Source organism: Streptomyces sp. NPDC020801 (assembly GCF_044334385.1).
Classification (GTDB): domain Bacteria; phylum Actinomycetota; class Actinomycetes; order Streptomycetales; family Streptomycetaceae; genus Streptomyces.
In genome coordinates, this window is the sequence record NZ_JBIRST010000004.1 from 56732 (window position 1) to 113271 (window position 56540).

The window sequence follows — 56540 nt, forward strand, 5'->3', positions numbered from 1 at the left end:
CGCAGCCCTTCTCGCACGTCGGCGGCCCGGGCTCGCGCCCGATGCGCGTGCCGGTGATGCGCCGCCACGCCGCCTGAGCGCCCGGTCCCCCGGTCCCCGCCATCCGCCCCGCACCACGGCACGGGCTGCCGTGGTGCCGGACCAGTGCGTCCGGGTCATTCCGGGGTGCCGCTCGGCGGAGCCGGACGTCCATGAACTCACGCTTGATACCGCACGGCGGTGACCCGTGCGCCCGGCGCCGCGTTGCCCGGGTATGACCCCAGGACGTCCGGCAGCCGGGCGTCGGCGCCGCCTCTTCGTGCCGACGCCCACAGAATCGATTCCGCCTGCACCGCCGCAGCTCCCGGACCCGCCGATCTACCGCGATCTGGTGCGCACCTGGGCCGACCGGGGCCGGGGCCGCACCCTGCCGGCGCGCCACGACCCGGAGTGGGTACGGCTCGCGGCGCCCTTCATCGGCCTCGGGCAGTTCAGCGGGTCTCGGGACCCGCGACGTGACGGGCGATGACCATCCGCTGGATCTGGTTGGTGCCCTCGACGATCTGCAGCACCTTGGCCTCGCGCATGTACCGCTCGACCGGGAAGTCCGCCGTGTAGCCGTACCCGCCCAGCACCTGGACGGCGTCGGTGGTCACCTTCATGGCCGTGTCGGTGCAGAACAGCTTGGCCATGGCCGCCTGCCGCGCGAACGGCCGGCCGGCGTCCCGCAGCCGCGCCGCCGCGAGGTACAGCGCGCGGCCGGCCTCGACCTGCGTGGCCATGTCGGCGAGCATGAAGCGCAGCCCCTGGAAGTCGGAGATCGGCCGCCCGAACTGCCGGCGCCCGGTGGCGTAGGCGACCGCCTCGTCGAGCGCGGCCTGGGCGAGGCCGATGGCGCAGGCGGCGATGCCGAGCCGTCCGGAGTCGAGCGCGGACAGGGCGATGGCGAAGCCCTGGCCCTCCTCGCCCAGGCGCCGCTCGTCCGGGACCCGCACCCCGTCGAGGTGGATCTGCGCGGTCGGCGAGCCCTTCAGGCCCATCTTCCTCTCCGGCGCCGCGGCGCTCAGGCCGTCGGCGTCGCCGGGCACCAGGAAGGCGGTGATCCCGCGCGGGCCCTCCTCGCCGGTGCGCGCCATGACCGTGTAGAAGTCGGCGACACCGCCGTGCGTGATCCAGGACTTGGTGCCCGTGATCACCCAGCCGTCGCCGTCGCGGACCGCTTTGGTGCGCAGCGAGGCCGCGTCGGAGCCGGAGGCGGGTTCGGAGAGGGCGTAGGCGCCGAGCAGGCCGCCGCCGAGCATGGCGGGCAGGTGCTCGACCTGCTGCTGCTTGGAGCCGTAGGTGGCAAGGCCGTAGCAGGCCAGGGTGTGCACGCTGAGCCCCAGGCCCACCGTCAGGCGGGCCGCGGCCAGTTCCTCGAGGACCTGGAGGTAGACCTCGTAGGGCTGCTCGCCGCCGCCGTACTCGCCGGCGTAGGGCAGGCCGAGCAGGCCGGACCGGGACAGCAGGGTGAAGACCTCGTGCGGGAAGCGTCCTGCGTCCTCCTCCTCGGCCGCCTTGGGGGCGATCTCACGCTGGGCGATGTCGCGGACGAGTGAGATCAGCTCCCGGGCCTCGTCCGTGGGCAGTTGCCGGTCCACCGGCTGCGGGGCGCGGTCGGGCATGGCGACGCTCTCCTCCCTTTCGGGCACATCGGCGGATGTGCGCCTTGGGTGGGGGCGGCTCCGCCGGAGTCTTCCTCGGGCCCAGCCGATGCTCGCACTCCCGGGTCACGGAAGCTGCTGACCAGCGGCTGTGCGCTGTGAGTATGCCCGATCGGAGGCAGGGAGTCACCAGTTAACGACCGCTTACTTCAAGAAAGGGGCCGCCCCATCCGCATTGGTCCGAACCATTGACCCAGTGGTCTAGTCCTCCTATTGTGTGCGCTCATCGCTTCTTCGCGTTCATGCCAATCGGCGCGCGTTCCCCTCACCCCCACGAGGAGACACCCGATGCACACTCCCCACCCTCCCCGCTCCCGGTGCCGGGCGCTGCTGTCCGCCGCGTGCTGCGCCGTCCTGGGCGCCGGGCTGCTAGCGGGCGCCGGAACCGCCACGGCCACCCCGTCGGCGAAGGTGACCGCGGCCGCCGCCGGATCGAAGGTCGTCGGCTACTTCACCGAATGGGGCACCTACGACCGCAAGTACTACGTCAGGAACATCGAGACCTCCGGCTCGGCGGCGCGGCTGACCCACATCAACTACGCCTTCGGCAACGTCACCGGCGGCAAGTGCGCGACGGGCGACTCCTACGCGGCCACCGACCGCGCCTACACCGCCGCCGAGTCCGTGGACGGTGTCGCCGACACCTGGGACCAGCCGCTGCGCGGCAACTTCAACCAGCTTCTGAAGCTCAAGAAGAAGCACCCCGGCCTGAAGGTGCTGTGGTCCTTCGGCGGCTGGACCTGGTCGAGCGGCTTCGGCGAGGCCGCGAAGAACCCCGCCGCCTTCGCCCAGTCCTGCTACGACCTGGTGAGGAACTCCAAGTGGGCGGGCGTCTTCGACGGCATCGACATCGACTGGGAGTACCCCAACGCCTGCGGCAGCACCTGTGACACCAGCGGCCGCGAGGCGTTCAAGAACGTGATGGCGGCGCTGCGCGCGAAGTTCGGCGGCGGCGCGCTGGTCACCGCGGCGATCACGGCGGACGCCACCGGTGGCGGGAAGATCGACGCGACGGACTACGCGGGCGCGGCGGGTTACGTCGACTGGTACGACCCGATGACGTACGACTACTTCGGCGCCTGGGACGCGGCCGGGCCCACGGCCCCGCACTCCCCCCTGAACTCCTACTCGGGCATCCCGAAGGCGGGCTACTACACCTCCGCGACCATCGCCAAGCTCAAGGGCCTCGGCATCCCGGCCTCGAAGCTGCTGCTCGGCATCGGATTCTACGGCCGCGGCTGGACCGGCGTCACGCAGTCGGCGCCCGGCGGCACGGCGACCGGGCCGGCGACGGGGACGTACGAACAGGGCATCGAGGACTACAAGGTGCTGAAGACCAAGTGCCCGGCCAACGGCACGGTGGGCGGCACCGCGTACGCCAAGTGCGGCAGCAACTGGTGGAGTTACGACACCCCGGCGACCATCGCGGCCAAGATGACGTACAGGAACCGGCAGGGCCTGGGCGGGACGTTCTTCTGGGAGCTGAGCGGGGACACCGCCGGCGGTGAGCTGATCAAGGCGATCAGCTAGCGGACGCGGCGGGGGCCGGGTGGGTCGGGTCCAGCTCCCCGATGGCGCGCAGCGCACCGCCCAGGGTCTTCACCAGCAGTTCTCGCACGGTGTCGCGGGAGAGCTCCGGTCGGTCTATCCAGTCGAGGGTGGCGCCCTCGACGCTGCAGACCCAGGAGAGCAGGCCCATGCGGGCGAGCGGCGCGATGGCGGTACGGCCGTAGGCCCCCTCGGCGATGGTCGCGACGATCGCCTCGCGCACGCCGTCCCGGATGGCGTGCACCTCGGTGTCGAAACCGACGCCACCGCTGACGATGGTGCGGTAGGCGGCATGGTTGTGCTCGGCGTAGCGGAGGTAGCCGTCGATGGTGCGGTGCACCCGGTCCACGGCGGGCAGTTCCAGGCCGCTCGCGGCGAAGGTGACCAGGTCGGCGACCGAGTCCTCGACGATCGCCAGGTAGTAGCCGCGCTTGGAGCGGAAGTAGTAGTAGATCAGCCCCTTGGCGACATGGGCCTGCCGGGCGATGTCGTCCATCGAGAGGGCGTCGTAGGAGGTGTCGGCGAACAGCCTCCGGCCGATGGCGATGAGTTCGGCGCGCCGTGCCACGGAGCGCTCGGTGCCGCGCGCCCGGCTGGGGGTGTTCCCGGCCCGGACGGAGTCGTGCGCCCGGGGAGGGACGGTCTCGCGCTGTCGGCTCGTATTCAATTTCGGCCCTGGTCTTCCAACTGGCGGTCGGACAACCGCAGTATGGCAGGTCGGGGACCGGTCGGCTCACATCAGGCCGAGCTGGGTGACGAGCATCGCGATCACCACGACGAGGGTCCAGCCGAGGACGTGCTCGAGGGTCTTGGGGCCGTCGTCCTTGGGGCCGCCGGTGCGGACGCGGGCGGCGGTGGCTGAGTGCGCGGTCATGGTCTCTCACAGTGGTCGGACGTGCTGGGTGTACTCCCCCGCCCCTGATGTCCCACCTTGCCACCGCTGCGGACCGCACGGCGGAGACGTTGGTCACAGGGAAGGCCCCGGGCTCCGGGGCCTTCGCGGCGGCGCAGGAGTGCGGTCAGCGCACACCGACCTCGGCGAGCGCCTGGCACTGGCGGGCCGTGGGGTGGGCCGGGAAGTACAGGTAGCAGACGCCGCCCGTGCCGGAGACGACCTTGCCGGAGGCGTTGTACCGCTTGGTCCTGAGCCAGATGTTCTCGAACTCCCGGCGCCGGTAGACGCGCCGGACCGCCTCGTCGGTGGGCGAGGCCGGGTCGTTGGCGATCACATCTCCCGCGGCGGTGAACCCGATGACGGTCATCAGGTGGCCGGAGGTGCCGTAACCGGCTCCGGTCAGCTCGGACTTGAGGAAGGACTGGGACGTCATGGCCGGGACGCCGGAGGCGATCAGCGTCTGGAGGTCGGTGAGCGAACCGAGCCGGGTGACCACGCCCTGCAGGCCCTTGAAGGTGGCCGCGTAGGCGGCGTTGAACGGCCAGTTGCCGCACCCTGCGTACTGGTAGTCGTACGTGTACCGGGCCGCGTGGCAGACCTGCGGGTCGGCGTAGGACGGGTCGACCCAGGACAGTTCACCGGGGGTGAGCCGGCCGCCCCAGTACTCGACGATCATCTGCGAGGAGGTGGGGCTGCACCAGGCCTCGCCGCCGTTGTCGTACTCGGGGTACTGGCCGGCGTGGATCTCCTGCGAGTAGCGCGGGACGACGAGTTCCCCGGCCGGGCCGGGCGTGGAGGCGGGGACGGTGAAACGGTCGGGGACGTCGGACCCCATGCCGCCGAGCCGCCAGACGGTGGGGGTGAGCTTGGTGCCGGGCCTGCGGTAGAGGGTGAGTCGCAGCCGGTAGGAGGCCAGGCGCAGTCCGGAGGCCGGGGCGTCGACGGCGAAGGTGTCCGTCCCGATGCTGCTCCTGCCGTCGCTCTGGCCGTCGACGGAGGTCCGCTTGATGTCCTGGTCGCCGGCCGCCCAGCGGCCCATCACGTACCAGGGGGTGTCCGTGCCGTCGGAGTACGTGCCCCGCAGCTCGACCTGGAGCCAGGTGCCGGCCGGGGTCTGCGCGTTCCAGGAGGCGACCGCCTCGGTGGCGGGCACGGGGAGCCGGTGGACCGGGGAGGTCCAGGTCGCGTACTCCCAGGTGGCGGTGGTGCCGGTGTGCGGGTCGGTGTAGTCGGTGGTGCCCGCGGGGGCGGCGATCTCGACGCCGGGGCGCGGGCCCGCGACCGGGCTGGTGCCGTGGGAGGTGCCGCTGCGCCAGTCGGTGTACGTGGTCCAGGCCCGGTAGTCGACGGGGCGGGTAGAGCTCGTCACGGCGCCGGTGTCCGAGGTCTGTTCGGCGGTGGTTGCGGCAGCGGCCGCCGGAGTCGCGCCGCCTGCCACGGCGGCGGCCACCGTGGCGGCCAGGACGGATCTGCGGGACGGTTGTTCGGCTCTGCTCATGGGTGGGAGACCCCCAGGTGTCCGAGTCGGGGCGGGTGGCGGGTCCGTGCACGGCTGTGCGCCCACTATGACCGCGGCGACGGGCCGCGGCCAGCATCTTGCACGACGCCACGCCCACCAATATTGGTCTCCACCACTGGCATGACCTGCGCGTCCGTGCAGACACCCGCGCCTTCGGGCGGTGCCGGCCCCACTCCCGCCGTCCGGCGGGTGCGGGTCCCCCGGGGTGCCCGCTCCCGCCGTCCGGTGGGTGGTCAGATGAGGTCCATCGCCGCGATCTCGTCCGGGCGGCCGTAGCTGACCGGGCCCTGGAAGTGGCGGCGGGCGCTGGTGAACCACCACAACGTGGCGATGAACAGGACGACGGCGAGGGCGATGGGGGCGTAGTTGAAGGAGTCGACGGTGATCGGGGAGGCCTGGGGCAGCATGAACAGCACGCTGCTGAGCACGATCCACGTCACGGCCACCACGCCGATCGGGCAGCCCCAGCGGCCCAGGTGCCAGGGGCCGGGCTGGAACTCCTCGCCGAGCCGCAGCCGGAGCAGGATCGGCACGGCGTAGGCGAGGAAGAGGCCGACGACGTTGACGCTGACGATGGCGGTGAAGGCCGTGTGCGACCACCAGCCGGGCAGCACGAGGGCGAGCGAGCAGGCGACCGCCAGCCAGACTGCCTTGACGGGAGTGCGGGTGCGCGGGGAGACCGAGTGCCACCAGCGGGAGCCGGGCATGGCTCCGTCCCGGGAGAAGGCGAAGATCTGCCGGGTGTTGCTGGTCAGGTTGGCCAGGCCGCAGAAGAGCATGGCCCCGATGACGATCAGCAGCAGCGCCTTCGCGGTGCCCAGGCCCAGGGCGTCGATGAGGATCTGCACGGGCGGTGCGTCCGAGCCGGCCACGCGGTCGTAGTCGCGAATGCTGTACACGAGCGCGAGCATGAGGATCAGACCGGTGACGGCCGAATAGCCGATCGACCGGGTGATGCCCTTGGGCGCGTTGACGGTCGCCCGGACCGTTTCCTCGGACATGTGGAAGCTGCCGTCGAAGCCGGTGAAGGTCCAGCTGGTGACCAGCAGGCCGAGCATGCCGCCGTAAAGTCCGTTCGTGAAACCGGTGTTGTTCGCGAAATGCGTGACGAAGGACGCCGAGCGGTGCTGATCGGGAACGGTCACGAGAGCGGTCACGATCACCACGAGGCCGATCATCAGCCACCATACGGAGATCCGGTTCAGGACGGCGACCAACTGGACCGTGTAGGTGTTGGCCAGTCCCTGGAGCACGATGATCAGTGCGGTGATCAGCACCGTCTGGTGGGCGGTCGGCCGGTAGGACGGCCACTGGAGGGCGACGAACGCCTGGATGAAGGTGGCGGCCGCGTAACCGGTGGCGGCGGTGCCGCCGACCTGGCCGACGAAGTTCAGCCAGCCGGTGAACCAGGACCAGGCTCCCTTGTGCCGTTTGGCGAGTTTCCCGGCCGAGAAATACAGGGCCCCGCTCGTCGGATATGCGGAGGCGACTTCCGCCATGGCCGCCCCGACGAACAGCACCATGACGGAGACGCCGATCCAGCCGAACACGAGAACACGGGGACCGCCCGCGTTCATACCGAATCCGAAGGACGAGAAAATACCCGAGATGATATTGATGATGGTGAATGAGATCGCGAAATTGTCGAACGCCTGGAAACGCCGGGTGAGTTTTCTCGGATAGCCCATCGCGTGCAGCGTCGCGTCGTCGTCGAGCGCGCTCGGGTCCGCCTTGCCGCGGGCCCCGCGGGCGCTGTGTGCTCCCCGCGATCCGTGGGGTGCGCCGGCACCGGCGTGCGGGGCTCCTATCCGTTCGGGCACTGGTCGGCCTTTCTCTCGGTGGGGGGTCGGGCGAGGAATCACGGGGACTGGGGCACGGGCAGGCCGCACGCGCGCCGGGCCCGGGTGAGCTGCTCGACGGGGTCGCCGAAGACGCACCAGGGCATCCGTGAGGCGTATGGCCCCATGGCCGTGAGGACCGCGCGGGCCTCGAACTCCCGCTTGGCCAGGACGAGCGCATGAGCCAGGTAGGCCAGGTCGAGCACCGGCGTGAAGCGGTAACCGGCCACCGTGGGCAGCCAGTTCTGGTAGATCGCGAGCGCGGTCGAGCGCCACTGGGGCTGCTCCCAGACCCGGTCGGCGAGCAGTTGCGTGGGGTTGTAGCTCTCCACCAGCGCGACGAGCGGCAGCAGCCGCAGCGCGGAGTCGGCGGGCGCCCGCTGGCTCAGGAAGGCGGCCACGTCCCAGGCCGCGTTGACCGAGCCGCCGTACCGGGTGAAGAAGAAGGCCAGGAAGCGGTGGTGGGCCTCGCGGTGCAGGGGGTCCAGGGAGAGGATGTGCGCGAACAGCAGCCAGGGCCCTGGCGGGGCGGTCAGCAGCCCCTGCGGCGCCGGGTCGCGCAGCCGGTGCAGCCGGGCCATGGCGAGCTTGGCGACCCAGGGCGTCGGGTCGGCCGGGTCCATGGCCGAGGCCCGTTCGCAGGCGGACAGCGCTATCCGCTCCAGCGCCTCCGTCCGCGCATCCCGGGCGTCGGCCGCGCGCAGTGCCCTGAGCACCGCCACCCGCGCCCACATCAGCCCTGCCTCCGCGGTCGGCTCCTCGGCCAGCCAGCGTTCGGCGAGGTCGGAGTCGGCGGCCTCCGAGGCCAGCACCAGGGAACGGTGGGCCCGCAGCCCGAAGTCGCCGCGCGTCTCGGCAAGGGCGTCCCGGGCGCTCACATGGCGGCCGGCCCGGACGTCGACGCACACGCTCGCGAGCACGCGGTCGTCTGCCGCCGGGTGCCAGACGTACTGCCCCTCGAATAACCCGGCGGCCATCTTCCCCCTGTCCGTGCCGTACGACGTCTCACAAGTGAACACCAGGCACTTTACTCAGCACCGGGGACAACCGGAACGCCGATTTCGATATGTCCGCCTGCGGATTCGCGCGTATATCGGCGGAGCCTGACGCACACTCACCCGGTAGTTCAATACCGCACTAATTCAGGGGCCACCGAACACCACCGGACCGGACGGCCACTAGAATGTTCCCGCGAAATATGCCACCAGCCCAGCACGCAGACTCCGGGAACCGCCATTCACGCCCTCGCCGCCCGTCTCCGCCGCCTCGAACCCTCCTGCGGCCCGGTCCGCCTGGTCGGGATCGACGGACACGCGGGCTCCGGAAAGTCCACGTTCGCCGGACAGTTGGCCGAGGCGCTGGACGGCGCCCCCGTCCTGCACCTGGACGACATCGCCAGCCACCAGGAGCCGTTCACCTGGGACGGGCGGCTGCTGACCGAGGTGATCGAGCCGCTCACCCGCGGCGCGACGGCGCACTACTCCCCCTACGACTGGCGCACCCGCCGCTTCGGCGGCGCCCGCGCACTGCCCCCGGCGCCGGTGATCCTCATCGAGGGCGTGGGGGCGGGCCGCCGCGCGCTGCGCCCGCACCTGGCCCTGCTGCTGTGGATGGAGTTGCCGCACACGGCGGCCTGGGCGCGGGGGCGGTCACGGGACGGGGAGGAGCAGCGGGAGTTCTGGGACGGATGGGTCGAGGGGGAACGCCGGCACTTCACCGAGGACCCTTCCCGGCCCTTCGCCGATCTTCTGGTACGGCAGTTGCCAGAGGGATACGAGGTGTTGTCCGGGCCTGCTGGGACGGTTGGACCGGACCAGAATGTCACCCAACGTGACGACCCGTCGCCAATGTGGTGAGCTCCTGAAGATCCCCGCGGGGGCAACTTGGCCTGACTGCTTCAACTCGGCTTGACCGGGGGGCCGTACAGGTCTTACGTTCTCAATGTGCGGTCACTGCCGACCGCCTTCGGACGCGAAGCCCCCGATTGTTCCCCCGTGATCGGGGGCTTCGTTCTGTCTTCACCCCATTTCACAGGCGCTGCGCGACACCATCCGATCACCCTACGTGACCGTGCGCGATCTTGCCTCACCACCCCCACCTCGAGAAACGGCCTGTGCGGCACCCTTCGGCGGGCGGCGGCCCCGCAGGTACGATGCCCTCGGTGCGACCTTCGAACGGCTGCTTCGCGCACCTGCAACTCCGGTCCGCGGCACAGCGGTTCGACCAGAGGAAGCCGCCGGGCGACCGTCCGGCGGCGGACCTACGGGGGCACGGTTTGTGGGGGACTTGATGGACTTCGGCACGCAGGGTCCCGAGGCCCCGGCCGACCTCGCCTGGCTGCGAGGCGTGGACGCCTACACCATGGGCGCGTACCCGCAGGCCGAGGAGGAGTTCCGGGCCGCGGTGCGGATGGACCCCGGAATGGCCGACGGCTGGCTCGGGCTGCACGCGCTGCGCGTCGACACGACGACCGCGCTGCTCAGAATGTTCCGGCACCGCGACCGCTTCGGCGAACAGCGCGCCCGGCACCGCCGCACCCTCAACTCCTGGTACTGGCTGGGCTGGTGGGTGCAGCCCGTACTGGAGAACCCCCGCGACCTGCTGCTCGCGCACGCCTCGCACTGGCTGGACGGGCGCCACGTGCCCGAGCTGGACCGGGCGCTGGCCGGGCTTCCGCCGGTCGACGCCGACGCCCAGGTCCGCTTTCTGCACGCCTGCCGCGCCTACCTCGTCAAGGACTGGGAACAGCTGGTCCGGCACACCGACCCGCTGCTCGACGACCCGATGCTGGGCATCGAGGCAGGGCTGTTCGGCGGCATGGCCCGGGTCCGGCTGGAGATGTACGGGCAGGCCGAACCGCTGCTGTCGGCCGCGCTGATGCGCTGCCGCAGCGAGCAGCCGCAGCGCAAGGAGCTCAGGTACTGGCTGGCCAGGGCGCACGAAGGCACCGGGCGCAGCGCCGCCGCGCTCCCCCTGTACCGGGCGGTGCACCGGGTGGACCCGGCCTTCATGGACACCTCGGCGCGGCTCGCGGCGATCGCCGAGGGCGACGGATACGACGACGCGGCCGACCTCGCCGCGATCACGCTCACCGGTCTGGGGCAGGACACCGTGGACGGCCCGGACATCCTGGACCCGCTCTTCGGCACCGAGGGCCGTGACCTGAAGCTCGGCGAACCGGATCTGCCGGCCTCCGGTCCCCTCCCCTCGGTGGGCGATCCCGCGGTGCGCGAGCGGACCACGGTCGCCACTGGGCCGCTGCCGTCCGGCCCCACCGATCCCGCGTTGCTCGAGGAGGCGCTCGCCGAGCTCGAGCGCATGGTCGGCCTGGAACCGGTCAAACGGCAGGTCAAGGCGTTGTCCGCGCAGTTGAACATGGCCCGGCTGCGCGCCGGGCAGGGACTGCCCGTGCAGCCGCCCAAGCGCCACTTCGTCTTCTCCGGGCCCTCCGGCACCGGCAAGACCACGGTCGCCCGGATCCTCGGCCGTGTCTTCTACGCCCTCGGTCTGCTCGGCGGCGACCATCTGGTGGAGGCCCAGCGGGCCGACCTGGTCGGCGAGTATCTGGGCCAGACCGCCGTCAAGGCCAACGAACTCATCGACTCCGCGATCGGCGGGGTCCTCTTCGTCGACGAGGCCTATTCCCTGTCCAACTCCGGGTACGGCAAGGGCGACGCGTACGGCGACGAGGCGTTGCAGGTCCTGCTGAAACGGGCGGAGGACAACCGGGACCACCTCGTGGTGATACTCGCCGGCTATCCGGAGGGCATGGACCGCCTGCTGGCCGCCAACCCCGGGTTGTCCTCCCGCTTCACGACCCGCGTGGACTTCCCGTCGTACCGCCCCCTGGAGCTCACCGAGATCGGCAAGGTGCTCGCCGCCGAGAACGGTGACCAGTGGGACGACGAGGCCATCGACGAGCTGCGCTCCATCGCCGGGCACGTGGTGGACCAGGGGTGGATCGACGAGCTCGGCAACGGGCGGTTCCTGCGGACGCTGTACGAGAAGAGCTGCGCCTACCGGGATCTGCGGCTGTCCACGTACCCCGGCACGCTGTCCCGGGACGATCTGGCGACGCTGCGGCTGCCGGATCTGATGCAGGCGTACGGGGAGGTCCTGTCCGGGCGGGGCCCGCAGGATCCGTCGGCACTCTGACGGATCCCGCGGCCCGTGCGCATGCGTGACGGCTCGTGCGCATGCGTGGCGGACCCGTGCGCATGCGTGGCGGCTCCGCGCCGCGCGGCTACGTCGCCAGCACCTGGTCCGGCTCCCCGCTCGCGCGCGGCTCGGTCAGGCGCACTTCCCGCGCCACCCGGTGGGCCGGATCGCGTACCTCGCCGACCAGCAGTTCCAGTACGTCCTCCAGGGCCACCAGACCCAGCACCCGGCCGGAGGCGTCGGCCACCTGGGCCAGGTGTGTGGCGGCCCGCCGCATGACGGTCAGGGCGTCGTCCAGCGGCAGCTCGGACCGCAGCGTGGTCATCGGCCGCCATATCCTCTGCGGCACGGCCCCGTCGGAGTCCTCCAGGTCGAGGACGTCCTTGACGTGCAGATAGCCCATGAAGGCGCCGTTCCCGGCGGCGACCGGGAAGCGCGAGTAACCCGTTCGGGCGGTGAGCGCGACGATCTCGCCCGGGGTGACGGACGGGTCGACGGTCACCAGCGCCTCGCGCCTGAGCAGGACGTCGGTGACCGGACGGGAGCCGAGCTCCAGCGCGTCCTCCAGCCGCTCCTGCTCCTCGGGGTCCAGCAGTCCCGCCTGGCCGGAGTCCTCCACCAGCCGGTTGAGCTGCTCGCTGGTGAAGGCGGCCTCGACCTCGTCCTTGGGCTCGACGCGGAACAGCCGCAGGATTCCCTTGGCGCAGGCCCCGAGAGCCACGGTGATGGGCCGGCACAGGCGGGCGAAGGCGACCAGGCCGGGGCCGAGCCACAGCGCGGCCTTCTCGGGCGCGGCCATCGCGAGGTTCTTCGGCACCATCTCGCCGATGACGAGGTGGAAGAAGACCACGGCCGCGAGCGCGATCACATAGCCGAGGGGATGCACCATGCCGTCGGGCAGGCGCATCCATGTGAAGACCGGCTCCAGCAGATGGGCCACCGTGGGTTCGGCGACGGCGCCGAGGGTCAGCGAGCAGACGGTGATGCCGAACTGGGCGGCGGCCATCATCTGCGGCAGCCGCTCGAGGCCGTGGAGCACCTGGCGGGCCCGCGCGGTGCGCAGGGGTTCGATCTGGCTGCGGCGGACGGAGACGAGCGCGAACTCGGCGCCGACGAAGAAGCCGTTGGCCAGCACCAGCAGCGCGGCGAAGACCAGTTGGAGCACGTTCATCGGGCGGCCTCCACGGCGCCGGCGACGACGTCCTTGACGGGGGCCGTCCGGACCAGGCGGACGCGCTCCGCACGGTAGTGCCCGACCTGGCGCACGGACAGCCGCCAGCCGGGCAGCTCCGCCCTGTCGCCGGGGGCCGGGATACGGCCGAGCAGGTCGGCGACGAGTCCGGCGACGGTCTCGTAGGGGCCTTCGGGCACGTCGAGGCCGATGCGCTTGAGCAGGTCGACACGGCAGCTGCCGTCGGCGTCCCAGGCGGGACGGCCGTCCTCCGGCGGAGCGGGGGCGAGCTCGGGCACGTCCTTGGCGTCGTGCTCGTCGCGGACCTCGCCGACGAGTTCCTCGACGATGTCCTCCAGGGTGACCACGCCCGCGGTGCCGCCGTACTCGTCGACGACGACCGCGATGGGCTGCTCGCTGCGCAGCTGGGCCAGCAGCGGCTGCACGGGCAGGGTCTCGGGCACGAGCAGCGCCGGGCGGGCGATGCGGCCGACGGGGGTGCGCAGCCGGTCCTGCGCCGGGACGGCCAGGGCGTCCTTGAGGTGGACCATGCCGACGACCTCGTCGATCCGCTCGTGGTACACGGGGAAGCGGGACAGGCCGGTGGCGCGGGTCAGGTTGACCACGTCCTCGGCGGTGGCGGAGGACTGCAGGGCGCTGACCTTCACGCGCGGGGTCATGACGTGCTGCGCGGTCAGGTCGCCCAGCGACAGGGTGCGCACGAAGAGGTCGGCCGTGTCCTGTTCCAGGGCGCCGGCCCGCGCGGAGTGACGGGCCAGCGAGACCAGTTCGCCGGGGGTGCGGGCGGAGGCCAGCTCCTCGGCGGGCTCCACTCCCAGTGCGCGCACCAGGCGGTTGGCCACCGTGTTCAGCGCGGCGATCACCGGCCGGAACAGGCGCGAGAAGACGTGCTGCGGGCCAGCGACGAAGCGCGCGACCTGCAGGGGCCGGGACACCGCCCAGTTCTTGGGTACGAGCTCGCCGATCACCATCTGGACGGCCGAGGCGAGCAGCATGCCGACGACCACGGCGACGCCGGAGACGGCGCCCTCGGGGACGCCGGCCGCGGCGAAGGGGCCGCGCAGCAGCTCGGCCAGCGCCGGTTCGGCGAGCATGCCGACGACGAGGGAGGTGATGGTGATGCCGAGCTGGGTGCCGGAGAGCTGGAAGGACAGCTCGCCCAGCGACTGCACGACCGTACGGGCCCGTTTGTCGCCGTCGGCGGCCGCCTGCTCGGCGTCCGGGCGTTCGACGGTGACCAGGCCGAACTCTGCCGCGACGAAGAAGCCGTTGGCGAGGATCAGCAGGAAGGCCGCTCCGAGGAGCAGCAGGGGGATGGTCATGATGCCGCCGCCTCCGCGTTCGCACGCACCGCGCTCGGGCGGTCCGCGCTATGTCGGCAGGGGGCGGCGCAGGTACTGCAGGACGATCCGTCCATCGCCGGGGGGTGTCACTCCTCGGGTAGCAGGAACCCCTGGCGCCGGTCGGAGCTCAGGGGCGGAGGCGCAGCGAAGGCCTCCGCCACCAGATTAATCAAGACATCGGCGACTGCGGCAGGGTGGACGCCACAGAGTCAGCCCTGAGGTTCACCCGGGGACCGCTGCGGATCCCGGATGGAGCGGGCCTCGACGAGCGCCCGCAGGGTTCGGGCGTCGGCGACGGCGCGCTGCCTGGCGATGCCCGGCTGGATGCCGAGCGCGGGCAGGCTGGTGCCGTCGCTGAGGTTCAGGAAGACCCACGGGTCGCCGGGACGCAGGTTCACCTGGAGGATCTCCGCCCACTCCAGATGGCGTTTGCCGGCGATGTTGACGACGGTGACGCCGGATTCGTCGGCGACCACCTTCGGCCGGGAGAGCACGAGCAGCACCCCGGAGAGCAGGGCCGCCGTGAAGACGAAGCTCACGCGCTCGCCGGGGTTGAGCTGCTCCAGCTGCATCGCGACGGTGACGATGACCACGAAGATGGCCACCGCGGCCGTGAGCAGAACCACACGGGTGCGGGCCGGCCGGAACGTGACGGGAAGCTCGGGCAGGTCGGACATCTCTCGGTGCCCCTTACAGACGGCAGGCGTGGATGGCCGTGGTCAGGATGGCCCGCGCGCCGATGGAGTACAGGTCGTCCATGATCCGCTGGGCCTCCTTGGCCGGGACCATGGCACGGACGGCGACCCAGCCCTCGTTGTGCAGCGGGGAGACGGTCGGGGACTCCAGGCCCGGGGTCAGCGCGACGGCCTTCTCCAGCTGCTCGACCCGGCAGTCGTAGTCCATCATCACGTACGTCCGGGCCACCAGGACGCCCTGGAGGCGGCGCAGGAACTGCTGGACCTTGGGCTCCTCCGCGTCCGCGCCGGTGCGGCGGATCACGACCGCCTCGGACTTCATGATCGGCTCGCCGATGACATCCAGGCCGGCGTTGCGCAGCGAGGTGCCGGTCTCGACGACGTCGGCGATGACCTCCGCGACACCGAGCTCGATGGCGGTCTCGACGGCGCCGTCGAGGTGGACGACGGAGGCGTCGACGCCGTTGTCGGCGAGGTGCTTGGCGACGATGCCCTCGTAGGAGGTGGCGACCGTCATGCCGCCGAGGTCCGCGACGCCGTTCGCGGTGCCGGGCTTGGTGGCGTAGCGGAAGGTGGAGCGGGCGAAGCCGAGCGGGAGGATCTCCTCGGCGTTGGCGCCGGAGTCGATGAGCAGGTCGCGGCCGGTGATGCCGATGTCGAGGCGGCCGGAGGAGACGTAGATCGCGATGTCGCGGGGGCGGAGGTAGAAGAACTCGACCTCGTTCTCCGGGTCGACGATGCGGAGCTCCTTGGACTCCCGCCGCTGCAGGTAGCCGGCCTCATGCAGCATGTCCGCCGCAGGGCCGGAGAGTGAACCCTTGTTGGGGACGGCGATGCGCAGCATGAGGTCGGCTTCCTTTGTTCGGGCGTACGGTGACGGGGGTGCTGGTGCTCAGAGGTGGGCGTAGACGTCGTCCAGGGAGATGCCGCGGGCGACCATCATCACCTGGACGTGGTACAGCAGCTGCGAGATCTCCTCGGCGGCCGCCTCCTTGCCCTCGTACTCGGCGGCCATCCAGACCTCGGCGGCCTCTTCGACGACCTTCTTGCCGATGGCATGGACCCCCTTGCCGACCAGCTCGGCGGTGCGGGAGGTGGCGGGATCGCCGTGGGCGGCCTTGTGCTGGAGCTCGGTGAAGAGCTCCTCGAACGTCTTCTTGGACATGGTGGTCCCAACCCTACGCGCTCCGGGCGACTCCTCACCGCCAGGGTTCGGATACTGAACGCAGTGTCGCCGCGGTCGCCACCGCGGCGGTGACCGCCTCGTGCCCCTTGTCCTCGTTGGAGCCCTCCAGGCCGGCCCGGTCCAGGGCCTGCTCCTCGGTGTCGCAGGTGAGCACGCCGAAGCCGACGGGGACGCCGGTCTCGACCGAAACCCGGGTCAGGCCCTGGGTGACGCCCTGGCAGACGTAGTCGAAGTGCGGGGTGCCGCCGCGGATGACCACGCCGAGGGCGACGATGGCGTCATAGCCGCGGCCCGCGAGCACCTTCGCCACCACCGGGAGCTCGAAGCTGCCGGGAACCCTGAGCAGGGTCGGCTCGTCGATCCCCAGCTCGTGCAGAGCGCGCAGGGCGCCGTTGACCAGTCCGTCCATCACCTGCTCGTGCCACTGCGCCGCGATGACGGCGACCCTGAGGTCCCCGACGTTCCGGACGGACAGTTCCGGTGCACCCTTGCCGCTCACGTGTCTCCTCAGTGCTTTCGTGCTTACTGGTTGCCGCAGGTGGACACGGCGGTGGTGTCCAGCCAGGGCAGGTCGTGCCCCATCCGGTCCCGCTTGGTGCGCAGGTAGCGGAGGTTGTGCTCGCCGGCCTGGACGGGCATCGGCTCCCGGCCGGTGACCTTCAGGCCGTGGCGCAGCAGCGCGTCGGTCTTGTCGGGGTTGTTGGTCATCAGGCGGACGCTCCTGACCCCGAGGTCCTGCAGTATCTGCGCGCCGGCGCCGTAGTCGCGGGCGTCGGCGGGCAGGCCGAGTTCCAGGTTGGCGTCGAGGGTGTCGCGGCCGCGCTCCTGGAGCTCGTAGGCCCGCAGCTTGGACATCAGCCCGATGCCGCGCCCCTCGTGGCCGCGCAGGTACACCACCACGCCCCTGCCTTCCTCCTGGATGCGCTCCAGGGAGGCGTCCAGCTGGGGACCGCAGTCGCAGCGCAGCGAGGAAAAGACGTCGCCGGTCAGGCACTCGGAGTGGACCCGTACCAGGACGTCCTCGCCCTCGCCGAGTTCGCCGTGCACGAGGGCGACGTGCTCGACGCCGTCGACGGTGGAGCGGTAGCCGTAGGCCGTGAAGGCGCCGTGCGCGGTGGGCAGGTGGACCTCGGCCTCGCGGCGCACGGTGGGCTCGGAGAGCTCGGGGGAGCGGCGGTAGGCGATCAGGTCCTCGATGGAGATGATCGTCAGGCCGTGCTTGCGGGCGAAGACCATCAGCTCGGGCAGCCGGAGCATCCGGCCGTCCTCGCCGGCGATCTCGACGATCGCGCCGGCCGGGCGCAGCCCCGCGAGCCGGGCGAGGTCGACGGCGGCCTCGGTGTGGCCGTTGCGCACGAGCACCCCGCCGGACCTGGCGCGCAGCGGGAAGACATGGCCGGGGCGGACGAGGTCGGTGGGCTCGGCTGTACCGCCGGCGAGCAGCTGGAGCGTGGTCGCCCGGTCGGCGGCGGAGATCCCGGTGGTGACGCCGTGCGCGGCTGAGGCGTCCACGGAGACCGTGAAGGCGGTCTTCATCGACTCGGTGTTGTCCTCGACCATCTGCGGGAGGCGCAGCCGGTCCAGCTCCTCGCCCTCCATGGGGGCGCAGATCAGGCCCCGGCACTCGCTCATCATGAAGGCGACGATCTCGGGGGTCGCCTTCTCGGCGGCGATGACGAGGTCGCCCTCGTTCTCGCGGTCCTCGTCGTCGACGACCACGACCGGGCGGCCGGCGGCGATGTCGGCGACCGCCTGCTCGATCGGGTCGAGCGCGAAGTCCTCGATGTTGTCCGTGCTGTAGAGGATCGGGGCCGCACTCATGCGGGCGCTCCTTCCATGACGGGCCGCGCGGTCCGGCGGGAGCGCAGCCACCAGTCGCGCATGCCCCACAGGACGAGTGCGCCGTAGATGACGTAGACGAAACCGGAGAAGGCGAAGCCGTTGGCGAAGTTGAGCGGCACGCCGACGACGTCGACGAGCAGCCAGGCGAACCAGAACTCGACCATGCCGCGCGCCTGGGCGTACATCGCGACGATGGTGCCGACGAAGATGTAGGCGTCGGGCCAGGGGTCCCAGGACAGCGACGGGTGGGCCTTGAAGAGGGCGGCGACCGCGACCGTGCCGACGGCCGCTGCGCCGAGCAGCACCGCCCGCTCGCGCCAGGTGGCGAAGCGCACGGCGATGTGGCCGTCCTCCGCCCGGCCCCTGCCGCGGCTCCACTGCCACCAGCCGTACCCGGCGACGGCCATGACGACGACCTGCTTGCCGGCGCTGCCGGAGAGGTGCGCGGTGGCGAAGGCGGCGAAGAGGATCAGGCCGGAGAGGAACTGGGTGGGCCAGCTCCACAGGGAGCGGCGCCAGCCGAACGCGAGGGCGATCAGGCCGATGACGTTGCCGATCATGTCCGACCACTTGATGGGCTGGCCGAGAAGCGCGAACGCCTCGGAGTTGAGCCAGTTCACTCGGCCGCTCCCCGCGTGCGGTCGCCGAGCAGCCGCTCGACGTACTTGGCGACGACGTCCACCTCGAGGTTGACCGGGTCGCCGGGCTGCTTCAGACCGAGGGTGGTCAGGGCGAGGGTGGTGGGGATGAGGCTGACGGTGAAGTGGTCGGGGCCCGCCTCGACGACGGTGAGGCTGATGCCGTCGACGGTGATGGAGCCCTTCTCGACGACGTAGCGCGCGAGGTCCGCCGGGAGGGAGATCCTGACGATCTCCCAGTGCTCGGAGGGCGTGCGCTGCAGGACCGTGCCGGTGCCGTCGACGTGTCCCTGCACGATGTGGCCGCCCAGGCGGGCGCCGACGGCGGTGGGGCGTTCGAGGTTGACGCGGGAACCGGCCGCGAGGACGCCGAGGCTGGAGCGCTTGAGGGTCTCCGCCATGACGTCGGCGGTGAACTCGTCGCCCTCGTGCTCGACGACGGTGAGACAGACCCCGTTCACGGCGATGGAGTCGCCGTGCTGCGCGCCCTCGGTCACGACGGGGCCGCGGAGCCGGAAGCGGGCGGCGTCGCCGAGGTTTTCGACGGCGGTGACCTCGCCCAGCTCTTCGACGATTCCGGTGAACACTTCCCGGGTCCTCCTGCCTCTTCGGGCACGGACTCCGGGGCTGCCGATGACGACAGAGTGTACGAGCGAGGACATCCGGGGCGACGCCGGACGGGACCCGCCCGTGAGGGGCGAGCCCAGAGACGGCGGCGCACACATGCGTGTGCTCGCTCGCCGCGCACTGCCTCCCATCCGGACTTTAACCGTCGGTCCAGGAATTTCACCTGGTCAACCGGCCGCTGGAAGCGACCGGGTCGCGGACTGTAACCGCCGGTTCGGACTTTCACCGACCCCGGAGTGCGCTGCTACTGGTACAGGGCCAGTGTGCCACGCCCGATCGACGTCCATACGGACGATCGGTGTGGGCTCGCTCACAGAGTGCATCGCCAACCCCTTCCGGGTGCACGACCGGCCGGACTCCTCGGGCTGCGCGGCTGGAGGTCCGGCGGCGGGCAAGGGCCGTCGTCACCGCCGCCGGACCGGCCTGCGCGGGAGCCGCCCACGCCCAGAACCCTAAGAGGACTAGACCACGACGGTCAACAGGTACGGACCAAGCCCGGGTTCCGTTCTGACAGGGTGAACCCATGACGATCGACGAGGAGTTCGAGCAGCACCGGCCGCGGCTCTTCGGGCTGGCCTACCGGATGCTCGGGTCCGCCGACGAGGCCGAGGACACGGTCCAGGACGCGTATCTGCGCTACCGCGGCGCCGACCGCACGGCCGTCGAGCACCCGGCCGCCTGGCTCGCCAAGGTCGTCACCAATCTTTGTCTGAACCGGCTGACGTCGGCGCGGGTCCGGCGCGAGAGCTACGTCGGGCCCTGGCTGCCCGAGCCGGTGGTCACCTCGGACGGCACGCTCGGCCCTCTGGAGTCGGCCGAGCAGCGGGACTCCGTGTCGATGGCCGTGCTGGTGCTGCTGGAGCGGCTCAGTCCGGCCGAGCGGGCGGTCTACGTGCTGCGGGAGGCGTTCGCCTACGGACACCGTGAGATCGCCGGGATCCTGGACCTGACCGAGGCCAACTGCCGTCAGCTGTACCGCCGTGCGGTGCGGCGGGTGGGAGAACCCGGCGCACGCTTCCAGCCGTCCCCGCAGCAGCGGGAGCGGCTGGTCACGTCGTTCCTCACGGCGGCCCGCGAGGGCGACCTGGCCGGCCTGGAGAAGCTCCTCACCGCCGACGTCACCTGGTGGAGCGACGGTGGCGGCAGGGTCAGCGCGGCCCGGCGGCCGGTCGAGGGGCGCGAGAAGGTCGTCCGCCTGCTGGTGGGCGGGGCCGAGCGGTTCGCGGCGGGCCTGCACTACACGGTGCTCGAGGTCAACGGGGAGGGCGCGCTGGCCGCGTGGGCGGGCGACACGCTGGCCGGGGTGGTCGCCCTCGAGCTGCGCGAGGGCCGGGTGGCGCAGGTGCGGGTGGTGGTGAACCCGGACAAGCTGGACTTCGTACGGCGCCAGCTGACACGTCCGTGGCCGCCGCCTGTCACATCGGCGGAGGCTGTCCGGTCTCAGCTGGCGAAGGGCGCTCCGTCCGGGAGCACCGACGTCCGAAGGGACTGAACAGCATGACCACCATCCTGGTGACCGGCGGCACCGGAACACTCGGCCGGCTCGTCGTCGAGCGGCTGCGCGCGGACGGGCACGAGGTGCGGGTGCTCAGCCGGCACACCCTGCCGTACGCCGTCGACCTGCGCGAGGGCGGCCCCGGTCTGGACGCGGCCGTCGCGGGCGTGGACACGATCGTGCACTGCGCGAGTTCACCGCGCGGTGGCGACGAGGAGGCCGCCGCGCATCTGATCGCGGCGGCGCGCAGGGCCGGGGTGGGCCATCTGGTGTACATCTCCATCGTGGGCGTCGACCGGGTGCCGTTCGGCTACTACGAGTCCAAGCTCGCGGTGGAGAAGCTGATCGGTGAGTCGGGGCTCGGCTGGACCGTGCTGCGCGCGACCCAGTTCCACGATCTACTGGCAACGCTGTTCGAGGCGTTGGCCAAGCCGCCGGTGGTGCTGCTTCCCGCCGGGGTGCGAGACCAGCCGGTCGAGGTGGCCGAAGTCGCAGCCCGCCTGGCCGAGTTGGCCCTGGCCCCACCGGCAGGCCGGGTACCGGACATGGGCGGCCCCGAGATCCGCACCCTCGACTCCCTGGCCCGCGCCCACCTGAAGGCGACAGGACGGCGACGCCCGGTCCTGCGCATCCCGCTCGCCGGGCGCGCCTACCGGGGCTTCCGGGAGGGCGGCCACCTCGCTCCGGCCCGGGCGGTGGGAAAGCGGACCTTCGAGGAGTACCTGACGAGCCGCTTCGGGGGCGGCCGACAGGGGTGAGGGCGTAGGGGACCGGGACAGGGGTCGGGGCGGGGGCGGGGACGGGGGGAGGGCTGCCCGGCGGGGCCGGGTGGCAGGGGCGCCGCCACCGCCGGAACCGGGGCGGAGCCCCGAGGGCGGTCAGCCGATGACCGGCCGGGACCGCTGGGTGGGTGGACCGGATGGTGCGAAGAGCTCGTCCTGGGCCCGGTCGCGGGCCGTCAACAGGGCCCCGCGCAGCACCGCCCCGCCGCCCAGAGAGCTCGCCCGCACCTCCGTGGGCAGCGGGGACATCCTCCCGATCCGCTGCCCCACGCGCGCGGCGAGGGCGTCCCCGCCGGCCTGCCCCACCTCGCCGCCCAGGACCACGCACCCCGGGTCCAGGACGGCCACGACCGACGCGACCCCGAGTGCGACGCGATCGGCGAGGGCGTCGAGGAAGCGTGCGGCCGGGCTGCCACCCGTCGGGGCGTCCTCCGGCGGGATGCCACCCGCCGGGGAGACGTCCGGTGGGATGCCACCCGCCCGGGACGCCTCCGCGATCACCGCCGCTCGTACCAGTTCCGCGGCGGCCGGCTCCCGCTCCAGCCGCTCCCCCGGCAGCCCGTGTTCCCCCGCCAGCCCCACCACCGCCGCCGCCCCCGCCAGCGAGTGGAAGCCGCCCGCACAGTCCGTCGCCGAGGGCAGGGCCCTCGTGCCCGGCACCGGAAGGAAGCCGATCTCGCCCGTGCCGCCGGAGGCCCCGCGGCGCAGCGCGCCGTCCAGCACCACCGCCGCGCCCGTGCCGTGCCCGAGCCACAGCAGGACGAACGTGTCCCGTCCCCGGGCGGCCCCTTCACGCTGCTCGGCGAGTGCCGCGAGGTTGGTCTCGTTCTCGACGATCACACGGGCGTGCGGCAGTCTCTCCTGCAGCGCGGCCACCAGCCGGCGGTGCCACTCGGGCAGTCCCGTGGAGTCCCGCAGCTCACCCGTGACCGGGTCGATCAGACCCGGTGCGCCGATGCCGACCGTGTGCAGACTCCCCCGGGCCCGGCCGAACTCGCGCGGGGACACGTCCACCGCCCCCGCCTCCTTCGCCACCCGCTCCACCAGCGCGACCGCCTGCTCCACCGCGGGCCCGGTCCCGGTGTCCCCGCCGATCGGCACCCAGGCCCCGGCCAGCTCCCGGCCGAGCAGGTCGGAGACGGTCACGGCGACGCCCTCGGTGCGTACATCGAGGGCGGCCAGGTGGGCGCGGTCGGCGACGATGCCGTACAACCGCGCGTTCGGGCCCCGCCGCTGCTCACCGGACTCGCCGACCACGGTGATCAGGCCGGAGACCGTCAGACGCTCGACGAGGTCGGCCACCGTCGGTCGGGACAGGCCGGTGAGCTGCTTCAGCTGCCCTGCCGTCAGCGGCCCCTCCCGCTGCAGCAGCCGCAGGGCGAGCCGGTCGTTGATGGCCCGGGCGGTGCTCGGGGATGCGGGCATGCCGGGAATCCTCCCAGATCTGCGGGGCCGCACCGCGGGCGGCCGTATATCCCCTATCCATCAGGAAGGGTCCCTGATAGTTTACGTCGGCGCTGATCGGCGCTGATCGGCGCTGATCGGCACGGTCGGTCCGAGTGGCCACGAGGGCGCAGCCTGCGACACTCAGCCCGGGAGGGGCCGGACAATGAGCGCAGTGGTCTACGAGCAGCGCGAGGTGCGGCGCGCCCGCTACGCCGTGGCGGCCGTCTTCGCCGTGCACGGCGCCGTCACCGGTTCGTTCGCGACCCGGGTGCCGTGGATCCAGGACCACGCCTCGGTCGGCGCGGGCCAGCTCGGGCTCGCCCTGGCCTTCCCCGCGCTCGGCGCGTCCGTAGCGATGCCGCTCGCGGGCGGCATCAGTCACCGTTTCGGGGCCCGCGCCGCGCTGCGCGGTCTGCTCGCCCTGTGGACCGCCTCCCTGGTTCTGCCCGCCCTCGCGCCCGGCCTCCTCGCGCTCTGCGCGGCCCTGTTCGTCTTCGGCGCCTCGGCCGGCATGGCGGACGTCGCGATGAACGCCCTCGGCGTGGAGATCGAGAACCGGCTCGGCCGCTCGATCATGTCCGGCCTGCACGGCATGTGGAGCGCGGGTGCCCTGACCGGCTCGGCGGCCGGCACCCTCGCCGCGCACCTCGGCTCGGACGCCCGGCTGCACCACGCCCTGGCGGCCGCCGTGCTGACCGTGCTGGGTCTGGTCGCCTGCACCTGGGTCCTCGACCTGCAACCCGCCGAGGACGAGGAGCCGCCGCCGCGGTTCGCGCTGCCGCCGAAGTCGGCGCTGCTGATCGGCGCGATCGGGTTCTGCGCGGTGTTCGCGGAGGGGGCGAGCCTGGACTGGTCCGCGGTGTACCTGCGGCACCAGCTGGAGACCTCCGCCGGACTCGCGGCCGCGTGCACCACGGGCTTCACCCTCACCATGGCCGTCGCCCGGATCGCGGGCGACAAGGTGGTGGACCGGTTCGGCTCGGTGCGCACGGTGCGGGCGAGCGGCGTCCTCGCCGTCCTCGGTGGCCTGCTCATCGTCGTGGCGGGCCATCCGGCGGTGGCGATGACGGGGTTCGCGCTGATGGGGCTGGGCATCGCGGTCGTCGTGCCGCTGTGCTTCGCGGCGGCGGGCCGCAGCGGGCCGAACCCCAGCCAGGCCATCGCCGGCGTGGCGACCATCACGTACACCTCCGGACTGGTCGCGCCGAGCGCGATCGGCGGCCTGGCCCAGGCGACCAGCCTGGTGGTGTCGTTCGGCCTGGTGACGCTGCTGGCGTGCGGCCTCGTCGCCTTCGCGGGCGTCCTGCGGGCGGGCGACCGGGACCGCCCGAAGGTCAGTCCGCCGGCCGCAGCAGTTCCCGGCCCGCGCCCCTGAACCGCTCGCTCCACGGCGCGGGCCGCAGGGTCGCCGCATCCAGACGGACCAGGACCCGGGTGCCGTGCGCGTACGTCACCGCGCCGTCGGCCGAGCAGAAGCGGAAGCCGTACGTCAGCCCGGTGGTGCCGAGCCGTTCCAGCCACAGGTGCACGGCGTACTCGCCCGGCCGGGTCACCGGGGCCTCGTGGGTGATCCGCAGCTCCTTTACCGCGTTGCAGGCGTCACCGGCGGCCGCCCAGTCGCCCTCGAAGTGGAAGCCGTGCTCCCGCCACAGCTCGGTCCAGGCCCGTTCGACCATCAGCGGGTAGCGGGCGTTGTGCAGCAGCCCGAGCGCGTCCAGGTCGTCGAAGTGGACGGCGACGGGGATCAGCCGGCCGTGCGACAGGGCGGGGGCGACGGGTGCTTCGGCGGTCACGGCGGGGCTCCTGGACGTACGGCGGAGACGGTGGGTCGACCCCATCCTAAGCGGACGCTCAGGAACCCGCCGCCGCGGAAGCCGTCGCCGCGGCCACCAGGATCACGGCCGCCCGGGCTCGCCCACTCGTCAAGCACTCCGATCGGTTACGTGAACCGCGTCGGCAAGGCCGACTGGATCGGCCTGCCCTCGTTCCAGGGGCCGTCCTTCCAGTGGTCGGCGATCCTGGTCGCGCTGCCCGTCGTCATCGCGCTGGTCGCGGAGAACGCCGGGCACGTGAAGGCGGTCGGCGAGATGACCGGCGACCCACTGGACGACAGACTGGGCACCGCGATCTCCGCCGACGGCGTGGCCTCCATGCTGTCGACGGCCGTGGGCGGCCCGCCCAACACCACCTGCTCCGAGAACATCGGCGTGATGGCCGCGACCCGCGTCTACTCCACCGCCGCCTACTGGGCCGCCGCCGGCTTCGCGCTGCTGTTCGGCATCTGCCCCAAGTCCGGCGCGATCGTGGCGGCGATCCCGGGCGGCGTCCTCGGCGGCATCACCGTCATCCTGTACGGCATGATCGGCCTGCTCGGCGCGCAGATCCGGACCAACGCCGGGGCCGACCTGCGCAACCCGCTGAACCTGGTGCCGGCCGCGGCGGGCATCATCATCGGCGTCGGCAACGTCAGCATGAAGTTCACCAGCGACTTCTCCCTCAGCGGCATCGCGCCCGGCACCCTGGTCGTCATCACCGGCTACCACGCGCTGCGCGCCTTCGCCCCCGCCCACCTCAAGAGCCAGGAGCCACTGCTGGACGAGGGCACCTCGTCGTACGACGAACCGGGGCAGGCGGACACCGAGCGCGCCCGGCCGTCGTAGGCACCCCGCACCCGGCCCTGTCGCCCAGATCCGCGCCCGGCCCGCGCGACGGCAGCGTTCGCCCGTTCCGGCGAAGCGTCGGGCCCGTCGGTGCGCGGGCCGGGTCCGGCCTGGGACGCTGCCTCCATGGGGCAATCGGCACAACTCGCCCGTCGCCCGGGCACGGCGGATGCCGTGGCCGCGGTGGACACGAGGAACGCGGTCCACGCGGTGGCCACCGTCGCCGACCGGATGCGCGCGCTGGACGCCGCGCTGCCGGAGCGGGACGGTGTCGCGGTCTTCAACCGCGTCTATCTGGCCGTCACCGAGGCGGTCGACCATCGGCTGGCGGCCGGGCGGTTCGCGGACCCGCGGGCCGCGGCCACGCTGGACGTGCGCTTCGCGGAGCGGTACCTCGCCGCCGTGGAGCCGACCGGAGAGGAGCGGCGGCCGCCCGCCTGCTGGCGGCCGCTGCTGCAGCTGCGCCGGCATCCCGGCGTACGGCCGCTGCAGTTCGCCCTCGCGGGCATCAACGCGCACATCGGGCACGATCTGGCACTCGCCGTGGTGGACGCCTGCCGGACGCTGCGGTGCGAACCGGCCGAACTGGAGGACGAGTTCGACCGCGTGGGCGACCTGCTCGTCTCGCTGGAGGAGCGCGTCCGCGAGGACCTGATGCCGGGCCCCGACCTTCTCCAGATCGCCGACCCGCTCACCCATCTGCTCGGCGCGTGGAGCCTGGAGCGGGCCAGGGACGCCACCTGGTCGGCGGCGCGGGCGCTGTGGGCGCTGCGCCGGCTGCCGGACGTGGCCGAGGAGTTCACCCAGCGGCTGGACGCGGCGGTCGGCTTCGCCGGGCGCATGATGCTCACCCCGCTGCCGGACTGATCCGGACATTCGCCGGCGGCTTCCCGGAACTCCGGTGTGATCACTGTACGTTGACCGTTGGACACTGACGATCACGAAGGAGCACACCGCCATGGCGACCCGTCTGGGACTCGGGCTTCCGCAGAATCGGCAGTACGACCTCGGCAAGGACGTGCCCGACGTGGCACGCACCGCGGAGCACATCGGCTACGACAGCGTGTGGGTGTACGAACGGGCGCTGTTCCCCGAGCCCGCCACCCAGGGGCTGTACGGCATCGAGGGCCTGCCCTGGCCGGACTCCTACCGCCATGTGGCCGACCCGCTGGTGGCCCTCACGCTGGCCGCGGCGGCCACCGAGCGGGTCCGGCTGGGCAGCAGTGTGCTGGTCGCGCCGCTGCATGTGCCGTTCCAGCTCGCCAGGACGCTCGCCTCGCTGGACGCAGCCAGTGGCGGCCGGGTGATCGCCGGCTTCGGCACCGGCTGGTCCCTGGACGAGTACGCGGCCTCGGGCATCCGCCCGATCAAGGAGCGCGGGCTGGTGCTGGACGAGGTGATCGACGTCTGCCGGGCGGTGTGGGGCCCGGACCCGGTGCGCCACCACGGCCGGATCACACACATCGACTCGGCCGTCGTCGGGCCCAAGCCCGCCCGGCCGATCCCGATCCTGCTGGCCGCGAGCACCCACAAGGCGCGCGAGCGGCTCGTCGAACACGCCGACGGCTGGCTGCCGATCGGCATGGGCGCCGGGCAAGTGGCCGGCCAGTGGCACGCCTTGCAGGACCTGGCCGCCGAGCGGGGCCGCCGGCAGCCGATCCAGACGGTCCTCAGGGTCAACGCGCGCTACTCGGCCAAGGCCCACGACGGCGCCGACCGGCACCCGTTCCAGGGCAGCGCCGACCAGATCGTCGAGGATCTCCTCGCGCACGCCGAGATCGGCCTGGAGGAGATCCTGATCGACGTGCAGAGCACCGTGCGGGACGCCCGGGAGCTCAAGGACGTCGCCGCGGAGGTGTACGAGAAGGCGCGGGCGGCCGGGCTGTGACCGCCCGCGCCCGACTCGCCTCAGTCCTCGGGGAGTTCGACCGGCGCGATCTCGTCGTAGACGTCGCCCGGGCCGGGGTTGGCCGCGTCGGTCTGTCCGCCGAGGTGGTGCATGACGCCCCAGACCGCGTTCAGCGCGGTCTGGACGGCGCCCTCGGCCCAGCCGGCCGTCCAGGAGATGTCGTCGCCGGCGAGGAAGATGCCCCGCTTGTCCTCGGGCAGCCGGTCCTGCATGAAGTGCGTGAACAGGCGCCGCTGGTAGCGGTAGTGGCCGGGCAGGTTGGCCTTGAACGCGCCCATGAAGTAGGGCTCGTTCTCCCAGGAGACGGTCACCGGGTTGCCGATGATGTGCTTGCGGATGTCGACGTCCGGATAGATCTCCGACAGTGACTTCAGCATGACCTCCATCCGCTCGCTCGCGGACAGCGGCAGCCACTTCAGGCTGTCGTCGCACCAGGTGTACGACAGGCAGATCACGGCGGGCTTGTCCGGGCCGTCGTCCAGGAGGTAGGTGCCGCGGGTCATGCGGTCGGTGAGCGTCATCGACATGACGTCCCGGCCGGTCGGATTTCCGCTCTCGTCGACGGCCTTGTCCAGCCAGAAGGGCCGGTCGACCGGGACGAAGAGCTTGCTGGACTCCATGTAGTGGGTGCGCTCGATGGCCGTCCAGTGGTCGATCGGGAAGAGCCCGTCGTCGCACTGGATCTTGGACAGCAGCATCCAGGACTGGGCGGTGAAGATCGCCGTCCGGTAGGTGCGGATGTCGCCGGCGGCGTCCGTCACCGTGATCCGGTTGCCCGCGGTGCGGTGCAGCCGGGTGACGGCCGGGCGGGGTTCGCCGTCCACGTGCAGGGACTTCAGCGAGGTGCCGTACGGCCAGTGGACGATCTTCTCCGGCTCGCGCTCCCAGAGCCGGAGCGGCAACTGCTGCGAGCCGCCGACGATGCCGCGGTGGTGGTCGTCGGCCTCGGTGTAGACGACGCGCAGGATCTCCAGGATGGAGTTCGGGAAGTCGGTGTCCCAGCCGCCGGTGCCGAAGCCGACCTGGCCGAAGATCTCGCGGTGCCGGAAGGACTTGAAGGCCTCGGAGTCGCAGAGGAAGCCGTAGAAGGTCTGGTTGTCGAGCTTCTCGACGAGCCTGGCCCAGATCTCGCGGATGCGGGGTACGTCCCGCTCGCGCATGGCGCGGTTCATGTCGGAGAAGTCGGCGCCCTCCTCCAGGCACTTGTTCCAGGCGTTCGCGACGTCCCGGTAGACCTGCGGCAGGTCGTCGATCGTCTCGGCGTAGTGCGACTCGCCCTTGAGGTCGACGACGGTCGACGGGGTCGCCTCGGCCAGGGGGTTGGGGAAGGGCCGGGTTTCCAGGCCCACCAGGTCGATGTAGTGCTGCAGGGCGGTGGAGGAGGGCGGGAAGCGCATGGCGCCCATCTCCGCGGTCAGCGACTCGTCACAGCCCTCGAAGCCGACGGTGCGCAGCCGCCCGCCGATCTGGTCGGCCTCGTAGACGACCGGCTTGAGGCCCATCTTCATCAGTTCGTAGGCGGCGACGATGCCGGACAGACCGCCGCCGATGACGGCGACCTCGGCGCCGTGCTCGGTCGCGGGGATCTGACCCAGGCCCGCGGGGTGGGAGAGGAAGTCGTCGTACCCGTACGGGAAGTCCGGGCCGAACATGGTGATCGGCGGCTGCTGATGCTCGTCGGCGTGCTCGACGGCGTTGGGCACCGTGGACGTCATGGGCTACTGACTCCTTGCGCGGAAAGCTGAACGGGGAGGGGAGGAGAGAGGATCAGGCAGGTAGAGGCAGGAAGACGGCAGGGGAGGGAGCAGGCGGGGCTCGGGAGGATCAGGAACAGGTCAGACGAGGGACCCGTACAGGCCGGGGCGGCGGTCCTTCAGATACGGGTTGGCCTCGCGCGAGGCGGCGAGGAAGGCGGGGTCGGCGTCGGCGAGGACCAGTTCCTCGGCGCGGCCGGCGCGGGTGCGGGCGACCCCGTCGGGCCCGGCGAGAGTGGACAGCCCGACGAACTCGAACTCGCCTTCCTGCCCTGCCCGGTTGACGTACGCCACGTACATCTGGTTCTCCCAGGCACGCACCGGCACCAGGGACTCGGCGACGAACTGGAACGGGTGCATCTGCGCCGTGGGGACGACGAGGAGGTCGGTGCCGGCGAGGGCGTGGGCGCGCACGTTCTCCGGGAACTCCACGTCGTAGCAGATCATGATGCCGACGGTCAGGCCGTTCAGCTCGGCCTGGACGACCGGCCGGTCGCCGGGCGTGAAGTGGTCGTGCTCGAAGCAGCCGAAGAGGTGGGTCTTGCGGTAGTTGGCCAGGCGCGTACCGTCGGCGGAGATCAGCTGCGCGGAGTTGAAGACGGTCTCGCCGTCCCGCTCCGGGTAGCCGTAGGCGACCGCCAGGCCGTGCCGGGCGGCGAGCTCGGCGATCGCGTCCGCCGAGCGGCCGTCGGCCGGCTCGGCGAGGCGGGCGATGTCGTCGCCGATCGCGTACCCGGTCAGGAACATCTCCGGCGCCACGAGCAGCCCGGCGCCCGCAGCGGCGGCCCGGCCCGCGGCGGCGTCGAGGACCTTGAGGTTCTCGGCGACGGAACCGGGGCGGCCGGAGCTCTGGAGCAGGGCGGTGCGCATGCGTGATCCTCACCGGTACGGGGGTCTTTGGGGTTGCTTAGACGGTACGGTCGGCGGGCTCGGGCGGACAAGCGGGAGCCGTTGCGCGGCGGTGAGCGGATCGTTGCGTGCGCGACGAGCGATGCGGCGATTCGTTGCGCGTCCTCGCCGGCCCCTTCGGGGCTCACAGCTCGCGCAGTCGCTCCACGATCTCCCGAAGCAGTTCCGGGTCGGCCGTGGGGCCGTGCGGCAGCACGCGCAGGGGCGGGTCGATGCGGACGAGACCGGCCTCGGCGAGGTCGCCGAGCAGCACCCGGACCACCGTCAGCGGCAGGTCGGCGTCGGCGGCGAGCTCGACGACCGGCCGGGGACCACGTCGCACGAGGTCCAGCAGGGACGCGCGGGCGTGGTCGACGCCCGGCCGGCCCTCGTCCGGGTGCAGAGCGGTGACCTGGGACATCAGGTCGATGGCGTGCCGGTCCGAAGGGCGGGTGCGGCCGCGCGTGACGGTGTAGGGCCGCACCATCGCCCCGGTCTCGTCCTCGTACCAGTGGTCGTCGGTCACGGCGGATTCAGGGCGCGGCGGGGTCCGGCCCCGAGCGTGCGGCGGTGTTCATGTGCCGGCCGACCCGGCGCACCAGCAGGGCCATCTCGTGGGCCAGCTGCCCGACGTCGGTCCGTGCGTCGCTGAGCACGGCGAGGCGGCTGCCGTCGCCCGCAGGGGTGATGAAGAGGTAGGCGTCGTCGAGCATCACCATGGTCTGCCGCACCCGGCCGGCCGCGAAGCGCTCACCCGCCGAGCGGGCCAGGCCGTGGAAGCCGGAGCAGACGGCGGCGAGGTGTTCGATGTCCCGCCTGCGCATGCCCTCGGAGCAGCTCAGCGGGAGTCCGTCCGCGGTGAGCAGCACCGCCTGGCGGACGTGGTCGGTCCTGGCCACGAGGTCGTCGAGCAGCCAGCCGAGGCCGGTGCCGGGCTGCTGGGCCTCCTCGGTGCGGGCCTCGGGGTTCTCGTCACGGACCATCGTCGGCGTCCGTCCCTTCCTCGGTGTCGGTTCGCTGCGTGGGGGCGGGCGGGGTGCGGCCGGTTTCCGCGGGACCGGTGTCCGTCGGACCGGTGCCTGACGGGCCGGTGTCCGTCGGATCGGTGTCCGTGGGCACGCCCCTGCGCCCGCGGTCGAGCCCGCGCTGGAAGGCACCGAAGACGGCCCGCATCTCCTCGGCGCTGATCTCACGCGCCGGGGGCCCGTCGGCGGCGGCCTCAGTGCGCAGTTCGGGGGCGAGGGACTTCTGGCGGACGCGGGTGGGCAGCGTGGCCGGCGTGGCGGGCGCGGGCGCCCCGGGTGTGTCCTGGCTCGGGGCCGGGGCCGTCGTCGCCCTGCGGGACGGAAGTGCCCGCACCGGCGCCGTCCCGGCCTCCGGGAGAGCCACCGCCCGCACCGGGGCATCCAGCTTCCCCGCGGACGGCTCGGTTTCCTCCATGAACGGCTCGGGCTCGGGCTCCACCTGCGCGAGCACTGCCGCCGGAAGCAGCACCACCGCCGTCGTACCGCCGTACGGCGACCGGGTCAGGGTGACCTCGATGCCGTGCCGGGCGGCGAGCCGGCCGACGACGTACAGACCGAGCCGGTCGTGCCGGGTGGGGTCGAAGTCGTCGGGGCGGGTGAGGGTGCGGTGGGCGTCCTCGAGCTGGTCGGGGTCGAGGCCGAGGCCCCGGTCGTCGATCTCCAGCACGAATCCGCCCCGTGCGTGGCCGGTGCGCAGGGTGACACGGGTGTGCGGCGGTGAGAACACCGTGGCGTTCTCCAGGAGTTCGGCGATCAGGTGCGCGACGTCGGCGACGGCGTCGGCGGCGATGCCGGCCCGCGGCATCGGCGGCACCTCCACGCGCGCGTAGTCCTCGATCTCGCCGACCGCGGAGGACACGACGTCGGCCACCGGGACAGGCCGCCGCCATCTGCGGCCCGGAGCGGCACCGGAGAGGATGATCAGACTTTCGGCGTGGCGGCGCATGCGGGTGGTCAGGTGGTCGATGCGGAACAGCTCCCGCAGGACGTCCGGGTCGTCGGTGCGCCGCTCCAGGGTATCGACCAGCTTCAGCTGGCGGTGCACGAGCGCCTGGCTGCGCCGGGCGATGTTGAGCAGCACGGCGAACAGGCCGCGGCGCAGGCCGGCCTGCTTGACGGCGGCCTCGACGGCGGCGAGCCGGGCGGCGTTGAAGGACCGGCCGACCTGGCCGATCTCGTCGGGGCCCGGTCCGGCGTCGGCGAGCGGTGGCGCCTCGGCGGCCGCGTCCACCTCCTCGCCGGCGCTCAACCTCGCCATCACGTCAGGCAGCTGGCGGGTGGTCAGCAGGTCGGCGGCGTCCCGCAGGGTCTCCAGGCGGCGCGAGATGCGGCGGGCGCCGCGCACCGCGAACCACAGCGACAGCCCCACGGCGGCGAGTCCGAGCACCCCGACGACGGCGGCCCTGGTCAGCTCCCGGTAGGCGAAGGCGCGCCCTCGCGCGGCCGAGTTCTCGGCCGACCGTGTGCACAGCTGCATGTAGCGCTTGACGGCCCGGTCGGTGGTGGTGCGCCAGGAGCCGGCGGCGACCGCCCGCCCCGCGCCCACCGCGCCGCCCCGCAGCAGCGCGTCCTCTCCCCCGGTGAGCGCCTGGTGCACATCATCGCGCTGGAACTGTTCGAACAGCGCCCGCGAGTCGGCGGGCAGCGCGGGCACGTAGGTCCGCTCGAAGACCCTGCGGTCCTCGATCGTGGTGGTGAGCATGGTGTACTGGCGGGCGGTGAGGGTGCCGGCCGCGCGCGCCCCGGCGACGAGCGCGTCCTCGCGCGAGACGAACTCGCGTACCCGCACCAGCTCGACGACGACCTGCGCCTCCCGGGCGAGCTGTCCGGCCTGCAGGGAGGTGAGCGAGGACTGCACCTCGAAGCCGGGCTCCACCAGGGCGTCGTACTCGGTGACCGCCCGGTCCCAGGAGATGCGCCGGGCGAGCACACGCTCGCGCAGCCCCTCCAGCCGGTCGGCGGCGCTCAGCACGGTGCCGAGGACCTGCCGCTGGCGGACGGTGAGCCGGCCGCGGTCCCCGTCGCGGATCGCGTCGCGCATGGCGCGGACGGCGCTGTCGGTACGGCGCTGCTGCTCCAGCAGGTCGACGGCGGCGTCGGTGCGCGGGCCGCCGCCCAGGTAGGCGGTGGCGAGCCGGCGTTCGATCTGGATCTGCCCGATCGCAGTGTCGACGGGGGTACCGAAGTCCTCGTAGACACCCTGGAGGCGGATCAGCGCGCGCAGGTCCCCGGTGACCGAGACCATGGCGAAGCTCCACAGCACCATCAGCGCGATCACCGGAGCGAGCGCGAGGGCCACGATCCGGGCGCGGACCGTGGTGGGACGGCCGATGGGCCAGCGCATGCTTTTACCTGTCGGTGTTACCAGTCAGTAGAATGTCGGCACAACGTACGGGACGACACACCGGTACCGCAATGGTTACCTGGAGTAAGGCCCAGCCCGGAACGACCGGCCCGAGGAGGCCCCGCCGCCGGCTGAGGAGGCTTCGGGTCGGGCGGTTCGGGTGAGCCGGTCCGAGTGAGGCGGTTCGGGCGCGGCGGTTCGGCTGGGGCGGTTCGGCTGGGGCGGCTCAGTGGGGCGCGCCGGAGGAGAACCGCCGCAGCAGCGGCGACAGCACCAGCACGGACTTCGTCCGCTCCACGAACGGCTCCCCGGCGATGCGTTCCAGGACCCGCTCGAAGTGCCGCATGTCGGCGGCGAAGACCTGGGCGATCGCGTCCGCCTCACCGGTGACGGTGGAGGCGGACACGACCTCCTGGTAGCGCTCCAGGCCCCGCTGGATGGTCTCCGGCGAGGTGTTGCGCCGGCAGTAGATCTCGACGTACCCCTCGGTCTCCCAGCCGAGCGCCGCCGGATCGACCCGGACGGTGAAGCCGGTGATGGCGCCGGTGGCACGGAGCCGGTCCACGCGCCGCTTCACGGCCGGCGCGGACAGGCCGACCAACTGCCCGATGTCCGCATAGGAGCGGCGGGCGTCCTCGGCGAGGGCGTGCACGATGCGTTCGTCGAGATCGTTCAGCACAGTGGGTGGATCACTTCTCGGATGGTTCGGACGATGAGGCCAGACGGGACCGGCGGTAGCCGTACACGAAGTAGAACACGAGCCCGACCGCCATCCAGACTCCGAAGACCAGCCAGGTGACGGCCGACAGGCTGCCCATCATCCAGACGCAGAAGAGGAAGCCCACCGCGGGCAGCACCGGCGACAGCGGCACCCGGAAGGTGCGGTGCATGGCCGGGCGGGTCCGGCGCAGCACCACGACGGCCACATTGACCAGCGCGAAGGCGAAGAGGGTGCCGATGCTGGTGGCGTCGGCGAGCTGACCCAGCGGGATCGCGGCGGCCAGCACCCCGCAGAACAGGGAGACGATCACCGTGTTGGCGCGGGGCGCGCCGGTCTTCGGGTGGACGCGGGAGAACACCTTGGGCACCAGCCCGTCGCGGGACATCGCGAACAGGATGCGGGTCTGGCCGTACAGCACGGTCAGGACCACGCTGGCGATGGCGATCACCGCGCAGAACGCCAGCAGTGTGCCCCAGAAGTTCTGGCCGGTGACGTCGCGCATGATCTGGGCGAGCGCGGCCTCGGAGTCGTTGAAGTTCTGCCAGGGCTTGGCGCCGACGGCGACGGCCGCGACGAGGACGTACAGCGCGGTGACGATGACCAGCGACAGCATGATCGCGCGGGGCAGGTCGCGCTGGGCGTTCTTGGCCTCCTCGCCGGCCGTCGAGGCGGCGTCGAAGCCGATGTACGAGAAGAAGAGCGTGGCACCCGCGGCGCTGACCCCGCTCATGCCGAGCGGCATGAAGTGGGAGTAGTTGCCGGAGCGGAAGCCCTGGACGCCGATGGCGCAGAAGAGCACCAGCGCGGCGATCTTCACGCAGACCATGACCGTGTTGGCGCGCGCGGACTCCTTGGCCCCGCCCATCAGGAACACCATCGCCAGCAGTACGACGATCAGCGCCGGCAGGTTGAAGACGCCCCCGTCGCCGGGCGGGGCCGACAGGGCGGCCGGGATGGTGACCCCGATGGTGCCCTTGAGCAGCTCGTTGAGGTACTCGCCCCAGCCGACGGCCACGGCGGCCACCGACACGCCGTACTCCAGCACCAGACACCAGCCGCAGACCCAGGCGACCAGCTCACCCATCGTTGCGTATGCGTACGAGTACGAGGACCCGGACACCGGGATGGTGCCGGCCAGCTCGGCGTAGGACAGGGCCGAGAAGAGGGCCGTGAGACCGGCGATCACGAAGGAGAGCGTGACGGCGGGACCGGCCTTGGGGACGGCCTCGCCGAGAACCACGAAGATGCCGGTGCCGAGCGTCGCACCGATGCTGATCATGGTGAGCTGCCACAGGCCCAGAGACCGCCGCAGACTCCCTCCCTCCCCCTGACCACCCTCCGCGACCAGGCGTTCCACGGGCTTACGGCGCATCAGTCGCGCGCCGGCGGACAGGGGGACCGTGGCTGTTCGGTTCTGCGGGGGTGCGCCTTGGTCGAGCACGCGCGGCTCCTTCGTCGCTGCGGGTCTGGGCGGCGGTGACCAGTGCGCCCCGTCCCACGGGAACCCACCGAGCGGGGTCCCCGCACGCCTCGTACAGCGCAGCACCCTATGAGGCGGCGGTTCACGGGCGTAATGCAGCAACCTTGCGCATCTCCACAAGATCATTGCGTTCCCGGCGGTTGCGGGGGTGTTTCGTTGCGCGGGGCCTTTCGACCGTTGCGCACGGGACCGGCGGGACCGCCCGGACAGGGTCGGTGCGAGCCGGCGGAAGCCGACGGCCCCCGCTCTCCCGTCACCGGGACAACAGGGGCCGTGAGCAAGGGACTTGGCCCGACCTTGCGGGTGTCGGCGGGTCAGCTCCAGCTGGCGTGCAGCGGCTTGCCCTCGGCGTAGCCGGCCGCGCTCTGGATGCCCACGACGGCCTTCTCCGCGAACTCCTCCAGGGAGCCGGCGCCGGCGTAGGTGCAGGAGGAACGGACGCCCGCGATGATCGAGTCGATGAGGTCCTCGACGCCCGGGCGGCCCGGGTCGAGGAACATGCGGGAGGTGGAGATGCCCTCCTCGAACAGCGCCTTGCGGGCACGGTCGTAGGCGGACTCCTCCGAGGTGCGGTTGCGCACCGCGCGCGCGGAGGCCATGCCGAACGACTCCTTGTACAGGCGGCCGTTCGCGTCCTGCTGGAGGTCGCCCGGCGACTCGTAGGTGCCCGCGAACCAGGAGCCGATCATCACGTTGGACGCGCCGGCCGCGAGGGCCATCGCCACGTCGCGCGGGTGGCGGACACCGCCGTCGGCCCACACGTGCTTGCCGTACTTCTTCGCCTCGGCCGCGCACTCCAGGATGGCGGAGAACTGGGGACGGCCGACACCGGTCATCATGCGGGTGGTGCACATGGCGCCGGGGCCGACACCGACCTTGACGATGTCCGCGCCCGCGTCGATCAGGTCCTTGACGCCCTCCGCGGAGACGATGTTGCCCGCGGCGATCGGGACCCGCGGATCGAGGTCGCGGACCAGCTTGATGGCGCTGATCATCGACTCCTGGTGGCCGTGCGCGGTGTCGATGACCAGCGTGTCGACACCCGCGGCGAGGAGCTGCTCGGCCTTGCCCGCCACATCGCCGTTGATGCCCACGGCGGCGGCGATGCGCAGCCTGCCCCGCACGTCGGTGGCGGGGGTGTAGAGCGTGGCGCGCAGCGCGCCCTTGCGGGTGAGGATGCCCGCCAGCCTGCCGTCCTTGTCGACGGCGGGCGCGTAGCGGCGGTTGGCCGCGTCGAGGGTGTTGAAGGCCTCGCGCGGGTCGATGCCGGCGTCGAGCAGGAGCAGGTCCTTGCTCATGACCACTTCGAGCTGGGTGAAGCGGTCGACGCCGGTCAGGTCGCGGTCGGTGACGACACCGACGGGCCGGTGGTCGTCGTCGACGACCACACCCGCGTTGTGCGCGCGCTTGGGCAGCAGGGAGAGGGCGTCGGCGACCGTCTGGTGCGGGGCCAGCACGATCGGGGTGTCGAGGACGTGGTGGCGGCTCTTCACCCAGGAGATCACGTCGGTGACGACGTCGATCGGGATGTCCTGGGGTATGACCACCAGGCCGCCACGGCGGGCCACGGTCTCCGCCATGCGACGGCCGGCGATCGCGGTCATGTTGGCGACGACCAGCGGGATCGTGGTGCCCGTGCCGTCCGGGGAGCTGAGGTCCACGCCCTGACGCGAGCCGACCGCACTGCGGCTCGGCACCATGAAGACGTCGTCGTACGTCAGGTCGTACGCGGGCTGGATGTCATTGAGGAAACGCACGTGCTGCACATCCCAGTCGATCGAGGTGACCCCCGGACAGGTGTGCCAGGGGGAAAGAGCACGTACTTCATTCTCCCATGCCCTCCCCCCTGCCATGCCCCGTCAATACATCCAGGCTGGTCAGGGCCCCCCTAGGAGGAACCTCCAAGGCTCAGCGCGACGGTGAGCGCGGGGGTGCGGTCCGCAGCCTCGGCGAACACGTCCTGTGCGGTCCGCCACTCCCCGGGGTTCGCCTCGGCGTACCCCCGCCAGCCCCGTACGACGACCAGCAGCCCCTGCTCGGCGGCTGCCCCGGGCCATACGGTCCGGTCGCCGAGGGAGTCGGCCAGCGCGTCCCAGTTGCGGCCGAACCAGCCGGGCAGCGCGAGGTCCCGGACGGCGCGGTCCATCAGGGCCGCCTTGTCCGTGACGCCGTCGAGGTCCAGGGTGACCACGAACCGGCCCGCCAGGTCTTCGCTCATCTCAGCACCGCCCGGAACGAGGTGTAGTGATCATCGGTGTAGTAGATCTCCCCGCCGCGCCCGGTGACGATGCGCCGGGCCCCACGGTCGCGCGACCCGGGCGTGCGCACCGTGTACTCGTGGTAGTAGCCGCGCGGCTGCCGGGGCAGCCGTCCCTCGAAGTTGCCGAACACGGCGCCGTCCTGGTGGTACGGGAAGGGGCCGCCGCGGTCGACGAGGTCGAGGGTGTGCCGGGCCTCGGCGGGCAGCCGGGACGCCTGGACGGCGGCCATGCCGTGGGCCCACGAGGGGGTGGCGGCACCGGAGGCCGTCCTCCCGGGGGCCGAACAGCCCGTCAGCAGGACGGCGAGCGCGACGAGGAGCCCGGTGAGCACACGGGGGACGGACCGCAGCAGCATGCGCCGATGCTCCCACGGCCGCCCCCTCGCAGTCCGGGGCCGGGCCCGTCCGGGCCGATGTCAGTGCCCGTCCGGGCCCGATGGTGAGGTCAGCGCCCGTCCGGGTCCGCCCGGTTGAGGGCGGGCTTCGGGGTGGGCCCGGCCGCCATCAGGTAGTCCGCGGCCGAGGTGTCCGTCACCAGGCTGGTGACCAGTCCGGACCGCAGCACCGCGTCGATGGCCGATGCCTTGCGCTGCCCGCCGGCGATCGCCACGACCTCCGGGATACGGCGCAGCTGGTCGGCCTTGACCGTGATGCACCGCTCCCCGAGGTCCCGGCCGACCCGGCGGCCCTCGGCGTCGAAGAGGTGCGCGGCCATCTCGGCGGCGACGCCGAGGGAGGCGTAGTGGGCTCGCTCCTCCTCGCTGAGCATGTCGTGCACCGTGGAGATACCGGGCTCCCAGGATCCGATGGACACGCAGGCGACCGTGACCTTGTCGAAGTACTCGAAGGCGCGGGCGATCCCGGTCTGGTGGCGCAGCGCCGCAGCGGTGGCCGCGTCCGGCAGCAGCATCGGCGCGTAGATGGGGTGGGCGTCGCCTCCGGAGACCTGGGCGGCACGGCGCACGGCCTCCACCGAGCCGCGCTCGGAGGTCCCGGCGTCGTACACCCCGGTCAGCTGCACCACCGTGCACGGGGGCAGCCGGTCCAGGGCCGCCGCCATGTGGATGGTGGACCGGCCCCAGGCCAGGCCGAGGACGTCCCCTTCGTTGACGAGCTCGCCGAGCAGGTCGGCGGCGACCTCGCCGAGGTTCTCGGGGTCGGGCGTCTCCTCGGCCTCGGCCGGGGACTCGACCACGACGGCGTGCCTGAGGCCGTAGCGGGCGCGGAGCGCGTCGGAGCGCTCGGCGTCCAGTTCGGCCGGCACACGGATCTCGATGCGTACGAGATCCCGTTCGAGGGCGGTCTCCAGGACCCGGGCCACCTTGAAGCGGCTGACGCCGAACTCCTCGGCGATCTGGATCTTGGATTTGCCCTCGAGGTAGAAGCGGCGGGCCATGGCCGCCGCCTGCACCAGCTCAGCGGGTCCCATCCGCACTGCTGACCGGCCCGCCGACATACCCGACACGGCGATCTCCTCACTGCTGTTCACACTCTGGATTCGCCGTTCATCCTCGCAGATCCGGCGCACTTGATCAGCCCTGATGAGAGCCGTTCACGTAGCTGTGGCTCAGTGGTTGCACCCCCACGACGCCTTGGCGGTGGCCGCCTCCGCCTGCGTGCGCAATGCACGTACCGCCTCGGCCGGGTCGTCCGCGCCGTACACCGCGGAGCCGGCGACGAAGACGTCGGCCCCGGCGTCCGCGCACTGCTCGATCGTCGAGGCCGACACCCCGCCGTCGACCTGGAGCCACAGCTGCAGGCCGTGCTTGCTGATGAGCTCCCTGGTGCGGCGGATCTTGGGCAGCATGATGTCGAGGAACGCCTGCCCGCCGAAACCCGGCTCCACCGTCATGATCAGGAGCATGTCGAGCTCGGAGAGCAGGTCCTCGTAGGGCTCGATCGGGGTGGCGGGCTTGAGCGCCATCGAGGCCCGGGCACCCTTGGCGCGGATCTCGCGGGCGAGCCGCACGGGAGCGGCGGCGGCCTCGACGTGGAAGGTGACCGAGGAGGCACCCGCTTCGACGTACTGCGGGGCCCACCGGTCGGCGTCCTCGATCATCAGATGGCAGTCCAGCGGCGTGTCCGTCGCCCGGGCCAGGGATTCTACGACCGGCACACCGAGCGTGAGGTTGGGGACGAAATGGTTGTCCATGACGTCGACATGGAGCCAGTCGGCCCCCTCGACCGCCTTCGTCTCCTCGGCGAGGCGCGCGAAGTCGGCGGACAGGATGCTGGGGTTGATCTGCACGGCCATGACCCAAGCCTGCCATGCCGGGGCACGGTTGTTCGCGCCGGTACCCGGCTCCGGGTGTGCGGCGCCCGGTGGGCGTCGAGCCCCGGCCGACCCGAACGCCGTCACCGCGTGCGCGTCGGCCCGGAAAAGCGCGATGGCCCGAGGCGGTCGTTCTATGGTCGACCGGCAGACGATCCGCAGGGGGGCCACGGGAGGTGTTGCGGTGCCGGCGGCCCCGACGAGGTCCGGAGCAAGGAACCTGCCGATCGTCCTCGGGCTCTCGCTGGCCTTCACGGTCACGGTCGTCGACCCGCTGGTGCTCAGCCTGAACCTGACGGAGGTGAGCCGGGCCCTGCACGTGCCGCCGAATCTCGTCGGGCTGCTGAGCGGGGCGGCGACGCTGGTGGTGGCCGCCGCCGTCCTGGCCGCGGGCAATGTCGGGGACGCCTTCGGGCTCAAGCGGCTGCTGATGCTGGGACTCGTCGTCGTCACGGTCGCGAACCTGCTCTCCACGCTCTCCCCCGGCTACGGCTTCCTGCTGGCGATGCGCTTCCTGGACGGACTGGGGCTGACCGGGCTGCTGGGCGTGTCGCTGGCCCTGCTGAAGGTCTCGGTGACGCCGGAGAAGCGGCCGGGTGCCCTCGGTGTCTTCATGGCCATCGAGATGCTCCTGTGCGGAGTGACTCCCGCGTTCGCCGGCTGGTTGGTGGAGGTCGTCGGCTGGCGGTCGATGTTCCTGATCTCCCCGGTGCTGTGCCTGCTCTCGCTCTGGCTCAACGGCCGGTACGTCCCCCGGCCCCCCGCCCAGGAGCGGCGTCGGCTCGACGTGGCCGCCGTGCTCCTGGTCGGCGCGGCCCTGCTGTCCCTCGTCGTCGGCATGGCCGCGGCGCAGAACGGCGTCGCCCGGCCCGAGACCTGGGTTCCCCTGCTGATCAGTCTGACCGCCGCGGTGCTGTTCGTGCTCCACGAGCGCCGTGCCCCCGAACCCGCCGTGGACCTGGCGCTGTTCCGCGTCCCCGCGTTCAGTGTGGCCCTCGCGGCGGCCCTCACACTCAACTTCCTGGGCGCGGGGTTCAGTTTCTCCCTGGGACAGTTCGGCGCGGCGGTGTTGTCGCTGCCGCCGCAGACCATCGGCCTGCTCTTCCTGCCCGGCACCGGGCTGGTCGCCGGGGCCGTGATCCTGGCCGGGCACCTGATGGGCCAGTACACCCCGCGGCCGGTGATGGTCACCGGCCTGCTGGTGCTGACGGCGAGCGCCTGGGTGATGGCGGGCACCGCCGGCCCGGCGATGGCGCTGTGGCTGCTTCTGCTGGCCACCTGGCTGTGCAACCTCGGGGTGACGATCACCTCCACCTCGGTCTCCGAGACGGTCCTCTCCCACGCACCGCGCGGGCGTTCCGGCACGGTGGCCTCCATACAGTCGGCCTGCTGCATGACCGGCTCCGCGCTGGGGCCCACCGTCTATGTACTGCTCCTCAACTTCTTCTTCCACCAGGAGTGGCTGGCCGACGCCACGTCGCGCGGTCTGTCGGAGCCCAAGGCCCAGCAGGCCGTGGACGCCGTGCGCAGCCAGATGGCAGTGAGCCCCCCGGGCACGGCCGTGTACGACCCGAACCTGCTCCGGCAGGCCGCAGGCCTCAACCTCGGACTGGACTTCAGCAACGGGTTGCGGCTCACGATGCTGACCGTCAGCCTTCTGCCGTTCCTGCTGGCGGTGGCCGCCCACTTCCTGATGCCCGGCTGGCGCCGGAAGACGCGGAAGCAGGACCCGGCCCAAGCGTCACCGGAGTAGGGCCGGGCCCAAGCGCCACCGGCCCGGCCCGAGGTGGGACCCCGGTCAGCTGGTCCGGCGGATGAGGGCCAGGTACATCGCGTCGATGCCGTGCAGGTGCGGCCACAGCTGTACGTCGGGGCCGTCACCGAGAGCCGGGACGCCCGGGAGGAGCGGGCGGGCGTCGATCAGCTCGGTCCCGGGGAACTGCTTGAGCACATCGGCGACCACAGCGCGGGTCTCGGCGAGGTGGGGCGAGCAGGTGGCGTAGCCGACGACACCGCCGACGCGCACGGACTCCAGGGCCGTGCGCAGCAGGCCGCGCTGGAGCGGGGCGAACCCCTCCAGGTCCTCCGGGCGGCGGCGCCAGCGCGCCTCCGGGCGGCGGCGCAGGGCGCCCAGACCGGTGCACGGCACGTCGACGAGGACGCGGTCGAAGCTGCCGGGCCGCCACGGCGGGCGGGTGCCGTCGGCGGCGATGACCTGGTAGGGGCCCGGGTTGCCGTCGAGCGCCCTGGCCACCAGCCCGGCGCGGTGGGGCTGCTTCTCGGAGGCGAGCAGCACGGCGCCACGCTCGGCGGCGAGTGCGGCGAGCAGGGCCGCCTTGCCGCCGGGCCCGGCGCAGCCGTCGAGCCACTTCTCGTCCGGCCCGTCGAGGGGCGCGTGGGCGAGTGCGAGCGCGACCAGCTGGCTGCCCTCGTCCTGCACTCCCGCCCGGCCCTCGCGCACGGCGTCCACCGCACCCGGTTCGCCGCCCTCGGTGAGCCGCACCGCGTACGGCGACCAGCGGCCCGGCACCGCCGCCTCCTCGCGCAGCAGTTCCTCGGTGGTGGCCCGCCCGGGCCGGGCGACCAGGGTCACCTCGGGCCGCTCGTTGTCGGCCTCCAGCAGGTCCTCGATGCCGGCGCGGCCGCCGCCGAGGGAGTCCCACAGGGCGGAGACGACCCAGCGCGGGTGCGAGTGGACGACGGCCAGGTGGTCCTCGGGGTCCTCGTCGTAGGGCGGCGCGACCTTCTCGAGCCAGCCGTCGAGGTCGTTCCCGGCGACCTTGCGCAGCACGGCGTTGACGAACTTGGCCCGCCCGTCGCCGAGCACCACCCGGGCGAGCTCGACGGTGGCGGAGACCGCCGCGTGGCTGGGGATGCGCGTCCCGAGCAGCTGGTGGACGCCGAGGCTCAGCACGTCGAGCACCGGCGGGTCGACCTCCCTGAGCGGCCGGTCCACGCAGGCGGCGAGGATCGCGTCGTAGGTCCCCTGCCGGCGCAGCGTGCCGTACACCAGCTCGGTGGCCAGTGCCGCGTCCCGCCCGTCGAAGTCGCCCTTCTCGCGCGCCTTGCGCAGCAGCGGCGGCAGGACGAGGTTGGCGTAGGCGTCCCGCTCGTCCACGGCGCGCAGCGCCTCGAAGGCGAGGATGCGGACGGGGTCCTTCTGGGGCCGGCGGTAGGGCTTGGCCGGCTTGCGGGGCCGACGGGAGGTGTCGCTCACGAAAAAGGTGCTCCGGATGTCTGGGTGCGCCGCGTGTGCATGCGCGGTGCACCCAGCCTACGTCCCGCCACGGGCCGTCCGGTCAGGCCCCGAGTGTCTCGCCCTCGGCGATGCGCACGCCGCGCGCCCAGTCCGCCGCCCGCATCGGCTTCTTGCCCTGGGCCTGCACCCACAGCAGCTCGACGGCGTAGGAGCCGGTGCCGACGTGGACACTGCTCTTGCCGGCGGCGAGCGCGCCCGGGGCGAGGCCGGTCCGCTCGGGCACGGGCACGGCCTGGATCAGTTTCAGCCGCTCGCCGCGGAACGTCGTCCAGGCACCCGGGGCCGGGGTGCAGCCGCGCACCACCCGGTCCACGCGCAGGGCGGGGGTGGTCCAGTCGATCCTGGCGTCCTCGACGGTGATCTTGGGCGCGAGGGTGACTCCCTCGGCCGGCTGCGGCACGGCCTTCAGGCCGCCGTCCTCGATGCCGTCCATGGTCGCGGCGAGCAGTCCGGCGCCGGCGAAGGCGAGCCGGGTGAGCAGATCGCCGCTGGTGTCGGTGGGGCGGATCTCCTCGGTGACGGTGCCGTAGACCGGACCGGAGTCGAGCCCCTCCTCGATGAGGAAGGTGGAGGCACCGGTGATCTCGTCGCCCGCCATGAGGGCGTGCTGCACGGGTGCCGCGCCGCGCCAGGCGGGCAGCAGCGAGAAGTGCAGGTTGACCCAGCCGTGCGCGGGGATGTCGAGGGCGGCCCGGGGCAGCAGGGCGCCGTAGGCGACGACGGGGCAGCAGTCCGGGGCGATCTGCGTCAGCCGCTCCAGGAACTCCGGATCCCGCGGCTTGAGGGGCTTGAGCACCTCGATGCCGGCCTCCTCCGCCCGCTCGGCGACCGGGCTCGCGACCAGCCTGCGCCCGCGCCCGGCGGGCGCGTCGGGCCGCGTGACGACGGCGGCCACCTCGTGCCGCCCGGAGGCGAGCAGAGCGTCCAGGGCGGGAACGGCGACCTCGGGGGTACCGGCGAAGACGAGCTTCATGAGCGGGTGCGGGCCTCTCGGTCGGGGCGGGAACGCAGGCAGCGCACAAGTCTAAGACCACGGACGGAAAACCCGCCGGAGGGGAGCCATGCAGCGCACACCCGTGCGCGGGGGCGTACGCAAATGCCCTTACGCCCCCACACCGTGACCAGCGGAGCGAAAGCGCGTTGGTCAAGAAAGAGTTGACCGCAAAGGGCCGTCGAGCGGCCCAATTCCTTTCAACGCCGGTTCGAGAGGCTTGTTCATGGCCGACCACGCAACCCACGACGCCCAGGCCCGGGCCAGCCTGCACTTGCTGGTGCGGGACATCGAGCGGGTCCGCCGGCAGGTGGACGCACTGCGCACGCTCACCGCCCAGCTGGGCAACGTCTACCGCCCGCGCCGCTCCGGCCCCTCCACGGGCTTCGTCGTCTACGGACGCGCCCCCGCTCCGACGGTCCGTCTCGCGCAGGAACTGCGGGACAGCGTCGAGACCCTGGTGACGGCGGCCGTGGACTTCGACCGCTCGCTCGGCTTCTCGTGGGACGCCGTGGGGTCGGCGCTCGGCGTCACCAAGCAGGCGGTGCACCGCCGTTACGGCGCACGCCGCGCCGCAGCGCAGGCGGCCGCGGAGGCCGAGCGGGGCCCGGAGCCCTCGGGCACCCGCACGGTCAACGTCGGCGCCGGCATTTCGGCGGTACCGACGGTCCCCGCGGCCCGCTCCATGCCGACCCAGCCCACCGCGGGCAGCCCGTCCCTCCGCGACGAGGCCATCTCCACTGCCTTCCCGGGCCCGCGCAACGGCTGATCCCACCCCGCCGTCCCACCGCGGTGCCCTCCCGGCCGAGGGAGGGCACCGGTGCGCCCGGACGTCGCTCTCGCCGGCCGCCCGCGCACGAACGGCCCGTCACCGGAGGGCAGTACAGCCGAGGAAGGTCCCGTCCGACCGGGGCAGGCACCGGACCCCGCGGGCACAGGGCCCCCGACAACGGACGGCACCACAGTCCCGCCCCGCACGGCTCCGGAGCACCGGCCCACGGGCCGACGCGAGGGCACGGCACCCCGGCACCCCGGCACCCCGGCACCCCGGCACCCCGGCACCCCGGCACCCCGGCACCCCGGCACCCCGGCACCCATGGATATTGGAACCGCGCCGCTTGGGGCACGCCCCGGAGTCCGGCCGTGCCGAGGCATCCGGACCCGCCCCCGCACGCGGGTCACCGGCAACCAGCCTCTACGGCCATCAGCCGAGCCCACCGCCCCAGCCCGCCCGTGCCTGCCGCCGCGCCCCAGGCACCGAGCCCGCCGCCGCGAGCCCGCGGCAGCCCGGCCACGCCCGCCTCAGCCGATGTCGGGCGGATCGGCCACGCCCGCGTCAGCCGATGTCGGGCGGATCGATGCGTACCCATACCGCGTCGCCCGTTCCCCGGGCCATCCGCGCCGCCTGGGCCGCCTTGAGGGCGGAGGCGAGGGACGCTCCGCTGCCCGGCGGCACGCGGATCAGGGCCCGGTCCCAGTGCTCCCCGGGGGGCGGCGCGCCCGACCGCCTGGGGCGTCCGGCCGGTGTGACCGGCAGCGGGACCGGGCCCAGCACCTCGGCCTCCCGGGGCAGTTCCACCGCGCGGAGGAACTCCGCGAGGGCCTCCGGCGGGGCCGACACCGCCGCCATGCGGGACACCGGCGGAAACCCCAGTTCCGCCCGCTCGGCCAGTTCCCGCACCGCATGGCCGACGGGGTCCCAGCGCACGAGTGCCTGCACGGGCCGCAGCGTCGGCTCGGCGACGACCACGACGGTTCCGCCCGCCTCCTGCGGCCGGACGAGCGCGGCGGCGCCGATCCAGCGCCGCAGGGCGTCCTCGCCCGCCCGCAGGTCGGGCCGCCCCAGCATGGCCCAGCCGTCCAGCAGCAGGGCGGCCGCATAGCCGCCCTCGGCGACCGGCTCGGCCCCCGGTGTGCTCACCACCAGGGCGGGAGTTTCCGGCACGGTGTCCAGCACGTGCTCGCGTCCCGAGGTGCGCACCGGTACGGCGGGGAACGCCCGCCCCAGTTCCTCGGCGGTCCGCCGGGCCCCGACGACCTGGGCCCGCAGCCGGAAGGCACCGCACTCCGGACAGTGCCAGGCGCCCTCCTCACGCCCGCACCAGCCGCACCGCAGCATCCCGGCGTCCTGCCCCTGCAGCGGTCCCGCACAGTGCCGGCAGCGCGCGGGGGCCCGGCACTGGGCGCAGGCCATCCGCGGCACGTAGCCCCGCCGGGGCACCTGGACCAGCACCGGCCCGTGCCGCAGCCCGTCCCTGGCCGCCTGCCAGGCGAGCGAGGGCAGGCGTGCGGCGCGGGCGGCCTCGTCCCGCGCGAGATCCCCGTCGCCCACGGTGCGGACGAGCGGAGCGGCCCGCCGCACCTGTTCCCTGGCCGCCACGAGGGGCCGCGCCCAGCCGCTCTCGACGAGCTGCGCCGCCTCCACCGTGCAGTTCCAACCGCCCAGCAGGAAGCCGCACTTGTCCAGGGCAGCGCGCAGCAGCAGCACGTCCCGGGCGTGGGGCTGCGGTGCGTGCTGCTCGCTGTGACTGTCGTCCCCGTCGTCCCAGACGGCGACGAGCCCGAGGTCCCGCACCGGCGCGAACATGGCGGCCCGCGTGCCGACGACCGCCCGCACCGAGCCGCGGCGTACGGCGAGCCACTGCCCGTACCGTTTCTCGGGCCCGGCGTCGGCGGTCAGCAGGGCGTGCCGCCCCTCGCCGAGCACCGCGGTCAGCGCCGTGTCGACCCGGGCGGCGGCCCGCCCGTCGGGGACGACGACGAGTGCGCCACGTCCCGAGGCGAGCGTCGCGGCGACGGCGCGGGCCAGCTCCTCGCTCCACAGCGGCCCCGGCAATGCGTTCCACACGGCCCTGGGCGCGCCCCCGGCGGCCAGCGACTCGATGAACGCCGCCCCCTGCTCGTAGCGGGCCCACGAACCGGCCTCCGGTGCCGCCGGCGACGGCAGCGGCGCGGGCGACGGGCGCTGCTCGGCCCGGGCGCTGCGCGGCGGCACGGCCAGTTGCAGGACGTCGGCGAGACTCCCCGCGTACCGGTCGGCCACGGCCCTGGCGAGCCCCAGCAGCTCCTCGCTCAGCACTGGCTCGGGCGAGACGACCTGGGCCAGCGCCGCCAGTGGCCCGGAGTAGTCCGACTCGGCCCGCCGCTCGATGAGGAAACCGTCGATGAGCCCGCCGCCCTCACGGCGCCCGTCCCGCACCCGGTGCCGGCCGGCCCCGAACCGCACCCGCACCCGCACCCCGGGCCGCGCCTGCTCGTCCAGCTCCTCGGGCACGGCGTAGTCGAAGTACCGGTCGAGGTGCAGCACGCCCTTGTCCACGAGCACCCGCGCCACGGGCAGCTCCTTGGCAACCGCCGCGCCCCGCCAGGTCCGCGGCTTGGCCCGGGGCTCCTTGGCCTTGCGCACGCTCTCCCGGATGAGCGCGAGCTGTTCCGGCGCGGCCCGTTCGGCCCCGCCGTCCCCCGGCCCGTTCTCGCTGCTCACGCTTGCATTCTTACCAAATGCCACTGACAGACGGCGGCGAGGAACCCGGCCTGCCCCCGACCGCCTGCTCCCAGCCCGCGGCAGGTTCTCCCGGCAATGCGCCGAGGCCCGGCCCCCAGCGGGGGGACCGGGCCTCGGCGAGAGCCTCACACGGTGACCTACAGGCCCACGGCCTCGCGCAGGGCGTCCACGCGGTCGGTGCGCTCCCAGGTGAAGTCGGGCAGCTCACGGCCGAAGTGGCCGTAGGCGGCGGTCTGGGCGTAGATCGGGCGGAGCAGGTCGAGGTCGCGGATGATGGCGGCCGGACGGAGGTCGAAGACCTGGTCGATCGCCTTCTCGATCTTCTCGGGCTCCACCTTGTGGGTGCCGAAGGTCTCCACGAACAGGCCCACCGGCTCGGCCTTGCCGATCGCGTAGGCGACCTGGACCTCGCAGCGGGCGGCCAGGCCCGCCGCCACGACGTTCTTCGCGACCCAGCGCATCGCGTACGCCGCCGAGCGGTCCACCTTGGACGGGTCCTTGCCGGAGAAGGCGCCGCCGCCGTGGCGGGCCATTCCGCCGTAGGTGTCGATGATGATCTTGCGGCCGGTCAGGCCGGCGTCACCCATCGGGCCGCCGATCTCGAACCGGCCGGTGGGGTTGACCAGCAGGCGGTAGCCCTCGGTCTCCAGCTTGATGCCGTCGTCCAGCAGGGCCTTCAGCTCCGGCTCCACGACGAACTCACGGATGTCGGGCGCCAGCAGCGACTCCAGGTCGATGTCGCTGGCGTGCTGCGAGGAGACGACGACCGTGTCCAGGCGGACCGCCTTGTCGCCGTCGTACTCGATGGTGACCTGCGTCTTGCCGTCGGGGCGCAGGTAGGGGATCGTGCCGTTCTTGCGCACGTCCGAGAGCCGCTTGGACAGGCGGTGCGCCAGGAAGATCGGCAGCGGCATCAGGGTCGGCGTCTCGTCGGAGGCGTAACCGAACATCAGGCCCTGGTCACCGGCGCCCTGCCGGTCCAGCTCGTCGAGTTCCCCACCTGCGGCTGCACGCTCGACCCGGGACTCCCACGCCGTGTCGACACCCTGTGCGATGTCCGGGGACTGCGCGCCGATCGAGACGGACACGCCGCAGGAGGCGCCGTCGAAGCCCTTCTTGGACGAGTCGTAGCCGATCTCGAGGATCGTGTTGCGGACCAGGGTCGCGATGTCCGCGTAGCTCTTGGTCGTGACCTCACCGGCCACGTGCACCAGGCCGGTGGTGATCAACGTCTCCACGGCGACCCGGGAGGTCGGGTCCTCGCGCAGGAGTGCGTCGAGAATGGCGTCACTGATCTGGTCAGCGATCTTGTCGGGGTGGCCCTCGGTCACGGACTCCGAGGTGAACAGGCGACGGGACACAACGCTCCCTGGGGTTGCAGCGGCTGCTGGCTGATCATTGGCGGACGCCACGGGGGGCTGCGCCCGGCGTCGTCCGAGAACAGTTTATCGGTCGCGCTCGACCACCGGCCCACCCGTCTCGCCTCTCGGGAGCGCTGTGACCTGCGGCACGGGCATTCTGCCCAATGCCCGGCGGCCTTGGCCAGAGCCGCCACGCGCCAAAGTGCGAGGTTCGCGTGAGCCGTGGACCGAATGAAACCCTCAGTCCAGCCGTGCGGCCACCAGGTCCCACACGATTTCGGCCAGGGCCTCCTTCGGCCCGTGCGGGACGGGCGTTTCGCTGCCGTCGGCGCCCAGTACGACCGCCTCGTTCTCCTCGGAGCCGAAGGTCTTGCGCTCCCCCACCTCGTTCACCACAAGGAGGTCACAGCCCTTGCGCGACAGCTTCCGGCGCCCGTTGGCGAGCACGTCGTCGGTCTCGGCGGCGAAACCCACGATCACCTGTCCGGACCGCGCCCGGTCGGCCGACATCTCCGCAAGAATGTCCGGATTGCGTACCAGCGCGACGGGCTCGGGTTCCTGGTCGTCCTTCTTCTTGATCTTCCCGGTGGCGTAGGCCGCGGGGCGGAAGTCGGCGACGGCGGCGGCCATGACCACCGCGTCGGCGTCCGCGGCCGCCTTCAGCACCGCCTCGCGCAGTTGTACGGCCGTCCCGACCGGGACGACGTCCACACCCGCGGGGTCCGGCAGCCCGGTGTTGGCGGCGATCAGCGTGACCCTGGCGCCGCGTGCGGCCGCCGTCCGCGCCAGGGCGTAGCCCTGCTTGCCTGAGGAGCGGTTGCCGAGGAAGCGGACGGGGTCGAGCGGTTCGCGGGTGCCGCCGGCGCTGACGACGACGTGCCGCCCGGCGAGGTCCGGCTCGGTGACACCCCGGGCGAGGACGCGGCGGCACACCTCGAAGATCTCCGCCGGGTCGGGCAGTCGGCCCCTGCCGGTGTCGACGCCGGTCAGACGGCCGACGGCCGGTTCGACGACGACGGCGCCGCGGCGCCGCAGCGTCGCCACGTTCTCCTGGGTGGCCGGGTGCTCCCACATCTCCGTGTGCATGGCCGGGGCGAAGACCACCGGGCAGCGGGCGGTGAGCAGGGTGTTGGTCAGCAGGTCGTCGGCGAGGCCGTGGGCCGCCCTGGCGAGCATGTCGGCGGTGGCCGGGGCCACGACCACCAGATCGGCGTGCTGGCCGATGCGGACGTGCGGCACCTCGTGCACGTCGTCCCAGACCTCGGTGGAGACCGGGTTGCCGGACAGGGCGGACCAGGTGGCGGCGCCGACGAAGTGCAGGGCGGACGCGGTCGGCACCACCCGGACGTCATGCCCGGACTCGGTCAGCCGGCGCAGCAGCTCGCACGCCTTGTACGCGGCGATGCCGCCACTGACCCCCAGAACGACCTTGGGCTTGCTCACCGGGCCTCCCCGCACTCGACACCCGTACGCCTCGGCTCGTCGGCGTACCCGTTCTATGACACACCACAGGCCCGGCAGTCGCGCTGCCGGGCCTGTGGAAAAACCTACTGCGGTCTGCAGATACGACGAATCGCGGGCGACTCGCCGCCGGGGCTCACTGCCCGGGGCCCTCGATGGCCTCGGACGTCAGCAGACCTGCGTTGATCTCGCGCAGGGCGATGGAGAGCGGCTTCTCGTGGACGTGGGTGTCGACGAGCGGACCGACGTACTCGAGGAGGCCCTCGCCGAGCTGCGAGTAGTACGCGTTGATCTGGCGGGCCCGCTTGGCCGCGTAGATCACGAGGCTGTACTTCGAGTCGGTGGCCTCGAGGAGCTCGTCGATCGGCGGGTTGATGATGCCCTCGGGCGCGGAGATGGAAGAGGACACGCTCTACCTTCCGATGGATGGGAAAGATGCAGTCGGTGTGATCATCACGGTGACCGTCACGATCACACAACGTCCATCAAGGCTAGCAGCTCGCGCGCCACGTCCTCGACGGAGGTGTTGACCAGGGTCTCGTCGAACTCCGGCTCGGCCGCCAGTTCGACCTTCGCCGCCTGCAGACGGCGCTCGATCACCTCGGGCGGCTCGGTACCCCGCCCGGTGAGCCTGCGCACCAGCTCCTCCCAGGAGGGCGGAGCCAGGAACACCAGCCGGCCCTCCGGCATGGTGTCACGGACCTGCCGGGCACCCTGGAGATCGATCTCCAGCAGGACCGGCACCCCCGCCTCGAGGTGCTCCAGCACGGCGACACGCGGCGTGCCGTACCGGTTGCCGGCGAACTCGGCCCACTCCAGCAGCTCGCCGTTGGCGATCAGCTTGTCCATCTCCTCGTCGGTGACGAAGAAGTAGTGGACACCATGCCGCTCGCCGGGGCGGGGCTTGCGGGTCGTCGCCGACACCGAGAGCCAGACCTCGGGGTGTTCCTTGCGCATATGGGCGACGACCGTGCTCTTGCCGACCCCGGAGGGGCCGGAGAGCACGGTCAGCCGCGGACGTGCGTCCGGGGGTACGGGGGTCGTCCCCCGGGGTGTTGCAGCCATGCAGCGATTATTCCAGCAATCCCGGACTGCCCGGGACTCCCTGCCTGGGGCTGCGGGGCTCAGGAGCCGGTGCTGCCGAACTCCCGCTCCAGGGACGCGATCTGGTTGGAACCGAGGCCGCGCACACGGCGGCTCTCGGAGATGCCGAGTCGCTCCATGATCTGCTTGGCGCGGACCTTGCCCACGCCCGGCAGGGACTCAAGAAGGGCGGACACCTTCATCTTGCCGATGACGTCGTTTTCCTGGCCCTGCTTGATGACCTCGTGCAGGGAGGCGCCGGAGTGCTTGAGTCGATTCTTGACCTCGGCCCGCTCCCGGCGAGCCGCGGCGGCCTTTTCGAGCGCGGCTGCGCGCTGTTCAGGGGTAAGGGGCGGAAGAGCCACGCCTACGTCACCTCGGATGTCGAACTGTCGGATACGGACCGGTGAGGAACCTAGTCGCCCCACACCTGGGGAGCCACGAGCAACACGCTTGCCCGTTCACTCTCGTCGGAGACTAGCGGTCAAGGACGCCAGAGTCAGCGAGAACAGCGGAAAAGTCCTGGTCAGCCTCTGCCAGGCCAGACATTTAGGACATACTGCCCTGGATTTGAGAATGTATCCAGACTCAAGGCGGCCCGGAACCACTCGTCCGGGCACTCAGCCGGCGGCCACCGCCGCACGGATCTCCTCCGCGAACCGGTCCGCGGCGTCACGCAGCGCGGCCACGTCGGGACCGTGACGCAGGACACCCCGGCTGACGTTCGGGACCACGTTGCGCGCCGCGGAACCGAAGACCGCAGGAAGGTCGGCCGGAGTCGCCCCCTGGGCGCCGATCCCGGGCGCCAGGAGCGGTCCGTTGATGTCGAGGTCGTACGACGACAGGTCACCCAGTGTGGCGCCCACGACCGCGCCGAAGGAGCCCATCGGGGTCTCGCCCGCGTTCTCCTCGGCGAGGTGCGCGAGCATGGTCGCGCCGACGTTGCGGCCGTCGGGCCGGACGGCGTGCTGCACCTCGCCGCCCTCGGGATTGGACGTCAGCGCCAGCACGAACAGGCCCGCGCCGCTCTCCCGCGCGAGCTCGACCGCGGGCTTCAGGGACCCGTAGCCCAGGTACGGCGAGACGGTCAGCGCGTCCGAGAACAGCGGCGCGTCCTTGTGCAGGAAGGACTCGGCGTAGGCGGCCATGGTCGAGCCGATGTCGCCCCGCTTGGCGTCCATGACGACCAGCGCCCCGGCCGCCCGCGCCTGCGCCACGGACTTCTCCAGCACGGCCACGCCCCGGGAGCCGAAGCGCTCGAAGAAGGCGCTCTGCGGCTTCAGCACGGCGACCCGGTCGGCCACCGCCTCCACCACCGTGCGGCTGAACCGCTCAAGACCGGCCACGTCGTCGTTCAGGCCCCACTCGGCGAGGAGGGAGGCGTGCGGGTCGATGCCGACGCACAGCGGGCCGCGCTCGTCCATGGCGTGGCGCAGCCGGGCACCGAAGGGTTCCATGGGGCTCATGCCGTCGTCCCTGCCTTCTTCACATCGGCGCCGACCGCGTCGGCGAGGGTGGCGTACGGGCTGGTCCGCAGGCGTGCGGCAAGCCCCTTGTGGATCGCACGGCCCCAGAAGGGACCCTCGTAGACGAAGGCGCTGTAGCCCTGGACCAGCGTGGCGCCGGCCAGGATGCGCTGCCAGGCGTCCTCGGCGTTCTCGATGCCGCCGACACCGACGAGGGTGATGCGGTCGCCCACGCGCGCGTACAGACGGCGCAGGACCTCCAGGGAGCGGGCCTTCAGCGGGGCGCCGGACAACCCGCCGGTCTCCTTGACGAGGGAGGGTTCGGATTTCAGACCGAGTCCCTCGCGCGCGATGGTGGTGTTCGTGGCGATGATCCCGTCCAGGCCGAGTTCGACGGCCAGGTCGGCGACGGCGTCGACGTCCTCGTCGGCGAGGTCCGGCGCGATCTTCACCAGCAGGGGCACACGGCGCCCCGGCACGACCCGGTCGGCGGCCTCGCGCACGGCGCTCAGCAGCGGGCGCAGCGACTCGGTGGCCTGGAGGTTGCGCAGGCCGGGCGTGTTCGGCGAGGAGACGTTGACGACCAGGTAGTCGGCGTACGGCGCCAGGCGCTCGGCCGACTTCACGTAGTCGCCCACGGCCTCGGCCTCCGGGACGACCTTGGTCTTTCCGATGTTCACGCCCACGACGGTCCTGAAGACCGGCTCGCGGGTCGCGAGGCGGGCGGCGACCGCGAGGGAACCCTCGTTGTTGAAGCCCATGCGGTTGATCAGCGCCCGGTCGGGCACGAGCCGGAACAGCCGCTTCCTGGGGTTGCCGGGCTGCGGCTCCCCCGTCACCGTGCCGATCTCGACGTGGTCGAAGCCCAGCATCGCCATCCCGTCGACGGCGACCGCGTTCTTGTCGAAGCCGGCGGCGAGCCCGAAGGGGCCGTGCATCCGCAGCCCGAACGCCTCCGTGCGCAGCTCCTTGTGGCGGGGCGCGAGGGCGGCGGCGGCGAAGGTGCGCAGCACCGGGACGCGGACGGCGAGGCGGATCCACCGGAAGGCCAGGTGGTGGGCCTGCTCGGGGTCCATCCGTTTGAAGACCAGACGGAAGAAGAGCTTGTACATGTAAGTGTCCTCACGAAGAGGGGGACACCGTTTCCGATGTCCCCCTCAGGGCTGCTAGTCGCGGGCCGCGGTCAGGTGTTCCGCGTGTTCCTGGAGCGAGCGGACGCCCACGTCGCCGTGGTTGAGGGCGTCGATGCCCTGGACCGCCGCGGCGAGCGCCTGGACCGTCGTCAGGCACGGCACGGACCGCGCCACCGCCGCCGTGCGGATGTCGTAGCCGTCGAGGCGGCCGCCGGTGCCGTAGGGGGTGTTGACGATGAGGTCGACCTCGCCGTCGTGGATGAGCTGGACGATGGTCCTCTCGCCGCCCGGACCGGTGCCCTCGGACTGCTTGCGCACGATGGTGGCGTTGATGCCGTTGCGCTTGAGCACCTCGGCGGTGCCGGAGGTGGCGAGCAGCTCGAAGCCGTGGGCGACCAGCTCACGCGCGGGGAAGATCATCGAGCGCTTGTCCCGGTTGGCGACCGAGATGAAGGCGCGGCCCTTGGTCGGCAGCGGACCGTAGGCGGCCGCCTGCGACTTGGCGTACGCCGTGCCGAAGACGGAGTCGATGCCCATGACCTCGCCGGTGGAGCGCATCTCCGGGCCGAGGACCGTGTCGACGCCGCGGCCGTGGATGTCACGGAACCGCGACCACGGCATGACCGCCTCCTTGACGGAGATCGGCGCGTCCAGCGGGATGGTGCCGCCGTCGCCGCTCCTGGGCAGCAGGCCCTCCTCGCGCAGCTCGGCGATGGTCGCGCCCAGCGAGATCCGGGCGGCGGCCTTGGCCAGTGGCACCGCGGTCGCCTTCGAGGTGAAGGGGACCGTACGGGACGCGCGCGGGTTGGCCTCCAGGACGTAGAGGATGTCGCCGGCCAGCGCGAACTGGATGTTGATCAGACCGCGCACCCCGACACCGCGCGCGATGGCCTCAGTGGAGGCCCTCAGCCGCTTGATGTCGTACCCGCCGAGCGTCATCGGCGGCAGCGCGCACGCCGAGTCGCCGGAGTGGATGCCGGCCTCCTCGATGTGCTCCATGACGCCGCCCAGGTACAGCTCCTCGCCGTCGTAGAGGGCGTCGACGTCGATCTCTATGGCGTCGTCCAGGAACCGGTCGACGAGGACCGGGCGGGAGGGGCTGATCTCGGTCGACTCGGCGATGTACGCCTCCAGGCGCGCCTCGTCGTACACGATCTCCATGCCGCGTCCGCCGAGGACGTACGACGGCCGCACGAGGACCGGGTAGCCGATCTCGTCGGCGATGGTCTTGGCCTGGGCGAAGGTGGTGGCGGTGCCGTGCTTGGGGGCGGGCAGGGCCGCCTCCGCGAGCACCTGGCCGAATGCGCCCCGGTCCTCGGCCGCGTGGATCGCCTCCGGGGACGTGCCGACGATCGGCACGCCGTTGTCCTTCAGCGCCTGCGACAGGCCCAGCGGGGTCTGGCCGCCCAGCTGGACGACGACACCGGCGACCGGGCCCGCCTGCCGCTCCGCGTGGACGATCTCCAGGACGTCCTCCAGGGTCAGCGGCTCGAAGTACAGCCGGTCGGAGGTGTCGTAGTCGGTGGAGACGGTCTCCGGGTTGCAGTTGACCATCACGGTCTCGTAGCCGGCGTCGCTCAGCGCGAAGGAGGCGTGGACGCAGGAGTAGTCGAACTCGATGCCCTGGCCGATGCGGTTGGGGCCGGAGCCCAGGATGATCACCGCGGGCTTGGTCCGGGGCGCGACCTCGGTCTCCTCGTCGTAGGAGGAGTAGAAGTACGGCGTCTTGGCGGCGAACTCGGCCGCGCAGGTGTCGACCGTCTTGTAGACCGGCCGGATCCCGAGCGCGTGCCGGACCTCGCGGACGACGTCCTCGCGCAGGCCGCGGATCTCGCCGATCTGCTGGTCGGAGAAGCCGTGCCGCTTGGCCTCGGCGAGGAGGTCCGGAGTCAGCTCGGCGGCCTGCGCCAGCTCGTCGGCGATCTCCTTGATCAGGAACAGCTGGTCGACGAACCACGGGTCGATCTTCGTGGCCTCGAAGACCTCCTCGGGCGTGGCGCCCGCGCGGATGGCCTGCATGACCGTGTTGATGCGGCCGTCGGTGGGCCGTACGGCCTCGCGCAGCAGCTCGTCCTTGTCACC

General features: G+C 72.3%; 51 protein-coding genes, 1 pseudogene and 1 riboswitch (2 of these 53 running past the window's edge). Of the genes and pseudogenes, 12 read left to right on the plus strand and 40 right to left on the minus strand.

Features of this window, described 5'->3' with window-relative positions; all coding sequences use genetic code 11:
- On the plus strand, positions 1 to 77 hold the 3' end of the coding sequence (locus tag ACH4UM_RS10015; protein ID WP_398176029.1) for a hypothetical protein. Its footprint begins 361 nt before the window's first position; only the last 77 of its 438 coding nucleotides appear in the window; its start codon lies beyond the left edge, outside the window; it ends in the stop codon at positions 75 to 77.
- A gap of 393 nt (positions 78 to 470) precedes the next feature.
- Here the strand turns inward: ACH4UM_RS10015 and ACH4UM_RS10020 are convergent, their stop codons facing one another.
- Positions 471 to 1643, minus strand: a complete 1173-nt coding sequence (locus ACH4UM_RS10020) for an acyl-CoA dehydrogenase family protein (protein WP_398176031.1) — start codon at positions 1641 to 1643, stop codon at positions 471 to 473.
- Between the two features lie 327 nt (positions 1644 to 1970).
- On the opposite strand from ACH4UM_RS10020, the gene ACH4UM_RS10025 reads away from it, so the two are divergent.
- A complete protein-coding gene (locus ACH4UM_RS10025; RefSeq protein ID WP_398176033.1) occupies positions 1971 to 3212 on the plus strand; it encodes a glycoside hydrolase family 18 protein in 1242 nt (413 codons plus the stop codon).
- Here the strand turns inward: ACH4UM_RS10025 and ACH4UM_RS10030 are convergent.
- The 5 genes from ACH4UM_RS10030 to ACH4UM_RS10050 all read right to left on the minus strand — a co-directional run bounded on the left by ACH4UM_RS10030 (position 3205) and on the right by ACH4UM_RS10050 (position 8459).
- A complete protein-coding gene (locus tag ACH4UM_RS10030) occupies positions 3205 to 3897 on the minus strand; it encodes a TetR/AcrR family transcriptional regulator (RefSeq protein ID WP_398176035.1) in 693 nt (230 codons plus the stop codon). The two genes, ACH4UM_RS10025 and ACH4UM_RS10030, sit on opposite strands and share 8 nt — an antisense overlap.
- A 66-nt stretch (positions 3898 to 3963) precedes the next feature.
- Complete coding sequence (locus tag ACH4UM_RS10035; RefSeq protein ID WP_398176037.1) at positions 3964 to 4104, minus strand: SCO1431 family membrane protein; 141 nt, start codon at positions 4102 to 4104, stop codon at positions 3964 to 3966.
- A 145-nt stretch (positions 4105 to 4249) separates the two neighbouring features.
- Positions 4250 to 5623 (minus strand): peptidase C39 family protein, encoded by a 1374-nt coding sequence (locus ACH4UM_RS10040; RefSeq protein ID WP_398176039.1) that lies wholly within the window; start codon positions 5621 to 5623, stop codon positions 4250 to 4252.
- A 254-nt stretch (positions 5624 to 5877) separates the two neighbouring features.
- The gene (locus tag ACH4UM_RS10045; RefSeq protein WP_398176710.1) at positions 5878 to 7332 is read right to left on the minus strand and encodes an amino acid permease; all 1455 of its coding nucleotides are present in this window, start codon (positions 7330 to 7332) and stop codon (positions 5878 to 5880) included.
- A gap of 170 nt (positions 7333 to 7502) precedes the next feature.
- Complete coding sequence (locus tag ACH4UM_RS10050; RefSeq protein ID WP_398176041.1) at positions 7503 to 8459, minus strand: hypothetical protein; 957 nt, start codon at positions 8457 to 8459, stop codon at positions 7503 to 7505.
- A gap of 258 nt (positions 8460 to 8717) precedes the next feature.
- Between ACH4UM_RS10050 and ACH4UM_RS10055 the strand changes: the two genes are divergently transcribed.
- Together ACH4UM_RS10055 and ACH4UM_RS10060 are read left to right on the plus strand one after the other, a co-directional pair.
- Positions 8718 to 9338: a uridine kinase gene (locus ACH4UM_RS10055; RefSeq protein ID WP_398176712.1), complete on the plus strand. Its 621-nt coding sequence runs from the start codon at positions 8718 to 8720 to the stop codon at positions 9336 to 9338.
- 433 nt (positions 9339 to 9771) lie between these two features.
- Entirely contained in the window at positions 9772 to 11637 is a 1866-nt protein-coding gene (locus ACH4UM_RS10060; RefSeq protein WP_398176043.1) for an AAA family ATPase, read from the plus strand.
- Positions 11638 to 11725: 88 nt separating this feature from the next.
- Here the strand turns inward: ACH4UM_RS10060 and ACH4UM_RS10065 are convergent, their stop codons facing one another.
- The 9 genes from ACH4UM_RS10065 to ACH4UM_RS10105 form a co-directional block, all read right to left on the minus strand.
- Positions 11726 to 12811 (minus strand): hemolysin family protein, encoded by a 1086-nt coding sequence (locus tag ACH4UM_RS10065; RefSeq protein ID WP_398176045.1) that lies wholly within the window; start codon positions 12809 to 12811, stop codon positions 11726 to 11728.
- Positions 12808 to 14154, minus strand: a complete 1347-nt coding sequence (locus ACH4UM_RS10070) for a hemolysin family protein (RefSeq protein WP_398176047.1) — start codon at positions 14152 to 14154, stop codon at positions 12808 to 12810. Before ACH4UM_RS10070 ends, ACH4UM_RS10065 begins: the two co-directional genes overlap by 4 nt.
- 230 nt (positions 14155 to 14384) lie before the next feature.
- On the minus strand, positions 14385 to 14852 hold the full coding sequence (locus tag ACH4UM_RS10075; protein WP_398176049.1) for a PH domain-containing protein: 468 nt from the start codon (positions 14850 to 14852) through the stop codon (positions 14385 to 14387).
- Positions 14853 to 14865: 13 nt separating this feature from the next.
- Complete coding sequence (gene hisG, locus ACH4UM_RS10080; protein ID WP_398176051.1) at positions 14866 to 15714, minus strand: ATP phosphoribosyltransferase; 849 nt, start codon at positions 15712 to 15714, stop codon at positions 14866 to 14868.
- A gap of 48 nt (positions 15715 to 15762) precedes the next feature.
- Positions 15763 to 16035, minus strand: coding sequence for a phosphoribosyl-ATP diphosphatase (locus ACH4UM_RS10085; protein ID WP_007491392.1), 273 nt, complete (start codon positions 16033 to 16035; stop codon positions 15763 to 15765).
- Between the two features lie 34 nt (positions 16036 to 16069).
- Complete coding sequence (gene ribH / locus ACH4UM_RS10090) at positions 16070 to 16555, minus strand: 6,7-dimethyl-8-ribityllumazine synthase (RefSeq protein WP_398176053.1); 486 nt, start codon at positions 16553 to 16555, stop codon at positions 16070 to 16072.
- A 23-nt stretch (positions 16556 to 16578) separates the two neighbouring features.
- Positions 16579 to 17877, minus strand: a complete 1299-nt coding sequence (locus ACH4UM_RS10095) for a bifunctional 3,4-dihydroxy-2-butanone-4-phosphate synthase/GTP cyclohydrolase II (protein ID WP_398176055.1) — start codon at positions 17875 to 17877, stop codon at positions 16579 to 16581.
- The gene (gene pnuC / locus ACH4UM_RS10100; RefSeq protein WP_398176057.1) at positions 17874 to 18518 is read right to left on the minus strand and encodes a nicotinamide riboside transporter PnuC; all 645 of its coding nucleotides are present in this window, start codon (positions 18516 to 18518) and stop codon (positions 17874 to 17876) included. Before pnuC ends, ACH4UM_RS10095 begins: the two co-directional genes overlap by 4 nt.
- The gene (locus ACH4UM_RS10105) at positions 18515 to 19123 is read right to left on the minus strand and encodes a riboflavin synthase (protein ID WP_398176059.1); all 609 of its coding nucleotides are present in this window, start codon (positions 19121 to 19123) and stop codon (positions 18515 to 18517) included. The genes pnuC and ACH4UM_RS10105 overlap by 4 nt, the downstream gene beginning before the upstream one ends.
- 153 nt (positions 19124 to 19276) lie before the next feature.
- A riboswitch (FMN riboswitch) is annotated at positions 19277 to 19407 on the minus strand.
- A 279-nt stretch (positions 19408 to 19686) separates the two neighbouring features.
- Between ACH4UM_RS10105 and ACH4UM_RS10110 the strand changes: the two genes are divergently transcribed.
- Together ACH4UM_RS10110 and ACH4UM_RS10115 are read left to right on the plus strand one after the other, a co-directional pair.
- Positions 19687 to 20655: an RNA polymerase sigma-70 factor gene (locus ACH4UM_RS10110; RefSeq protein WP_398176061.1), complete on the plus strand. Its 969-nt coding sequence runs from the start codon at positions 19687 to 19689 to the stop codon at positions 20653 to 20655.
- Positions 20656 to 20660: 5 nt separating this feature from the next.
- The gene (locus tag ACH4UM_RS10115; protein ID WP_398176063.1) at positions 20661 to 21416 is read left to right on the plus strand and encodes an SDR family oxidoreductase; all 756 of its coding nucleotides are present in this window, start codon (positions 20661 to 20663) and stop codon (positions 21414 to 21416) included.
- A 120-nt stretch (positions 21417 to 21536) separates the two neighbouring features.
- On the opposite strand, the gene ACH4UM_RS10120 is transcribed toward ACH4UM_RS10115, so the two are convergent.
- On the minus strand, positions 21537 to 22865 hold the full coding sequence (locus ACH4UM_RS10120) for an ROK family transcriptional regulator (protein ID WP_398176065.1): 1329 nt from the start codon (positions 22863 to 22865) through the stop codon (positions 21537 to 21539).
- Positions 22866 to 23049: 184 nt separating this feature from the next.
- On the opposite strand from ACH4UM_RS10120, the gene ACH4UM_RS10125 reads away from it, so the two are divergent.
- Complete coding sequence (locus ACH4UM_RS10125) at positions 23050 to 24261, plus strand: MFS transporter (protein ID WP_398176067.1); 1212 nt, start codon at positions 23050 to 23052, stop codon at positions 24259 to 24261.
- Here ACH4UM_RS10125 and ACH4UM_RS10130 read toward each other — a convergent pair.
- The gene (locus ACH4UM_RS10130; RefSeq protein WP_398176069.1) at positions 24221 to 24679 is read right to left on the minus strand and encodes an acyl-CoA thioesterase; all 459 of its coding nucleotides are present in this window, start codon (positions 24677 to 24679) and stop codon (positions 24221 to 24223) included. The genes ACH4UM_RS10125 and ACH4UM_RS10130 overlap by 41 nt on opposite strands.
- Positions 24680 to 24838: 159 nt before the next feature.
- Here ACH4UM_RS10130 and ACH4UM_RS10135 point away from each other — a divergent pair.
- The 3 genes and pseudogenes from ACH4UM_RS10135 to ACH4UM_RS10145 all read left to right on the plus strand — a co-directional run.
- Positions 24839 to 25546 (plus strand): annotated as a pseudogene (locus ACH4UM_RS10135) (uracil-xanthine permease family protein); the annotation flags it as partial.
- Positions 25547 to 25777: 231 nt separating this feature from the next.
- Positions 25778 to 26413, plus strand: coding sequence for a DUF5995 family protein (locus ACH4UM_RS10140; RefSeq protein WP_398176714.1), 636 nt, complete (start codon positions 25778 to 25780; stop codon positions 26411 to 26413).
- Between the two features lie 91 nt (positions 26414 to 26504).
- A complete protein-coding gene (locus ACH4UM_RS10145) occupies positions 26505 to 27434 on the plus strand; it encodes a TIGR03619 family F420-dependent LLM class oxidoreductase (RefSeq protein WP_398176071.1) in 930 nt (309 codons plus the stop codon).
- Between the two features lie 20 nt (positions 27435 to 27454).
- On the opposite strand, the gene ACH4UM_RS10150 is transcribed toward ACH4UM_RS10145, so the two are convergent.
- The 12 genes from ACH4UM_RS10150 to rpe form a co-directional block, all read right to left on the minus strand.
- A complete protein-coding gene (locus tag ACH4UM_RS10150; protein WP_398176073.1) occupies positions 27455 to 29170 on the minus strand; it encodes a flavin monoamine oxidase family protein in 1716 nt (571 codons plus the stop codon).
- Positions 29171 to 29290: 120 nt separating this feature from the next.
- Positions 29291 to 30079, minus strand: coding sequence for a carbon-nitrogen hydrolase family protein (locus tag ACH4UM_RS10155; protein WP_398176075.1), 789 nt, complete (start codon positions 30077 to 30079; stop codon positions 29291 to 29293).
- Between the two features lie 163 nt (positions 30080 to 30242).
- Complete coding sequence (locus ACH4UM_RS10160) at positions 30243 to 30623, minus strand: DUF742 domain-containing protein (protein ID WP_398176077.1); 381 nt, start codon at positions 30621 to 30623, stop codon at positions 30243 to 30245.
- Positions 30624 to 30630: 7 nt separating this feature from the next.
- Positions 30631 to 31080, minus strand: coding sequence for a roadblock/LC7 domain-containing protein (locus ACH4UM_RS10165; RefSeq protein WP_398176079.1), 450 nt, complete (start codon positions 31078 to 31080; stop codon positions 30631 to 30633).
- Complete coding sequence (locus tag ACH4UM_RS10170; RefSeq protein ID WP_398176081.1) at positions 31070 to 33466, minus strand: nitrate- and nitrite sensing domain-containing protein; 2397 nt, start codon at positions 33464 to 33466, stop codon at positions 31070 to 31072. Before ACH4UM_RS10170 ends, ACH4UM_RS10165 begins: the two co-directional genes overlap by 11 nt.
- Positions 33467 to 33692: 226 nt before the next feature.
- Positions 33693 to 34145: an Lrp/AsnC family transcriptional regulator gene (locus ACH4UM_RS10175; RefSeq protein WP_398176083.1), complete on the minus strand. Its 453-nt coding sequence runs from the start codon at positions 34143 to 34145 to the stop codon at positions 33693 to 33695.
- A gap of 10 nt (positions 34146 to 34155) precedes the next feature.
- Entirely contained in the window at positions 34156 to 35628 is a 1473-nt protein-coding gene (locus ACH4UM_RS10180) for an amino acid permease (RefSeq protein ID WP_398176085.1), read from the minus strand.
- A 353-nt stretch (positions 35629 to 35981) separates the two neighbouring features.
- Positions 35982 to 37424 carry a GuaB1 family IMP dehydrogenase-related protein gene (locus ACH4UM_RS10185; protein ID WP_398176087.1) on the minus strand — a complete coding sequence of 481 codons (1443 nt, stop codon included), beginning with the start codon at positions 37422 to 37424 and terminating at the stop codon, positions 35982 to 35984.
- A 131-nt stretch (positions 37425 to 37555) separates the two neighbouring features.
- Positions 37556 to 37885 carry a barstar family protein gene (locus ACH4UM_RS10190; RefSeq protein WP_398176089.1) on the minus strand — a complete coding sequence of 110 codons (330 nt, stop codon included), beginning with the start codon at positions 37883 to 37885 and terminating at the stop codon, positions 37556 to 37558.
- Complete coding sequence (locus ACH4UM_RS10195) at positions 37882 to 38283, minus strand: ribonuclease domain-containing protein (RefSeq protein ID WP_398176091.1); 402 nt, start codon at positions 38281 to 38283, stop codon at positions 37882 to 37884. The genes ACH4UM_RS10190 and ACH4UM_RS10195 overlap by 4 nt, the downstream gene beginning before the upstream one ends.
- Positions 38284 to 38372: 89 nt before the next feature.
- The gene (locus ACH4UM_RS10200) at positions 38373 to 39416 is read right to left on the minus strand and encodes a sugar-binding transcriptional regulator (RefSeq protein ID WP_398176093.1); all 1044 of its coding nucleotides are present in this window, start codon (positions 39414 to 39416) and stop codon (positions 38373 to 38375) included.
- Between the two features lie 78 nt (positions 39417 to 39494).
- Positions 39495 to 40181: a ribulose-phosphate 3-epimerase gene (gene rpe / locus ACH4UM_RS10205; RefSeq protein ID WP_398176095.1), complete on the minus strand. Its 687-nt coding sequence runs from the start codon at positions 40179 to 40181 to the stop codon at positions 39495 to 39497.
- A 202-nt stretch (positions 40182 to 40383) separates the two neighbouring features.
- Here rpe and ACH4UM_RS10210 point away from each other — a divergent pair, with 202 nt between their 5' ends.
- Positions 40384 to 41952, plus strand: a complete 1569-nt coding sequence (locus tag ACH4UM_RS10210; RefSeq protein WP_398176097.1) for an MFS transporter — start codon at positions 40384 to 40386, stop codon at positions 41950 to 41952.
- 45 nt (positions 41953 to 41997) lie between these two features.
- Here the strand turns inward: ACH4UM_RS10210 and ACH4UM_RS10215 are convergent, their stop codons facing one another.
- Both ACH4UM_RS10215 and fmt read right to left on the minus strand, forming a co-directional pair.
- Entirely contained in the window at positions 41998 to 43416 is a 1419-nt protein-coding gene (locus tag ACH4UM_RS10215) for an RsmB/NOP family class I SAM-dependent RNA methyltransferase (protein ID WP_398176099.1), read from the minus strand.
- 82 nt (positions 43417 to 43498) lie between these two features.
- Positions 43499 to 44431, minus strand: coding sequence for a methionyl-tRNA formyltransferase (fmt, locus tag ACH4UM_RS10220; RefSeq protein ID WP_398176101.1), 933 nt, complete (start codon positions 44429 to 44431; stop codon positions 43499 to 43501).
- A 244-nt stretch (positions 44432 to 44675) separates the two neighbouring features.
- On the opposite strand from fmt, the gene ACH4UM_RS10225 reads away from it, so the two are divergent.
- Positions 44676 to 45218 (plus strand): hypothetical protein, encoded by a 543-nt coding sequence (locus tag ACH4UM_RS10225; RefSeq protein WP_398176103.1) that lies wholly within the window; start codon positions 44676 to 44678, stop codon positions 45216 to 45218.
- A gap of 567 nt (positions 45219 to 45785) precedes the next feature.
- Here ACH4UM_RS10225 and ACH4UM_RS10230 read toward each other — a convergent pair.
- The 9 genes from ACH4UM_RS10230 to carB all read right to left on the minus strand — a co-directional run.
- Complete coding sequence (locus ACH4UM_RS10230) at positions 45786 to 47933, minus strand: primosomal protein N' (RefSeq protein ID WP_398176105.1); 2148 nt, start codon at positions 47931 to 47933, stop codon at positions 45786 to 45788.
- Positions 47934 to 48091: 158 nt separating this feature from the next.
- Positions 48092 to 49315 (minus strand): methionine adenosyltransferase, encoded by a 1224-nt coding sequence (gene metK / locus ACH4UM_RS10235; protein WP_398176106.1) that lies wholly within the window; start codon positions 49313 to 49315, stop codon positions 48092 to 48094.
- Positions 49316 to 49555: 240 nt separating this feature from the next.
- Entirely contained in the window at positions 49556 to 50758 is a 1203-nt protein-coding gene (coaBC, locus tag ACH4UM_RS10240; RefSeq protein WP_398176107.1) for a bifunctional phosphopantothenoylcysteine decarboxylase/phosphopantothenate--cysteine ligase CoaBC, read from the minus strand.
- A gap of 154 nt (positions 50759 to 50912) precedes the next feature.
- Positions 50913 to 51185: a DNA-directed RNA polymerase subunit omega gene (rpoZ, locus tag ACH4UM_RS10245; protein WP_030577387.1), complete on the minus strand. Its 273-nt coding sequence runs from the start codon at positions 51183 to 51185 to the stop codon at positions 50913 to 50915.
- 62 nt (positions 51186 to 51247) lie between these two features.
- On the minus strand, positions 51248 to 51841 hold the full coding sequence (gene gmk / locus ACH4UM_RS10250) for a guanylate kinase (RefSeq protein WP_398176108.1): 594 nt from the start codon (positions 51839 to 51841) through the stop codon (positions 51248 to 51250).
- 59 nt (positions 51842 to 51900) lie between these two features.
- A complete protein-coding gene (locus ACH4UM_RS10255; protein ID WP_003977346.1) occupies positions 51901 to 52224 on the minus strand; it encodes an integration host factor in 324 nt (107 codons plus the stop codon).
- 255 nt (positions 52225 to 52479) lie between these two features.
- Positions 52480 to 53325: an orotidine-5'-phosphate decarboxylase gene (pyrF, locus tag ACH4UM_RS10260; protein ID WP_398176109.1), complete on the minus strand. Its 846-nt coding sequence runs from the start codon at positions 53323 to 53325 to the stop codon at positions 52480 to 52482.
- Complete coding sequence (locus tag ACH4UM_RS10265) at positions 53322 to 54437, minus strand: quinone-dependent dihydroorotate dehydrogenase (protein ID WP_398176110.1); 1116 nt, start codon at positions 54435 to 54437, stop codon at positions 53322 to 53324. Before ACH4UM_RS10265 ends, pyrF begins: the two co-directional genes overlap by 4 nt.
- Positions 54438 to 54491: 54 nt before the next feature.
- A protein-coding gene (gene carB / locus ACH4UM_RS10270; RefSeq protein ID WP_398176111.1) for a carbamoyl-phosphate synthase large subunit crosses the window boundary here: on the minus strand, positions 54492 to 56540 show its 3' portion. The gene runs 1260 nt beyond the window's last position; 2049 of the gene's 3309 nt are visible here — the last part of the coding sequence; its start codon lies beyond the right edge, outside the window; it ends in the stop codon at positions 54492 to 54494.

Excerpts from the sequence above, each read along its gene's own strand:
- pyrF (WP_398176109.1), bottom strand. The coding sequence starts at position 53,325 with ATGAGCCCCATGGAACCCTTCGGTGCCCGGCTGCGCCACGCCATGGAC.
- ACH4UM_RS10190 (WP_398176089.1), bottom strand. The coding sequence starts at position 37,885 with ATGAGCGAAGACCTGGCGGGCCGGTTCGTGGTCACCCTGGACCTCGAC.
- ACH4UM_RS10115 (WP_398176063.1), top strand. The coding sequence starts at position 20,661 with ATGACCACCATCCTGGTGACCGGCGGCACCGGAACACTCGGCCGGCTC.
- ACH4UM_RS10085 (WP_007491392.1), bottom strand. The coding sequence starts at position 16,035 with ATGTCCAAGAAGACGTTCGAGGAGCTCTTCACCGAGCTCCAGCACAAG.
- ACH4UM_RS10035 (WP_398176037.1), bottom strand. The coding sequence starts at position 4,104 with ATGACCGCGCACTCAGCCACCGCCGCCCGCGTCCGCACCGGCGGCCCC.
- ACH4UM_RS10225 (WP_398176103.1), top strand. The coding sequence starts at position 44,676 with ATGGCCGACCACGCAACCCACGACGCCCAGGCCCGGGCCAGCCTGCAC.
- ACH4UM_RS10140 (WP_398176714.1), top strand. The coding sequence starts at position 25,778 with ATGCGCGCGCTGGACGCCGCGCTGCCGGAGCGGGACGGTGTCGCGGTC.
- ACH4UM_RS10120 (WP_398176065.1), bottom strand. The coding sequence starts at position 22,865 with ATGCCCGCATCCCCGAGCACCGCCCGGGCCATCAACGACCGGCTCGCC.
- ACH4UM_RS10125 (WP_398176067.1), top strand. The coding sequence starts at position 23,050 with ATGAGCGCAGTGGTCTACGAGCAGCGCGAGGTGCGGCGCGCCCGCTAC.
- ACH4UM_RS10075 (WP_398176049.1), bottom strand. The coding sequence starts at position 14,852 with ATGTCCGACCTGCCCGAGCTTCCCGTCACGTTCCGGCCGGCCCGCACC.
- hisG (WP_398176051.1), bottom strand. The coding sequence starts at position 15,714 with ATGCTGCGCATCGCCGTCCCCAACAAGGGTTCACTCTCCGGCCCTGCG.
- ACH4UM_RS10150 (WP_398176073.1), bottom strand. The coding sequence starts at position 29,170 with ATGACGTCCACGGTGCCCAACGCCGTCGAGCACGCCGACGAGCATCAG.
- rpe (WP_398176095.1), bottom strand. The coding sequence starts at position 40,181 with ATGGCCGTGCAGATCAACCCCAGCATCCTGTCCGCCGACTTCGCGCGC.
- ACH4UM_RS10265 (WP_398176110.1), bottom strand. The coding sequence starts at position 54,437 with ATGTACAAGCTCTTCTTCCGTCTGGTCTTCAAACGGATGGACCCCGAG.
- fmt (WP_398176101.1), bottom strand. The coding sequence starts at position 44,431 with ATGAAGCTCGTCTTCGCCGGTACCCCCGAGGTCGCCGTTCCCGCCCTG.
- ACH4UM_RS10020 (WP_398176031.1), bottom strand. The coding sequence starts at position 1,643 with ATGCCCGACCGCGCCCCGCAGCCGGTGGACCGGCAACTGCCCACGGAC.
- ACH4UM_RS10170 (WP_398176081.1), bottom strand. The coding sequence starts at position 33,466 with ATGCGCTGGCCCATCGGCCGTCCCACCACGGTCCGCGCCCGGATCGTG.
- ACH4UM_RS10095 (WP_398176055.1), bottom strand. The coding sequence starts at position 17,877 with ATGAGTGCGGCCCCGATCCTCTACAGCACGGACAACATCGAGGACTTC.
- ACH4UM_RS10155 (WP_398176075.1), bottom strand. The coding sequence starts at position 30,079 with ATGCGCACCGCCCTGCTCCAGAGCTCCGGCCGCCCCGGTTCCGTCGCC.
- ACH4UM_RS10145 (WP_398176071.1), top strand. The coding sequence starts at position 26,505 with ATGGCGACCCGTCTGGGACTCGGGCTTCCGCAGAATCGGCAGTACGAC.
- ACH4UM_RS10050 (WP_398176041.1), bottom strand. The coding sequence starts at position 8,459 with ATGGCCGCCGGGTTATTCGAGGGGCAGTACGTCTGGCACCCGGCGGCA.
- ACH4UM_RS10070 (WP_398176047.1), bottom strand. The coding sequence starts at position 14,154 with ATGACCATCCCCCTGCTGCTCCTCGGAGCGGCCTTCCTGCTGATCCTC.
- ACH4UM_RS10165 (WP_398176079.1), bottom strand. The coding sequence starts at position 31,080 with ATGGTCCGTGACGAGAACCCCGAGGCCCGCACCGAGGAGGCCCAGCAG.
- gmk (WP_398176108.1), bottom strand. The coding sequence starts at position 51,841 with ATGGCTGCAACACCCCGGGGGACGACCCCCGTACCCCCGGACGCACGT.
- ACH4UM_RS10045 (WP_398176710.1), bottom strand. The coding sequence starts at position 7,332 with ATGGGCTATCCGAGAAAACTCACCCGGCGTTTCCAGGCGTTCGACAAT.
- ACH4UM_RS10195 (WP_398176091.1), bottom strand. The coding sequence starts at position 38,283 with ATGCTGCTGCGGTCCGTCCCCCGTGTGCTCACCGGGCTCCTCGTCGCG.
- ACH4UM_RS10060 (WP_398176043.1), top strand. The coding sequence starts at position 9,772 with ATGGACTTCGGCACGCAGGGTCCCGAGGCCCCGGCCGACCTCGCCTGG.
- ACH4UM_RS10025 (WP_398176033.1), top strand. The coding sequence starts at position 1,971 with ATGCACACTCCCCACCCTCCCCGCTCCCGGTGCCGGGCGCTGCTGTCC.
- ACH4UM_RS10040 (WP_398176039.1), bottom strand. The coding sequence starts at position 5,623 with ATGAGCAGAGCCGAACAACCGTCCCGCAGATCCGTCCTGGCCGCCACG.
- ACH4UM_RS10065 (WP_398176045.1), bottom strand. The coding sequence starts at position 12,811 with ATGAACGTGCTCCAACTGGTCTTCGCCGCGCTGCTGGTGCTGGCCAAC.
- ACH4UM_RS10110 (WP_398176061.1), top strand. The coding sequence starts at position 19,687 with ATGACGATCGACGAGGAGTTCGAGCAGCACCGGCCGCGGCTCTTCGGG.